Here is a 55,600-nt window from a genome sequence, read left to right as displayed (position 1 = left end):
GACGTTCGTACTGTGGGGCGGTCGCGAAGGCAGCGAGACCGACGCCGCGAAGGACGTCCGCGCGGCGATGGACCGCTACCGAGAGGGCATCGACTTCCTCGCCCAGTACGTCATCGACCAGGGCTACGGCCTTCGGCTCGCGCTCGAACCCAAGCCGAACGAACCGCGTGGCGACATCCTGCTGCCGACCGTCGGGCACGCGCTCGCGTTCATCTCCACGCTGGACAACCACGAGATCGTCGGCGTGAACCCGGAGGTCGGGCACGAGCAGATGGCCGGGCTCAACATCGTCCACGGCATCGGGCAGGCCCTGTGGCAGGGCAAGCTGTTCCACATCGATCTCAACGGCCAGCGCGGCCCGCGGTTCGACCAGGACCTCGTGTTCGGCCACGGCGATGTGCTGTCGTCGTTCTTCCTGGTCGACCTGCTGGAGCACGGTGGTTACGACGGGCCGCGCCACTTCGACTACAAGCCGCTGCGCACGGAGAACATGGACGGCGTCTGGGCCAGTGCCGAGGCCAATATGGCCGGCTATCTGCTGTTCGCCGAACGCTCCCGCGCCTTCCGCGCCGATCCCGAGGTGCGGGCAGCCCTGGAAGCCGCCCTCGTCCCGGAACTGGCGACGCCGACGCTCAACGAGGGCGAGACGGCGGCCGATCTGCTGGCGGACCGGTCGGCGTTCGAGGACTTCGATCCGGACAAGGCGGCGGAACGCGGCTACGGCTTCATCCGGCTTTCCCAGCTGGCCCTCGAACACCTCACCGGGGCGCGCTAGAGCCGGTCGGCGTCGATGACGGCCTTGGCGAACTCCTCCGGCGCCTCCTGCGGCACGTTGTGGCCGATCCCGTTCAGGACGCGGTGCTCGTACTTGCCGGAGAACTTCGACCGGTAGGCCTTGCCGTCGGTGTTCGGGCCGTCGAAGTCGCTGCCGATCGTGATGGTGGGCACCGAAACCGCCGGGCCCTGCGCGAGCTTCTGTTCGAGGGCGTCGAGTTTCGGGTCACCTTCGGCGAGGCTGAGCCGCCAGCGGTAGTTGTGGATCACGATGGCCACGTGGTCCGGGTTGTCGAAACAGGCCGCCGAGCGGTCGTAGGTCGCGTCGTCGAAGGTCCACTTCGGCGACGCGATCTTCCAGATCAGCTTGTTGAAGTCGTGACGGTTCTTCGTGTAGCCGAGGATGCCGCGCTCGGTGGCGAAGTAATATTGATACCACCAACCTAGCTCCGCGGTCGGGGAGAGCGGCTCCTTGTTCGTCTCCCGGTTGGTGACCAGGTAGCCGCTCACCGAGACGAGCGCCTTGCATCGCTCGGGCCACAGTGCGGCGATGATCACGGCGGTGCGGGCGCCCCAGTCGAAGCCGCCGAAGACGGCCTTCTCGATCTTGAGGGCGTCCAGCAGTGCGACGACATCGGCGGCGATCGCGGACTGCTGGCCGTTGCGGAAGGTGTCCTTCGACAGGAACCGCGTCGGCCCGTAGCCCCGCAGGAACGGCACGATCACCCGGTACCCGGCCGCGACCAGGCGCGGGGTGACATCGACGTAGCTGTGGATGTCGTAGGGCCAGCCGTGCAGGAGGACCACCACCGGGCCGTCGGCGGGGCCGGCTTCGGCGTACCCGATGCTCAGTTCGCCGGCGTCGATCTGCTTGAGCGGGCCGAACGAGGTGTTCCCGCCGGTCGTGACGGGAGCCGCCGCCGGTGCCGCCGCGGGCTGGGCCGAACAGCCCGCCACGCCGGCTCCCGCCGTCACGGCGACGATGGCCTGCGCGAACCTTCTCCTGCTGAGCATCCTGATCCCTCCCGCGAAACACCTGGTACGGGATGAAATTACGGAGGCGGTGCGGGCCGCGGCGACCGTCGGACGACGTCACCGCTGTACGTCAAGCGACGTCCGGTTCGACTTCGAGGAAGGCCGCTTCCAGCCGGTGGATCCGGCCCCAGAACTCGGCCTCCCGGCCGGACTCGAGCACGCCGAGGTATCCGCCGGGGACGACGCGGCCCACGAACGGGCCGGACGTCCACACCCGCCAGCCGCCCGTGGCGTCGTCGCCCGAAGCGGAGGCGGGATCGTCGGTGCCGCGCATCGCCGCGATCGGGCACGAGAGCCGGGTCCTGGTGGGTCCGCGATAGGCGTTCAGCAACTGGAGGTCGCCCACCAGCAGGTCCAGGGCGTACTCCCAGCTTTCGGGCGAGTCGCGATAGCCCGCGACAGGGGTGAGCCCAGTGCGGCCGAACACCCGTCCCACGGCCGACGCCCCCGCCTTGGCGTTCTTGTCCGGTGAGCGCCGCTGCGGGGCGCACGCGTCCACGACGATCAGCGCGCCCGGGGAGACGCCCAGCCGCTGAGCCGTTTCCAATGCGACGAAGGCGCCCATTCCGAAACCGATTGTCACGGCGCGGGAGAACCAGTCCACCGGCATCGCATCGGCCAAGAACGTGGCGAGTTCTTCGATCGAGGACGCCGGTGCCTGCGCGAGCTGTTCGCCGTGTCCGGGATATTCGGCGCCCCAGACGTCCGAGCCTGCTGCGACGGCGAGCGGTCCGAACGCTTGAAGTGTCCCGCCGGCGGGCGGAAGCAGCAGGTAGCCGCGGCCATGACCGTCCGATGTGGACAGTTTGGTGAGTGCGGCCGTCATGATCCGAAAGATACGCGCGGTTAACCCGAATGGTGTAACGGTTTGGCTTCGACCAAGATCAACTCACCCGGCGGGGTGAGCCTTTCGGCGAAATGCCGCTCGGCCGTGTCGTATCTGGCGTTCCCCGTTCGACGTCCTGATAAGAGCCGGAGGGAGAAAGCGATGAACACCACGACACTGGCCTCGACCACGCGGCTGCACCCGGTGAGCCGTACCCTGCCGGTTCTGCTGGCGATGGAGGACGACGCGGAAGACGTCGGCCGCCTGTCCCCGGACGACAGGCTGACCTGCCACATGCACGGCCGCTGGATCCACCAGTGCGTCGCCTCGCCGCTGCACGTCAACCCGATCACCCGGCACCGCTGGTGCCGTTCCTGCGCGGCCGCGCTGACCGTTTCCGTCGACGAACTGTCCGGCACCGTCACGATGTCCTGTCCCCGGTGCGGTCACGGCGAAAGCGCCGCCTCGGCCCGGCTGATCGTCGCGTGCCGGGCCAGCTTGGCCGCCGCGCGCGCCCAAGCGGCCGCTCGCGCCGCCTAAGCGACCCACTCGATGACGCGGTCGATGATCAGATCGCGATCCTCCGGGCGGAGATAGAGGTAATGCCCTGCGTCCGGCAGGATTTCGACGTCGGCATGGGGGAGCAGGCTCCTCAGTCGTACCGCGGCGGCGGCCGAATCGTGCACGGCGCTCCGTCCGCCGAACAGGGCGAGTGTGGGCACTTCAAGGGATCGCAGCGCCTCCTCGCTCGGGCACACCTGGAACGGCACCCGTGCGCGATACGACCGGATTCCGGCGAGGATCAGCCGCGCGGCGGGCTGGTCGAGAATGTCCTCACCGGCGGACCACGTCACGAAACGCCGCCACAGGCGGTCGCTGTCGAGCACGGACGCGGGCAGGCCGTACCAGAACACCTTCCTGGCGAACGGTGCCGAAACGGTTGTCGCGTCCAGCAACCCGATGGACGCGAGCCTGCCCGGGAAGTGGATCGCCTGGTTGACCGTGTGCCAGCCGCCCGTCGAACCACCCACGAGATGCAGCGAGGACAGACCCAGGCTCTCGAAGACGTCGTCGAGAGCGCTCGCACGGTCGCGAATGTCCTTGAACGGCGCCCTTTGCACACTGCCGCCCGCCTCGCCGAGAGTGTCGATCGCGTAGACCGTGTGGCGCTCGGCCAAGGCGGGAAGCAGCGGCGCGTAACAGGCGGAAGTCGCCATGAGCCCCGGAAGCAGGGCGATCGGCGGTCCGTCGCCGTAGCGGTAGACCCGTGTGGTGCCGTGGCGTGTCTCGACGTTGAAGACAGCGCCCGGCTCCGGGCATTCGGCCATCGCGCGGTCGTAGGCGGCGAAGTACCGCTTCTCGGCCGCCGAATCTTTGAAACCCCCGATTTTCTTCATGGGGAGAACGCTAGGCAGAGCCGCGTATCCGGTCTTGAACGAAAGTAAGATGGCGGGATGGACGGGTGGGGGCTCGTGGTGCCGCTGAGGGAGATCGTGCGCGCCCCCGGCGAGCGGGTTCTCCGGTTCCCTCATCCCGGCCTCGCCGCCCATGTGTCGAGCTACGTCGCGCACGACCTCCCCGACGCGGGTCCGAACTCCTGGCAGGTCACGCCGTTGTCCGTGCTCACCTGGGTGATCGACTTCGAAGCCCCGGTCCGGCGCCCCGAGGGGGACGGCGAGATCCCGGATTCGCCCGTGCTGGGGTTGCGGGACCGGCCGCTGCGTGTCGGGCAGGCCGGGGCGTCTCGCGGGATCGTCGTCAGCCTCACCCCGCTAGGCTCGTTCGCGTTGTTCGGGATCCCGTTGCGGGAACTGACGAATTCGACGATCGCGGCGTCCGACCTGCTGCCTGCCGGAGAGCTGACCGAACGGCTCGCGGAGGCGGCGGACTGGCCGGCGCGGTTCGGGCTGCTCGACGAGTACCTGGCGGCGAGGGTGGCTCGCGGTCCGGGACTCGCGGCACCTGTCCGATACGTGTGGGACCGGCTGGCGGCGGGCCCGGTCCGCATCGGCGACCTCGCGGACGAGATCGGTTGGAGCCGCCAGCATCTCAACGCCCGGTTCCGCGAACAGATCGGACTGAATCCGAGCACGGTCGGGCGGATCACCCGGCTCAATCGCGTACTGGCACTGCTGAACCGGGCGTCGTCCCTTTCGTGGGCGGAGGTGGCGCACCTGGGCGGCTACAGCGACCAGGCGCACCTCGTCCGCGAATTCCGGGCGTTGACCGGATACAGCCCGACCGAGGCCGGGCAACCGGCCGGACTATTTGTTGCGCCAGGTCACGGAGCGTGAATCGGCGCTTTCGTAAGGCTGTGATGTGTAGGCCAGGGACGTGATCGGGTCCGACGCGACCCCGAAGTGCAGTTGGCAGGATTCGAAGACCGCTCCCTTGACCGAGAAGTCCTTCGGCGCGAAGTTCTGGTCCTCGCAGCCGGCGACGTCGGCTTTCCCCATGCCGAGGAGAGAGCCCGGCCAGCCGCCGCTCCTGGTCTTGGCGGTCAAGGTCGGCACGGTCACTTCGGCGAGATTCGTGCCGTCGATGTTCGTCAGCTTTTCGTGGACGAAGAAAAAGTTCTTGCCACGCAGTTTTGCTTTGTCCTCTTCTTTGAGCGGCAGGCCGTCGACATCGGCGTCGGGCGCCTTGACCGATTCGACGGTGACCGTGAGCCCGACGACGCCCTTCGCGTAGCGGCTGTAGAACGGGACGATCGCTTGCTCGCCGAACTTCAGCTTCGTACCCGGTTTGACCGCGTCGCCGGAGACCTCCAGCGTGGGCGTAGTGGTCAGATACGGCATCTCAGTCGTCGTCGGCGTGCTGGCCGACGTCTCCTCGGACGTCGTCGCGGCGGCGCTCCTCGCCTGGCCGATGTTCGACGGCGAAGTGCAGCCGACCAGCGTGGCGCCGAGCATCGCGGCGATGACGGCATGACGAACTCTCGGACGTGTGGGCACGACCGATCTCCCCTCGAAAGTGAAAGTGCGTGGATTTCCCCCGGTGAGCACTCTAGACAACGAGCGTTCACTCGATCGGCGGAGGTAGGTTGCGGACATGACCCAGGTTTCGACGCCTGCAGAGGCGGCCACGAGGATCACCGGACGAGCCGTCGCCGAGCAGAGGGGTCTCTCGGGCGCGGTGACCGAAGTCGTACTGGACAGTGGCGACACGGTGGTCGTCAAACGGGGCCACGCCCCGAACGCGACGCCAGCGGAGGCGGCGGGACTGCGCTGGCTGGGCGAGGCAGGTGCCGTGCGGGTGCCCGAGATTCGCGGACACGATGACGAATGGATGGTCACGGAACTGGTCGGCGGCGGGCGGCCGACGCATCACGCGGCGGAGCGGCTGGGGAGAGGGCTCGCCGCGTTACACGCGGCCGGAGCGCCCGCGTTCGGCGCGGCGCCGCCGGAGGGGCCCGTCGACGCGTGGATCGGTCTCGCCCCGATGGAGAACACGCCGGGGGATGACTGGCCGCGGTGGTACGCCGAGCACCGGGTCCTGCCTTATGTGCGGCGCGCTGTCGACGAGGGCACGCTGGACGGTGACGAAGCCGCTGTCCTCGAACACGCTTGCTTGAGGCTTCCCGAGGTGGCCGAACCTCCCGCCCGGCTGCACGGAGATCTGTGGAACGGCAACGTGCTGTGGGGAGCCGTCGAGGCGTCGCTCATCGACCCGGCCGCGCACGGCGGCCATCGCGAGACCGATCTGGCCATGCTGCAGTTGTTCGGCTGCCCGCTGCTCGACCGGGTTCTGGCCGCTTATCAGGAAGTCGCTCCGCTCGCGGACGGCTGGACCGACCGGATCGGGGCACATCAGCTGTTCCCCCTTCTCGTGCACACTGTCCTTTTCGGACGGTCCTATGCCGGGCAGGCTGTCGCGGCCGCGAGGGCTGTCGGCCGGTAGTTCACCTCGCGAGGCGATCGAGCCATTCGGCGAGCATCGCGCGTTCGGCCGGGGTCAATGAGGCATCAGGCTCCTTCTCCAGTGCGGCCTTGAGCGCGATCGCACGGCTGGGGATGTCCGAAGACTCGTCCGCCTGGCCCGCGCTGTCGATGGTGATGGTCGTGATCACGTGTTCGCGCGCGGTGGCGATCAGATCCGGATCACGGTGCTCCGGCGGGCTCGCGATGAGGGAGAGGATCACGCCCATCCCGGTCGCGTGCACCAGTTGCGCGGCCTGCTCGACCGGGACACGCAGGCGGCCGGCCTCGGCGATGCGTTCGACGATCCGGCGGAGAATCGCGTCCGCCTCCTGCCGCGCTTCGCGGACTCGGGGCTCGCCGTACATGAGCATGTAGAAGGCAGGCTGGGACAGGCCGAACTCGACATGCAGGTCCCAGCCTCGCCGGAGATCGCCCACCGGGTCTTTGGTCTCGCCGAGGCCGTGCTTCTCGCATAGGTAACTCTGAAAGCCATACGTGGCGACGGCGTCGAGCAGGCCGTCCTTGTCGCCGAAGGTCCGGTAGAGCGTCGGCGCCTGCACTCCGGCGGCGGCGCTGACCGCACGTGTCGACAACGCGTCGCGCCCGCCGTCCCGCAGGAGCTCCGCCGCCGCACGGACCATCCGGTCTTTCGTCGTCAACGTCATTTAGCGACGATAACACGATCGCGGTAGCGCTGGTTCGGTATCGGTGATACCTTGGTGACGTTATCAGCGGAAACACCTGATGGGAGCACATCATGACACGCGTAGCGATCGTCACCGGCGGCTCGCGGGGCATAGGCAGGGAGTCCGCCGAAAGGCTCGCGTCCGACGGGTTCGCGGTCGTCGTCGTTTACGGCGGCAACAAGGACGAGGCGCAGGCGGCGGTCGAGGCGATCACCGCCGAGGGCGGTCAGGCGGTCGCGGTCCAGGCCGACGTCGCCGACGAGCACGCCGTCGCGGCCGTGTTCGACACCGCGGAGAAGGCCTTCGGCGGGGTCGACGTCGTGGTCCACGCCGCCGGGACCATGTACCTCGCTCCGGTGGCCGAGCTGGATCTCGACCGGCTGGACCGGTTGCACCGCACCAACATCCGCGGCACCTTCGTGGTCGATCAGCAGGCCGCCCGCCGCGTTCGCGACGGTGGCGCGATCATCAACTTCTCCACCTCGGTGCTCGGTCTCGCCCTGCCGGGATATGCCGCCTATGCCGCGACGAAAGGCGCGGTCGAGGCGATCACCCTGGTCCTCGCCCGTGAACTGCGCGGCCGCGACATCACCGTGAACGCGGTCGCCCCCGGCCCGACGGCCACGGCCCTGTTCCTCGACGGCAAGGACGAGGAAACCATCGCGAGCATGGCGGCCCAGCCGCCGCTCGAACGGCTCGGCACCCCGTCCGACATCGCCGAGGTCGTCTCGTTCCTCGCCGGTCCCGCCCGGTGGGTCAACGGGCAGGTCCTCCGCGCGAACGGCGGCATCGTCTGAGTTTTCTTCGTCCGGGTAGGGATTCTCGTCCTGGAGGCGCTCGCTACGGCCTCCCGTTTCGTGGCGGCCAGTCGTCGCGCTGGATCGCCTGACGCCCCCGTTCCCGGACCTGGTGGAACGTCGACTGGGCCTGCTGGGAAAGCTGCTGGACCGGTGGCGCCTGCCAGACCTGCCGGGCGAACGTCGCACCGCCGTCGAGGGCACGCTGCTGGAACTCGCGCGCCTGCCGCAATTGTTCCGTCCAGGTCTTGGGGACCACGACCGACCCGGCCCGCCGGTCGTGCCAGCAGGTCTTGCCGTCCGGCGACATCCGCAGGAGGCCGCATTCGACGGCGGAGAAGATCAGGAGCGCGACGCCTGCCAGCATGAGCAGCGCGCTCAGCTGGAGGATCGCCGCGATGAGCAGCACCCAGCCGAGGCCGGGGACGAGGACGGCGATGGCGGTGCGGGCGCAGATCTGGCCGAAGTTCAGCCGCTCGCCGTCGGTGCGGCGCACTGTCAGTGAGAAGGCCGCCTTGCCCAGGGTGTGTCCCCAAGCCCGGACGAGGAGCACCTCGTACACCGTGATCAACAGGACCTGGACAGCCAATGTCAGCGCGATCAGCAGGACGACGGTGCTCCACAGCTCGGCCACCTCGTCGTCGGCGGCGTCGCCGAGAGCGCCCCAGCCGCCGAACGCGGCTTTGAAGAGTCCTTTGCCCGCCAAGGCGAAGCCGTGCTGCCCGGCCTCGACCTGGATCCGTTCGGCGGTCAGGAACCAGAGCGGTGAGGTGACCAGCCAGGGGACGAGCCAGTCGATCCATCGGGCGCCCCAGCGGCGGGCCGACGTCGGATGCGGCGGGAGTGGGCCGACGGGCGGCTGGATCATCGTCCCACCGCCAGCCGGGCTTGCCTGTCCCACAACGGGTTCTTGACCGCGTCCCACCACATCGACGCGGCGAGCAGGCCGGCCGCGATCTCCAGCGGTTCGAACTTGAAGACGAGGTTCACGCCGTCGATTTCAGCGACGGACTCGACCAGACACGCCACACCCGCGATGGCTGCGGACCAGTGGCTGCGGAGGAGGAGGGCCAGTAGCCCGATGATCACGACGATGGTGGCGTCGACGACGAGCATGGCCAAGGTGGCCATGACGATCTTGACCAGGAGGACACGGAGCATGGCGAGCTGGTTCCGTTCCTCGTCCGGGAGCTTGCGCCGTGAATCCCCTGGAGGCCGGGTGAGCTGGAACCGTTCGTCGAACTTGTCCAGCATCGCCGGATAGGCGGCACCCCAGGCCAGGAAGACGAGGAAGCCGACCAGGACCAGGCCGGTGTGACCGGTCTCGGCCGCCTTGTACTTCCCGAGGAAGAATGTGGGCACCAGCGCGGCGAGCCCGGCGATCACCAGCAAAGCGGACGAGACCCTGCCCAGGCCATGGAACCTGGCCCTCAGAAGCAGGATCAGCGGGGGCGCGATGACCAGCGCACCGTAGACCAGACCCGTACTGAGGAACCAGAAGGCGAGGATCGCTGTCGTCAGCCAGAAGACGGGATACAGGAGCCAGCGGCCGAAGCGATCGATCACCTCCGGGACGCCCTCGTCGATCAGTTTGTGCAGCCAGTCGGCCATGACCCGCCCTCTCGTGCAAATATTGCATATTGCATGGACGCTAGCGAGCTGCGTCCGGTAGTGCAAGAGTTGCATTGTGTAGTTTTTGCTTCGATGGGAGTCTGCGTGGCAGGGGCGTCTGACGCGGTGGAAGACCGCCGCCGGTTCGGTGGCGAACTCCGGCATCTCCGGGAACAAGCGGGCAGAACGCTCGACGAAGCGGCCGCGCGCCTGGAGTGCTCGGCCGCCAAGATCAGCCGCATCGAGACCGGACAGGTCGCCGTCCGGCCGCTGGACCTGCGCGAACTGCTGGACTTCTACGCGGTGACCGGCGCCCGCCGGGCGGCGATGCTCACGGTGTCGCGGCAGCGGGGCAAACGGCCGGATCTCGAAGGCGTCATCTACGACGGCTACAACCTCTACCTCGGTTACGAGGAAGAGGCCGGTGATATCCACGAGTACCAGCCGCAGTGGATACCCGGCTTGCTGCAGACGCGGGAGTACGCGCACGCGCTGTCCCTCGCCGCCGGCTCGACGCCCGAGGTCGCCGAGCGCCGGGTCGCACTGCGAATGGACCGCCAGGCATTGCTTCGCCGGGAGAATCCGCCGCGGCTGTCGGTCGTCGTCGACGAAATCGTGCTCCGCCGTCCAGCGCCCGAGCCGGGCCTGATGGCCGCGCAAATGCGGCACCTGGCCGACGCGGCGGGGAGCCCGCACGTCACCGTGCGGGTCCTGCCGTCGTCCGCGGGGATGCATCCCGCCCAGGCGGGCGGATTCATCATCTTGGGCTTCCCTCGTCCCGAGGATCCGCGGGTCGTCTACACCGACGACCTGACGGAGGGGCGGCTCACCCAGGAACCCGGTCGCGTGGCGCAGTACGTCACCGCGTTCGAACGGGTCGAGGCGCTGGCGCTGACGCCTTCGGAATCGGTGGATTTGATTCACGACGTGGCGGAGTCACCTGCCTGATCGTCCGTCGTCCCGGAACAATGGCGGACGAAAGCCGACCAGTTCCCGGGACTGACGACGAAGGCGGGGCCCGGGTCCTTGGCGTCCCGGACGCCGACCCCTGTTTCCAGGAAAGCGACTTCCACACAGGTCGGGCCGCCTCCGCAACGGCTGCTCTTGAACCACGCCGCGCCGGTGAGATCGTGTGTCACAGGTGTTCCTTCCTCATTTGTTTCGCAGGATGAGGAAAGATCGTGGAATGTCCCTTCGTCGCGACGTCGGGGGAATTTGTCGCGACACCGCACGCCGTGTCCACCAGTGCAAACGTGGCCGCGGACATCTGTCGTAGGCGGTGTCGCTAACCTACGTCTGCACGGTCGAAGAGCGCTGAGGGACAGGGGAGCGCTATGGAAGCCCGAAGCGGTGACACCGGTGACATCACCGGTGTCGAAGAGCTCGGCGCACTGATCAAACGGCTCCGGGACGAACGGCGTCTCACTCAGGACAACGTCGCGGGCCGCGCGGCGAAACACGGGCTCAGGATCAGGCGTGAACGAATTTCGGAAATCGAGAACTGCAAGCGTGAACCGCCGACGCAAGGCGAGTTGCGTGCCATTCTTCTCGGCTTGGGCCAATCCGAAGAAACGGTGAAAGGGCTGCAGGGCGTCCTCGCCAGGACGGCCGCGCGGCCGTCCGAAGGCGGCGTCGTGGAACTCGCCTTCGGTGATCCCGTGCGGCAGGCTCCCTCGGCACCTCGCCGGTTCGGTTTCGGCCACCGGCTCTTGCTGCTGCTGTCCGGTGCGGTGGCGGGTGTGCTGATCGCGACCGGTGTCGCCGGCGTGTGGCCGTGGACGATCCTCACCTACGAGCCGGACCTGCAGGTGAACGTCGGGCGGCCGAGCCCCGCCGACGCTCCCGGCTCCTGCCCCCGGCGGACCACGGACGTCCGCGATCACCGCGACGACACCGCCGGGTCGATCTGGTACCGCGAATGCGCGGACTACCTGGAGATCTGGGTGACCGACCACATGAAGGACGGCCGGTGCGTCTGGGCGATCGTGCACTGGAGCAACGGTGTCGTGGACGCCTCGAACCGGGCCTGCCCGGCGGGCAAGATGGAGTTCTCGAAGATCGCCAAGTACGCGCCGGACTTCTGGATGGAACTGGTCGCGAGGGAGACGCCCTAGCGGCCGGGGTTCGCGGTCAAACGACGTCCAGCCGTGGCGCGGCGGACGCGGACTGGGCCGCGTGGGCGATGGAGTTGGCGTCGTCGAGGTTGTTGACCCGAACGGTGAACGCCGGAACGGCCCGCTTGGTGTACTTCGTGGTGTAGACCGAAAAGGTCTTCGTGGCCGGGGAGTAGAAGATGTGCTTGGTCTGGTTCCAGTCGACTTCGAGGAACTGGCGGCGCAGGACTCCGACGAAGAGGAAGAGCAGACGGCGGTTCGTGCAGGCGAGTACGCCCAGGCCTTCGCCTTGCGCGCCGGTGAGCGCGAGTAGCTGCTCTTCGGGCCGGAGGTAACCGGGGAGGAGATTGACCTCCTTCATCGAGCCCGCCAGCATTCCGCGAACGTTCCGCAGGGCCGCCGCGATGTCCGGGCGTACCGCGGGAGCGGGCCTGGGCGCCTGTCGCACGGGCTCCGGCGCTGACGGCGTGGCCACGGGGCACGCGGCGGTGTAGAAGGTCCAGCGATGTCCGTCCCAGTACCGAAGCAGGGAGTCGTCCAACGGATCGGGGAGCCACGACGGGGGACGGGAAGGCGCTTGGGGGAACGTGGGGTGACTCATGTCAGATCGCCGTCCGAAGACAGATCACCGGCGTCGGTGTTCGACGCGACGGCCGACGGGCGCCCGGTGCTCGCTGGATCGGCATCGCGGCGGGACGCTCGCCATTCGACGGCGTCCGCGGTGTCCTTGTATTCGAGGATGTGGTCGTCACCGAGCTCGGTGAGCAGCTCCTTCACCCGCCCGGGCGTGGCGTGGAAGAACTCCCGGCGCGGATTCACCCTGTTGACGCGGTCGGTGGCCAGCTGCTGGTGCAGGGCGGTCTCGAGGGCGACCGCGTCTTCGGAGAAGAAGAGGCCGTGGACGTCGAACCGGAACGGCACGGACGCGTCGCCGAGTTCCCGGACCCGGTCCATCGGTTCGAGACGGCGGGTCATCCCGATCTTCACCACGTCGGGGCCGAACGCGCCCAGGTTCGAGATGACGTAGACGTAGCCGGCGCGGACGTTGGCCGCCCGTCGCTCGACACCGGCGATGGCGTCGTCGACGGCGGCCAGCTGGTCCTTCGCCCGCGCCCAGCCTTCGGTGTCGCCCTTCGCCTCGCGTTCGACCTCGAGCTTCATCAGGTAGTCGGCGGTCAGGTCGATCTCTCGCAGCCTGAGCCGGTGGTACTCGCCCGAGATGGCGATGCGCATCAGGGTGCCGAACTTGCCGATCGTGTCCCGCGTGGTCGTCAGCCGGTTTTTGACGGATTCCACCGTATGCGGTTTGACCACGCGGACCGCGTTGTCGGCTTCGGCGTTGTACGCCCGGATCATCAACTTGGCCATGTCACGACCCAGCTTCTGGCCCTCTTTGACGGATCCGTTGACCGCCCAGTCGACCTGGCAGGTCACGGCGTCGGCTTTCGCCGCGGCCTTGATCTTCAGCCGCAGTTCACTGAGCGCGTCCTTGCAGGCCAGCGCGTCCTCGAGCGGATGCACGTACTCGTAGATGCCCATCTGCTGCAGCAACGCGAGTTCACGGGTCTCGACGAGCTGAGCACGCCAGGACTCCAGCTCGGCCGCCAGTTGCCTCTGCGAGGAAGATTGCGCCGAATGCTCCGCCTTGGCCTGCTCGACAGCCGCTTTCACGTGGCGGAGGTCGGTTTCGAGCGCGGGGGTTCCGGCTCCGCGAAGGTGCCCGACCCAGCCTCTCAGCTCCGCGATCGTCGCGTGGGCCACCGCCAGTTGTTGCTGAAGGCCGACGAGTTCCGCGCTCTGATTGTTGCCGAACAACGCCACTGTGGTTCCTCCCCGGTGGCACTGGCCAAGATCATGGGTTCCAGTGCTACTTCCGAATCTTGGAGAGGGCACGCAGTGTTACTTCGGTTCACTCGACCGGACTGACGGAGACGGGCGGACCCGGCAAAGAATGACGAGCCCGCCCGCTGATCCTGTACGGACCGACGATCAGACGACGGTGCCTTCGGAGTCGTCGTCGGAGTCGGTTTCCTCGATCTTCCACTTCAGCTGGAACTCGACCTCTTCCTCGCCGTCGCCGCGCTCGTGCTCGATCGAGAACTGCGCGCGGGCGGGGACACGGAAGCGTTCCCCGGCGATCTGGATGCGGAACGAGGTCTCGGACTCGAGAGCGTCGGCGAGGCGGCGCAGTTTCGCGACGACGTCGGCGGTGGAGTAGACGCGTTCGACGTCTCGGGGCGCGGTTCCGGTCACGGTTTCCTCCAGGGTCCGACACCCCGGCAGGGTGTCCGTGACGTCATTCAATCGCGTGATCGTCGTGCGCCGCGGCCGGGGTCAGAGTGATCGGGCGAGGCGGAAGCCGACGTCGTCGACACGGAAGGTCGGGTGACTCCGGCGACGCACCGAAGCCCGGCAGCTCCAGTGCTCGTCGAACCAGCCGCCGCCTCGCAGGACCCGGTACTCGCCGTACACCTCGGCGTCGTAGACGTCCCAGCACCATTCCCAGACGTTGCCCAGCATGTCGCGCAGTCCCCACGCGTTGGCCGCCTTCCCGCCGACTTCGTGCACGGACTCCGCCGAGTTCTCGCGGTACCAGGCGATCTCGTCGAGCGGCCCGTAGCGAGGGCCGGTCGTACCGGCGCGGCAGGCGTGCTCCCATTCCGCTTCGGACGGCAGGCGATAACCGTTCGCGGAGCGGTCCCAGGTCGACGACTCCAACCGGTACGCCGGGGACAGCCCTTCGTGTTCGGACAGGGTGTTGCAGTACCGGAGCGCGTCCTGCCAGGAGACGTCGACGAGGGGAAGCCGGCCGGACTCATGGGTGACCGGAACCGGGGCGAGCAGGAAGGACGCGACGCCGACGGTCCAGCTTCGCTGCGTCCGCCGGTCCGAAAGCGTTGCCTCGCCCGCCGGCACGGTGATCATCTCCATGGTCCGGCCGATGTTACCCAGGCCGCGGCACCTTCCTCCGCCGGAGGAGCGGAAGCGCAACGAGGGCGATCGCCGCGCTGATCCAGACGGCGTGGCGATAGTCGCCCGTCGCCTCCGTGACGGAACCGGCGAGCACCGGCCCCAGGAACGCGCCCGTGTTGAGCGCGACCGTCGCGAACGAACCGCCGAGCGTGGGGGCACCGGGAGCCACGTGCATGACCCGCGCCACGAACGCCGAACCGCAGCCGAAGGACAGTCCACCTTGGACGGTCGTCACGACGAACAGGGCGACCGGCTGCGCGCCGGTCGCAGCCAGCACCGCCCAGCCGACGGGCAGGGCGCACAACGCGAGGACCAGGCCGCGCTTGAGTTCACCGTCGCTCTTGCGGCCCGCCACGGTGACCCCGATGAACGCGCCGACCCCGAAGGCCGCCAGCAAGCCGGAAACCGCTCCGGCGGGCAGGTCGGCGACGTCCGTCGCGATGACGGCGAGGAACGCGAACGTCGCGAAGGTCGCGCCGTTGACCAAGGCCGCGAGAATCATCGCGTGCCGTACCGGAGACGCTTTCAGTTCGCGTGCTTCGCGCCTGATGGAGATCTCGTGCGAGTCTGCCGCGTCGGCGGGCGCCGACCGGAACACCAGCACCAGTGCGGGAAGGCACAGCACGGCGACCGCCCAGAACGCGGAACGCCAGCCCGCGAGATCGCCCAGCACCGCTCCGGCGGGCACTCCCGCGACACACGACAGCGTGATGCCCGCCAACAGCACCGCGGTCGCGCGCGCCTGTTTTCCCTGTGGCGCCAAGGCGACCGCGACGGGCATGGCGACCGCGAGGAACCCGGCGTTGACGATCGCCGCGATGATCCGGGTGCCGAAGAGCAGCGGAAAGCTCGTCGACACGGCGCCGATGACATGCACCACGACGAAGGCGGTCAGAAACCCGGCCAAGGCCCGGCGGCGGGGCCAGCGCGCGCTGAGTACGGCCATGGCGGGAGCACCGACGATCATTCCGACCGCGTACGCCGACGTCAGCGCGGCGGCCGCGCCCACCGGGACGGACAGCTCACCGGCGATCCCCGGCACGAGACCGGAAGCCATGAATTCGGAGGTGCCTTGCGCGAAGACGGCAAGGCCGAGGACATAGACGAACAGGGGCAACGGACGACTCCCAACAAGAAGACGAGCAGGAGGAGCCGTGCGCTGGACAGGAGGAAACCCGGCCGGGCGCACGGAACAGCGCTCGGTCATCGGAAAGCGGGGTCATCGGGTAGTGAGAGGGCCGATACCTAACGGCCGGACACGACGATTCGCCGCCGGATGACCGGCGGCGGGACTCTGTCCGACTCGGGGCTCGTCACGAGAACGCACAGTACACACGGCGGCCCGCGAGCCTCGACCCGATTGCCGGTCACCGGGGAAAACAGTGCTCGTTCCGCGTACCGGAACGCTTTCGTTGCCCCCTCGAATGAACCCGAGTAATGCACTCTGACCTGCGATTTCCGTGATTGTTTCGGTACTGGGAACCGATCTGTTATTCGGTTAACCTCGACCTCATGATTCCCACAGTTGTCTGGGGTACAGGCAACATCGGCCGTGCCTCCATCCGGGCCGTCGACGCGCATCCGGCTTTGGAACTCACCGGTGTGCTCGTGCACGATCCCGCGAAGGTCGGTCGCGACGCGGCCGCGCTCGCGGGAGTCGACGGTGAACTGGGTGTGGCGGCGACCGATGACGTCGAAGCGGTTCTGGCGGCGGGTCCGCGGGCGGTGGTGTACGCGGCGTCCGGCGACATCCGGCCTGCCGAAGCGCTGGCCGACATCGTCCGCGCGATCCGGGCGGGGGCGGTGGTGGTGACACCCGCGCTCTACGCGTTGTACGACCAGCGAAACGCGCCCGAGGAACTGCGGGAGCCGGTACTCGCGGCGATCGCCGAGGGTGGTGGATCACTGTTCGTCTCCGGCGTCGATCCTGGCTGGGGCAACGACATCCTGCCGTTGCTGATCAGCGGGCTCGGCACCACCGTGGACGCGGTCCGCTGTCAGGAGATCTTCGACTACTCCACCTACGACCAGCCGGACTCCGTCCGGTACCTGGTCGGTATGGGACAGCCGATGGACTACCAGCCGCCGATGCTGGCCCCGTCGATCCCCACGATGGTGTGGGGCGGGCAAGTGCGCCTCATCGCCCGTGGCCTCGGGGTCGACCTGGACGAGATCCGCGAGACGCTCGATCGCCGCCCGCTCGAAGAAACCGTGACCACACGGGCGATGGGCGAGTTCGAAGCGGGCACGCAGGGCGCGGTCCGGTTCGAGGTGCAGGGGATCGTGGACGGCGAACCCCGGATCGTCATCGAGCACGTCACCCGCATCCACGCGTCGTGCGCGCCGGACTGGCCGACGCCGCCCAGCGGCGACGGCGCGCACCGGGTGATCATCGAAGGCCGTCCCAGGATCGAGGTCTCGGTCGAGGCCACCGACGAGGGTGAGAACCGGTCCGCCGGCGGCAACGCGACCGCGGTCGGCAGGCTGGTCGGCGCCATCGATTGGCTCGTGGACGCCAAACCCGGCCTCTACGACGCCCTCGACGTCCCCTTGCGACCGGCCACCGGCAAGCTCGGAAGGAGCGCGCGATGAACATCGACATTCCCGAGGGCAAGGACCCGATCGGCTACGTGTGGGGCGAGATGGTGCCCGGCATCGGCGTCGCGGCGTCGAAGCTCTCGCTCGCGGTCTACTCGCACACCACCCTGGGGCTCCGCGAGTTCGAGGCGGCGCGACTGCGGATCGCGCAGATCAACGGCTGCGTCTTCTGCTTGGACTGGCGGACCGACCGCGACGGCGTGAAGGTCGAAGAGGAGTTCGCCGACGCGGTGACCGAGTGGCGCACCACCGAGGCCTTCGACGAGCGGACCAGGCTGGCCGCCGAGTACGCCGAACGCTACGCGCTCGACCATCACGGTATCGACGACGAATTCTGGAAGCGGATGGGCGAGCACTACAGCCAGCAGGAAATCGTGGAATTGAGTATGAGTATCGGTTCCTGGCTCGCCTTCGGGCGGCTGAACCACGTTTTGGGGATCGACACGGTCTGCGTTCTGCCGAAGTTCTGAGAGACCGGCTCGTGAGTGGTGAGGACGGTTATTGAGGAGCAGGGCGATGTCGCGGAAGTGGCTTTCGCGACATCAGACGTGGCGGTGAGGTGTCGGCCGGGGTGGTCGTGAGTGGAAGGTGTCGTTCTAACGCGACTTACCACTCACGAGCTAGAGGAAGACCCGGGCGATTTCCAGCCACCTTTGAGCGTCTTCGCCGACCGCGGTGAGGTCGGTTTCCGCGAGGGGCCTGCGGTGCGTGACCCGGAGGCAGAAGTCCAGCGCGCCGCCCTTGATCCGTTGCGTGGCGGTTCCCGGTCCCCACGCCCAGGTTTCCCCGCCGGGGCCGGTGAGTTCGACACGAAACGCTTCTGTCGGCGGAGGCAATTGCGCGGCGTGGAACGACAGTCCGCGTCCCGCCACGCCCAAAGCGGCCACGTGCTTGAGCCCGCCCGTCGGAGGGCGCGTGACACCGAGCGTAGAGAAGACGTCTTGCCCGTGTGCCCACGTTTCCATCAATCGAAGGGGCACCATGAGCGTCGCCGTCAGCTGAGAGCCGAACCACGGAAACCCTTGGCCCAGTGGGATATCGCGGAGCGCGGCGGCCACCTCGGCCCGACCGGTGCGCCACTGCTCCAGCAGCAGCGACCGCGGCCGGGCCGCTCCCTCGGCCGCTTCGAGATCGGCGTGCCCGCTGCCTCCGGCTTCGACCTGCTTCAGCACGGTGTCGAAAGAGTCCGGGGTCCGGACGGCGATGAGGACGTTCGCGTCGGCCGCGGAGAGGTGAGCGATCTGATGGGCGATCGTCCACCCTGCCGCCGGAGTGGGGCGGGACCAGTCGGCCTCCGCCGAGACCAGTGCGTCGAGCTCGTCTCCTTCAGCCACCAGGTCGAGCAGAGCGACATCACGCTCCACATCGGACAGATCGAGACCGTAGTCCGGCATCCACCATCACCTTCGCGCGCGTTGACGGCACCAGATTCGTCCGGTGGGGACGGACATGATCGACCTGGTGCCGCCAAGCTACCCGAACCGGAGCACTGGGCGCCGCGAGCGGACTCACAAGTCGGTGGCGACGATCTTCTCGATGTTCCTTTCCGCCAGCGCGGTGATGGTGACGAACGGGTTCACCGAGGTATTACCCGGAATCAACGCGCCGTCGATCACGTAAAGCCCCGGATAACCGTTGAGCCTGCCGTAATTGTCGGTCGCCTTGCCGAGCACCGCGCCGCCGAGCGGGTGGTAGGTGAGGTGGTCGCCCCAGATCTTGTACACGCCGAAGAGGTCGGTCCGGTAGATCGTCCCTTCCTTGGAATTGATCTTGTCGAAGATCGTTTTCGCCATGTCGATCGACGGCTGTTTCCACGCGGTCTGCCAATCGAGGTCGACCTTGTTCGCACCCGCGTTCCACGAGAACGTCCCCCGGTTGGGGTTCTTGGTGATCGACAGGTAGAACGAGGCGTAGGTCTCGATGCCGGTCGGCAACGGCGCGACCTCGGCGAACGCGCCGCCCGCCGCCCAGTTGTCGATACCGGCGGTGGGGATGGACGACTGCAGGGCCCCGGTGGCGTCCCACATGTGGTTGGCCCGGCCGCACATGACGTTCCCGTTGTCGCCCCAGCCCTTCCCGACCTCGTTGCCGAGGTTGGGCAAGGCGCCGGTGGCCTTGAGCTTGACCAGCAGCTTGCTCGTGCCGACGCTGCCCGCGGCGAAGAACACCTTGTCGGCGGTGACGGATTTCGTCCCGGTCACCGTGCCGGCGGTGTCGAGCTGCTCCATCACCACGGTGTACCCGCCGCCGGAAGCCGGCGTGACGGTGGTGACGCGGTGCAGCGCCGAGATCGTCACCCGGCCGGTCGCCTTGATCCGCGGGAGATAGGTCTGCTGCAACGATTTCTTGCCCGCGTTGTTGCCGTACAGGATCTCCCCGGCGAGCGCTGACCTCGGGACGGTGCCCGCCTGCTCCTTCTTCATGTAGTCCCAGTCGTACACGTCCGGGACGAACATGAACGGGAAGCCCGACCGCTGCGCGTGCTTCCGGCCGACCCGCGCGTACTGGTAGCACTCGGCTGTCTCGAACCAGTTCTGGTCGATGGTGGCGACACCGAGGCCCGCGTTGGCGCGCGGGTAGTAGACGCCGTACATCTCGTCGGCGTTGACCGTGGGCAGGACGGCGCCGAAGTTCTCGCGTTTGGGCGTGACGGCCATCCCGCCGTTGACCAGTGAGCCGCCGCCGAGGCCGCGGCCCTGGTAGACGGTGATGCCGCTGAACTCCTCGGCGTCGAGGGTCCCGGTGTGGCGCGGGACGTCCTTGTCCAGCGGGAAGCCGAGGAAGTTGCTCAAGGGCTGTTTGGTCCTCGTCCGCAGCCAGAAGGACCGGTAGTCGGGAGTGGTGGTGTTGGCGAAGATCTTGCCGTCCGTGCCCGGGGTGTCCCACGCCTTGCCGAGTTCGACGAGGTGGACGTCGACGCCCGCCTCGGCGAGCCGGAGCGCGGCGACGCAGCCGCCGTATCCGGAACCGATGACGAGCGCCGGGATTCGCGCGGCATCGGCGATCGAACTTTTCGCGGAGGCGGTCCCGCCCAGGGCCGCTGCCCCTAAGATAGAACCAGTTCCAGTAATGAAAAGGCGGCGGGATAACTGTCCGGAAGCGCTTCTCCACATGGTTTCGTCGCTCACGTGATCTTCCTCACCGTTGAGGGATTTAGAACAAGTTATACCTGCGGCTATGCCGGGTGGCAATAAACGTGAGAGTTCTTTCCGGGGGCTCGGACCAGGCAGTCGGGCATCGCGGCGGCGGATGGGCCACTATGTACTGCTGTGGAGTCCACTCGAGTCGATCGCTGGCTGTGGGCCGTCCGGCTCACCAAGACGCGCCCGGATGCCGCAGCGGCCTGCCGCGGCGGCCATGTCCGCGTGAACGGCAAACCCGCCAAACCCGCGACCACGGTCGTGGCGGGCGACGAGGTGCGGGCCCGGGTCCACGACACCACGCGGATCCTTGAAGTGACGCGGGTGATCCAGAAACGGGTCGGTGCCGCCGACGCCGCGACCTGTTTCATCGACCGGACGCCCGCGCCGCCGCCGGAGTCCGCCGTGCCGGTCGCGCGGCGGGAGCGGGGGGCGGGGCGGCCGACGAAACGGGAACGTCGGGTGCTTGACCGTTTCCGGTCCGGCGAAAGCTGAGCCGTTCACATACGTGGGCGGTATTCACATCCGTTGACGAGCGACATAGACGTGAACTATAAAGACTGAGTCCGGGTGTACACGCCGCAACACCTTCCGTCAGTCCGTCACGGAGGTTTCGGGTGTCCCGAAAAAGTCCTCTTCGTCGTGCCGTCCTACCGGCGCTCGCCGCCGTGGTCGCCACCACCGCGCTCCTGCGGATACCGCCCGAGGTGGCGGCCGCGGCGCCGGGACCGGGTGCGCTGACCGGTCTCGACGTGGGCGCGGCCAATCGCCGCGCGCCGGTCGCGGGGCTCTACGACTGGTCCAAGGCCGGATACCGGGGCGGCGCCGCGCTGCCCGGCTCCGGTGAAGTGAATCCGAACGCCACCTGCCAGGTCACCGCGGCCGAACTGGCGAGCCAGTACAACGTCAAGCCCGACGACGGCGCCGACGACACGAACGGGATCCAGGCGGCGATCGACGGCATCAAGAGCGCCTGCTCGCCATCCGGGAGCTACACCAAACTGAGCACGATCACCTTCCCGGCCGGCCGGTTCGACGTCACGCACGAGATCCACGTCGACGCCGACTACCTGATCCTGCGCGGCGCGGGCAAGGACGCCACCAAGTTCGTCTACAAGCCCGACGCGAACACCCTCTACGACGCCCTCACCCCGGACGGTTCCGACTGGGACGAGGACGGGATGACCTCGGGCGCGGGCAAGGGTGGCTGGTTGTGGCCGGGGCGCGGCCTCTTCCGTGTCCAGTCCAGGGGAGTGCACTCGGCCTACGCGAGCGACTACGCCTCGGCGCCCGCCAACCGCAAGGACATCTTCGAGGGCACGGTCAACGTCCATTGGAAGGCCGGGGTGAAGCTGCGGGGCAAGCCGGGCGACACCGCTTTCGCCGCCAAGATGGGGGACAAGGTCGTCCACCTGGCGAGCAGCGGCGCGCTGACCTCGCTCGCCGCCGGGAACCTGGTCAACATCCGCGCGGCCAACTCGCAGAAGTTCTACGAGCAGCAGCAGGCGACGCCGACGACGTTCCCGTTGCTGAACATGCACATGCGCCAGCAGATCTTCACGATCGCCGCGCTCGACACGGCCGCGCGCACTATCACCCTCGACAAACCGCTCGAGTACGACGTCCCGGTGAACTCCACGTCGGACGGTTCGGCCCCGATCGACGGCGCCCCCTACGACTCGAAGGCGGCACCGCTGGTCGACCCGGTGCTCGGCGTCGGATTCGAGAACCTCGGCTTCACGCAGGACATGCCGGGCCTGAACCCGGCGGAGGCGAACAACAACTACGGCAACATGGCGCCCGCCGCGGAAATGCACGGGATCGTGTTCAAGTGGGCGGCGAACTCGTGGGTGCGCGGCATCCGCGCCGACATGACCGGGTCGCATCCGATCGTCACCGAGGAAGCCAAGAACCTCCAGATCGTCGACAACGAGCTCAACGGCTCATGGAACAAGGGCAAGGGCGGCAACGGCTACTTCCGCGGTTCCCGGGTCTGGGACTCGCTCTACGCCGGCAACACCTCGACCCTGTTGCGGCACTTCACCTTCCAGTGGTCCGCCGCGGGCAACGTGGTGATCGGCAATTCGTTCGACTCCGACCTGAACCTGCACGGCGGCTGGGAACGCAACAACCTCTTCGAGCTCAACACGGTCAAGGTTCCCTACGCGCACCGCTCCGGGAATTGCCGCGCCAACTGTGGTGAGGAGGGCGGCGGCGGTCCCGACGACTCGAACTGGTTCCCGATCTGGTGGGGCGCGGGGAAGAAGGCCGTCAAATGGTCGGGCGCGTCCGGTTACCGGAACGTGTTCTTCAACAACGCCATGACCAAACAGCTCGCGGACAACGGGCCGTATAACGACTTCTACGCCGATCGGCATCGCGTCTACGCCTTCGGGTGGGACGGCACCGCGTACAAGCACCTCGACGCCGGCGGGACACCGATCGCCGACTGGGCGAAGAACGAGCAGCGGGACTACACCGGCGGGCACGGGATCGACGCGTCCAAGACCGACGCCGCGTCTTCGCTGTTCCTGAAATCCGCCGATGGGACTCCACCGTCCTCGTCGACGGGCCAGACCACGCCCACGTCTGCCTCGACACCACCGACCACCACGACCTCTTCGAATCCCGGCGCGTGCCTGACGGCGGCGTTCGCCCGTAAGTCGGTGTGGGACAGCGGCTACGGCGGCGGTTTCACCATCACCAACACCTGCTCGGCCGCGGTGGGTTCATGGGCGGTCGAGTTCGACCTGCCCGCCGGGACGACGGTCAGCAGTTCCTGGAGTTCGGTAGTGACCAAAACCGGCCGGCACTACCGGTTCGGGAACGCGACCCACAACGGCAGCGTCAAACCCGGCGGCTCGGCGACGTTCGGCTTCAACGCCGCCGGTCCGGGACTCCCGGTCGCGTGCACGATCGCCGGAACGAAATGCGGAGGCACGGAATGACGAGGAAACGACTGCTCGCCGCGATCGCGGCCACGGCGTCGGCGGCGGGCCTGCTGGGCGCCGTCGTCACCGCCGAGGCCGCCGCGCCCAGCCTGTCCGCCGCGTTCGTCCAGAGCTCGACCTGGGACAGCGGGTACGGCGGGAAGTACACGCTGACCAACGCGGGCGACGCGAACAGCGCACAGTGGACGATCGAGTTCGACCTCCCCGCCGGGACCGCGATCACCACGTCGTGGAGTTCGGTGCTCACCAGGAGCGGGCAGCACTACAAGGTCACCAACGCCGGCTTCAACGGCACGATCAAACCCGGCGGCTCGGCGACCTTCGGCTTCAACACGTCCGGGCTGGGTGTACCGACAGGGTGCACGGTCGACGGCAACCCCTGCGGGGGAGGAGCGCCGACCACCACGACGGCACCGACCAGCACCACGACCACGAGCGCGCCGCCGACGACCACCACGAGCGGCGTTCCCTCGGGAGACGTCGTCGACGTCGGCACAGCGGCGCAACTGCGGGCCGCACTGGCGGCCGCGAGCCCCGGCCAGACGATTCGCCTGGCCGCCGGCACCTACCGGGGTCCTTTCGTGGCCACGAAACCCGGGACGGCCGGCGCGCCGATCACGGTGACCGGACCGTCGACGGCGGTCCTGATCAACGACGGCCCCTCGGGTGAGGCCCCGTCCTGCCCGGCGCCGACGGCGGGCTGGGACTCCGGATACGGGCTCTGGCTCTACGGCGCGCCGTACTGGCATCTCCAGGGCTTCACCGTGCAGGAGTCCAAGAAGGGCATCGTCGTCGACAACTCGCACCACACCGTGATCGAAGGCGTGCGGGTCCATCAGATCGACGAGGAAGGTGTCCACTTCCGCCGTTCATCGGCCGACAGCGTCCTCCGTGACTCGACGATCAGCCACACCGGACTCGTGCAGGCGGGCTACGGCGAGGGCGTCTACCTCGGCTCCGCGAACTCGAACTGGGCGTGTCACGGCAACTCCGGCGGTGTCGACCGCGGTGACCGGATCCAGGTACTGAACAACCACATCGGACCGTACGTCGCCGCGGAAGGCATCGACGTCAAGGAAGGCACCGAGGGCGGCGTCATCCGGGGCAACACCTTCGACGGCCAAGGGGTCTCCGGGGAGAACTCGGCCGATTCCTGGATCGACGTCAAGGGATTCGGATACGTCATCGAGGGCAACACCGGTACCTTCGCCGCGCCGGGGGCTTTCGTGAACGGCTACGAGACGCATAACCCCGGGACGACCCCGTCGTTCCCGAACGGCTGCGGGAACGTCTGGCGGGACAACAAGTCCGACCTCGGTGGGGTCGGCCAGTACGCCATCAAGATCACTTCGGTGTCGAAGTGTTCGGAACGGCCGAACGTGGTCTACGCGTCCAACACCGTGTCCAGGGCGGTGAACGGGTTGACGAACATCCCTGTCACGCCTTGACGGACGCCGGTGGCGGGGGCGGCGCGGCTCCCGCCACCGGCGAGTCAGTCCCGGACAGCGGTGATCGCGACGGTGGCGTAGGGAGTGGTGAACCGGCCGCCCAGCCCGTCGATCGCCGCGCCGACCTCGGCGAGGATCGCTTGGCGCACAGCGGGTTCGACCCAGGTGAGTGAGCCGAACGTCGGGAGCTGGTCCAGCCATTCGTCGCGGGTGTAGACCCGCTCCCAGTCGTGGCGGCTTCGTGCAGGCTCGCCGAATCCGCCTGCTTCGCGCAGTCCGTCGGCGACCTTCGTGATGAGGGGACCGTACGGATCGGCAGGCTGTTTCGGCACGTTCTTGAGGTCGATCGGGGCATCCGGCACGAGCCGCCGGTACGCGTCCGTCAACGCGCCGACGACCTCTTCCGGCGGTTCGGGCACGTGCCAGAAAGCGGCGAAGAGCCCGCCGGGCCGCAGTACTTCGGCGGCCTTGGCGGCGCCTGCCACCGGGTCGACCCAGTGCCAGGCCTGACCGGAGACGAGCAGGTCGAACCGGCGGCCGGCGGGATCCCAGGCCTCGAACTTCGCGACCTCGACGTCGATCCCGCTCCGGCGGGCGAACTCGGCCATCCGCGCGTCCGGTTCGACGCCCAGTACGGGACAGCCCGCAGCCTGGAGTTGGCGCGCTTCGATCCCGGTGCCGATGCCGACATCGAGGGTGTCGCGGCCGGGGGCGGCCGCGACGAGGTGGTCGATGAGTTCCGGGGGATAGGCGGGCCGGGTCCGGTCGTAGCGTTCGACGTCCACGCCGAACGATTCCGCGGCCTGGCGATACCGGTGAGGCTCTTGCCCCGAAGGTAGAGTGGGCATGCGCCCACCATAAGTGGGCACGTGCCCACTCGTCAACGCAAGGGAGCCGTATGCCGACCGGGGTAGCCCTGCGCGCCGTCCGCGCGCAGTTGTTCGACGCCGCTGAACGGGTCCTCCTTCGGGACGGGCCGAGCGGGCTCACCAGCCGTGCCGTGACCACGGAGGCGGACTGCGCGAAAGGCGTGCTGCACCGGCATTTCGACGACTTCGACGGATTCCTCGCCGAGTTCGTCCTGGACCGGATCGACAAGCTGGACGAGAAGGGCCTTCGCGACGCCGTGGGTGCCGGGACCGTCGTGGACAACCTCACGTCGGCGCTCACGGCGGTGTTCGAGTCGGTCGCGGTCGCGATCGTCCCGCTCGTGATCTTCCGCGACGAGCTCCGCGCGCGGTTGCGCCGTGAGTGGCCGGCCGGGGTCCCGGTGCTGACGCAGGCCGCCGTGATGATCGGCGACTATCTCAAGGCGGAACGCGACCAGGGCAGGATCGCCGAGGACGCCGACGTCGAGACGCTCGCGGCCACGCTCATCGGCGCCGCGCATCTGCTCTTCGCCGACCGCACCGCACCCGCGCCCGAGACGGCGCAGGTGCGGAAGGTGGTGGAAACGGTTATCGGGACATGAAAAAGGCGGCGAGTCCTCAATGGACTCGCCGCCTTCTCAGTGCCTGCAGAGAATTAGGCCTGCGCGGCGGTGACGGTGTGCCGCAGAAGCAGCGAGGTGGTGACCGGGCCGACGCCGCCGGGGACCGGCGTGATCGAGCCCGCGATGCTCTCGACAGCGGCCTGGTCGACGTCGCCGACGAGCCCGCCTTCAGGTGTCGGGTTGGTGCCGACGTCGATCACCACGGCGCCGGGCTTGACGTGGTCCACGCCGACGAAGTGCGCGCGGCCGACAGCCACGACCAGGACGTCCGCGGTCTTGGTGACCGCCGCGAGGTCCTTGGTGCGGGAGTGGCAGACGGTCACCGTGGCGTTCTCGCCGAGCAGCAGCAGCGCGGCGGGCTTGCCGACGACGGTCGAGCGGCCCACGACGGCGACCTGCGCGCCGGACAAGGCGACCTGCTCGCGTTTCAGGATCTCCAGCACCGCGGCGGCGGTGGCGGGCGCGTAGGTCGAGAGGCCCGCGGCGAGACGGCCGAGGCTGACCGGGTTGGCGCCGTCGACGTCCTTGCGCGGGTCGATGTGCGCGCCGACGTCGTCGAGCGTGACGCCTTCGGGCAGCGGGGTCTGGCAGATGATGCCGTGGACCGCCGGGTCCGCGGACAGCTTGTCGAGCTCGCGAGTGACGTCCTCGCCGGTCGGCTTCTCGAGCTGGACCACGCGGCAGTCGACGCCGACCTTCTTCGCGGCACGCTCGATCGAGCGCACGTACCAGGCGGTGGCGTCGTCGTCGGTCGGCACGAGCACGGCCAGCGTCGGAGCGGTGCCCGATTCACGCAGCTTGGCGGCGGTCTCGGTGACCTCGGCGGTGATGGCGGCGGCGATCGCGCGCCCGTCGATCAAGGTCATCGGGCGAGCCTTTCGCGAACCTGGGCGATGAGGGCGTCGGCGCGCCCGGCGGCGGGGGTGTACTCGGTGAGACGGGCCTCGGTCTCCTTGCGGAGCTGCTCGTCGGACATCGACGCGAGGTTGACCTCGACGTTGACCACGCCCGACTCGAGCGCCGACTTGGCGGAGGAGGCGGCGACGGCGATGTCGGAGATGACGTTGGTGTTGGCGCCTTCGAGGATCGAGGCGGCGACGTCGATGACCTCGGCGGCGAGGGCGGCGGTGCGCAGCGGGACCTCGGCGGCGCCGACCAGCGCGGCCTGGATCGCGGCCGTGCGGGCCTGCTTCTCCTCGTCGGTGGCCTTCGGGAGCTTGTACGCGGCGACCACCGCGTCGAACGCGGCGGCGTCGTCGGCGGCGAGGCCGAGCGCGCGGCCGCGGAGGTCCTCGGCCTTGGCCAGGGCCTCGGTCATGGTGGCCTCGTGCTCGGCGTACTTCGGCTTGCCGATGGTCAGGTTGCACACCATGGAGACCAGGGCGGCACCGACCGCGGCGTTCATCGCGGCACCCGCGCCACCACCGGGCGTCGAGGCCTTCGAAGCCAGCTCGTCGAGCCACTGACCGACCGGTCGATCCTCCACGCGATTGTTCCCTTCCCGCTGGTTTTGCCGTCGCGCCGAAGCCTACCCGGGGGATCCCGGGCAGCCTGAAGGCCACCTTCGCGGCGATCAACGCCGGTGAAGGTGGCCTTCGGGCAGCGAGGGTCAGCCTCGCTGGTATTCCTCCCAAGTCACCTTCGGCGAGACGGCGGGGCCGTCGTCGGAGCCGCGGCCGGCGAGGCCGTTGTAGCCGAGGTAGTAGTCACCGGCCTGGTGCTGCGCGCCGGACGACAGGTCCGGATCGGACAGCGCGATGGCGTGGATGTGGTAGGCGAAGCCCTGCGCCGGAGTCCGGACCCAAGCCGCGAAGCCCACCTGGCGGAGCTTCTTCGCGACGTCGGTCCGCGTGGCCGAGGACATGCCCTCGACGCCGATGTCGAGCGCGCCGCCACCGTCGTGCGTACCGGCCGAAGCGCCGACGCCGCCGGGGTTGTACGAGCCCTGCGTGATGGTGAGCTGCCTGCCGAGCACCCCTTCGGCCTTCACCAGCATCGCCTTGGTCCGGGTGTTCATCGTCTTGCCGTGATAGGTGAGACGGCTACCCGCCGCGACCGTCGCGGTGACGGTGTACCGGCCGTCGCCCAGCTTCTCGAGCGATGTCTTGCCAGGCAGGCCGGAGGCGTCGATCCCGGTGTAGCCCAGCGACTTCTGGTAGCTCGAATACGCGGTGATCGTCGACGTCCCGAAATGGCCGTCGACGTACTGCTGGTCGAGCAATCCCTTGGCGGCCAGCGCCTGTTCCACCAGGAGCACGCTGTCCTTCGCGCCCGGGGTCAAGGCGCTGTCGGCCCGGCGCGGGTCGATCTGCGCGGCCTTGAGTACCGCTTCCATGCTGGCCGCGGGCAACGCGGCCGCGGTCACTTCGGCACTGGCCGGTGCGGCCACGCCGAAGGAGAGCGCGGTCGCTGTCGCGACCACGGCAACCTTGGTCAACAATTCCTGCCTCCTGAACGAACTCCGTTTGTCCGGCCAGCATGAGCAGGGCGAATACAAGGGCCATACAAACGAACTTCTCTCGCGTCCGCGTTGTCGCCCGGTCGGGTGTCGCTGCGGCGAAACCGGCGGTGACCTGGTAGGACTTCTCGTGGACGCCGAAAGGTTGAGACCCGCATGGTGCTACGTACTTCGCCACTCTCGAGGGCTCATCTCAGACTGCTCGCGGAGGCGGACCCAGCCCCGCCGGCCCGGCGCCGGGAGCTGTACGCCGGGATCGCCGACCGCCGGCTGGCCGCGATACTCGCCGCCGAAGACGTGGCGGAGGAGCACGGGCTGAGCGCGCACGTCCGGACGACCTGCTACGTCCACCGCTGCTGGGTGCATCAGTGCGTCTCCGATCCGATGCACGTCCTGATCGTCACCGGGCACCGGTGGTGCCGTCGCTGCGACCGCACTGTCGACGTCGAGGTCGACGAGACCTTCCCGGGATCGGTCGAGCTCTCCTGCGACGGCTGCGGCGTCCCGCCCGACACGGCCGCGAACCGCGAGGTGCTCCTGGCCTGCCGGACCAGTCTGAGCGCCATGCACGGTGGGGAAGCTTCGACGCTGTACGTCGTCCCGGACTGCTGACAGCACCCGTTCGCGCCACCTGAAGCCGCCGAACGGCCGTGTCCGTGGCGTCCGGAAGGCGCAGTCAGTGGTTTGGACCATCACTGTTACCGAAGCGTGATCTGGACATATCTCGCGGACCGCTACTTTGTTGTGGCGCGCAACGAATTGCTTCGCCCGTGGATTTCCAACGCCGGAGGTGTCACGACGTGGATCGGATCTTTGTGCAGCCCAAACGGCGGATAGGGGTCCGGGGCGTGCTCGCCCTCGGCCTTTCCGCACTCCTGATCGCCGCCGGTCTCGGCGGCGCCACCGCCGCGGCCGCCGACTACAGCCAGAGCGCCGCGTCCTTGAACGCGACCCAGGCGCAGTTCTCCTTCACGCCGGCGACGACGGCGCGGTACGTCGACATCCACTACACCGGTGTCCCGGGCGCGGGCCAGCAGAACGTCCGCATGACCGACAGCGGGGGCACGTGGCGGCACACCGTCGGTTCACTCGCGGCGGGAACGGTGCTCGACTACTGGTTCACCTACGAGAAGAGCGGGCCGCAGTACGACACCCCGCACTTCGGCTACACCCATGGCGGGAGTGGAACGACCGTCGCCTCGCCGACGTTCGACCCGCCAGGCGGCAGTTACCCGAGCGCCCGCTCGGTGACGCTGTCTTCCGCGACCGCGGGCGCGACCATCCGGTACACAGTGGACGGTTCCACGCCGACAGCGTCGTCCACCGTGTACACCGGGCCGATCGCGGTCTCCGCGTCCTCGACGGTCTCCGCGATCGCGCTGAAGCCGGGCTCGGTGAATTCCGCCGTGGCGTCGGCGAGCTACACGATCGGCTCGACGCAGGCGACCTGCCCGGCCCAGGCCGAGGTCCCGGACTTCGGGCCCAACGTGCGGATCTTCGACCCTGGCATGTCGGCGTCGTCGATCCAGGCGAAGCTCGACGCGGACTTCAACGCGCAGAAGGACACCCTGACCGCGCAGTTCACCGAACGCCGGTACGCGCACCTGTTCAAGCCCGGTGTGTACAGCGGGATCCACGACGACGTCGGCTACTACACCTCTGTCGCGGGTCTCGGGCAGAACCCGGGTGACGTCGTCATCAACGGTGACATCACCGTCGACGCGTTCAACGAGTCGGACAAGGGTGTGGCGCTGCAGAACTTCTGGCGCTCGACGGAGAACCTGGCCGTCGTGCCGAGCAGCGGCGCGACCCGCTGGGCCGTCGCGCAGGCCGCGCCGTTCCGCCGGATGGACATCCGCGGCGGACTGAACCTCTTCCCGGCCAGCTACGGCTTCGCCAGCGGCGGGTACACCGCCGACAGCAAGGTCTCGGGCAAGACCGCGTCGATCTCGCAGCAGCAGTGGTACACCCGCGACAGCAGCTACGGCAGCTGGGAGGGCGGCGTCTGGAACATGGTGTTCTCCGGGACGAACGGCGCTCCGGCGAACACGTTCCCGAACCCGCCGGAGACGACGCTCGGCACCACGCCGGTCTCCCGCGACGTCCCGTACCTCTACCTGGACGGCTCCGGCAAGTACCGCGTGTTCCAGCCTTCGTTGCGCACCAACGCTTCCGGGCCGAGCTGGGCCAACGGCGGCACCCAGGGCAGCTCGCTGCCGATGAGCCAGTTCTACGTCGTCAAGGCGGGGGACACGGCGTCGTCGATCAACAACGCCCTTTCCCAGGGCTGCAACCTGTTCTTCACCCCCGGCGTCCACCACCTCAACCAGACGCTGAACGTGACCAAGGCCAACACGGTCGTCCTCGGCGTCGGATACCCGACTTTGGTGCCGGACAACGGTGTCGACGCGATGAAGGTCGCCGACGTGGACGGAGTCCGGCTCAAGGGGCTGCTGTTCGACGCCGGCACCACCAACTCGCAGTCGCTGCTCACGGTCGGCCCGGCGGGCTCGACGGCGAACCACTCGGCCAACCCGACGACGCTGCAGGACGTGTTCTTCCGGATCGGCGGCCAGATCGCGGGGAAGGCGACGAACAGCCTGATCGTCAACAGCCGGGACACGATCATCGACCACATCTGGGCCTGGCGGGCCGACCACGGCAACGCGGGCACCTACGGCTGGACGGTCAACACCGGCGACACGGGCGTGGTCGTCAACGGCGACAACGTGCTGGCGACCGGACTGTTCGTCGAGCATTACCAGAAGTACCAGGTGATCTGGAACGGTCAGAACGGCAAGACGATCTTCTTCCAGAACGAGATCCCCTACGATGTCCCGAATCAGGCGGGCTGGAAGAGTCCCAACGGGCTCAACGGATACGCCGCCTACAAGGTGGGGGACAACGTGACCACGCACGAGGCGTGGGGCCTGGGCAGCTACTGCTTCTTCAACGACAACCCGGCGGTGAACCTCTATCACGCGTTCGAGGTACCGAACCGCTCCGGCGTCCGGTTCCACAACCTGGTGACGGTTTCGCTGAACTACAAGGGGACCATCACCCATGTGATCAACGACGCGGGGGCGGTGACTCCACCGGGGACGACGCCGAGCAACCTGGTGAGCTACCCGTAACGCCCGGGGGCTGAAGGGCGCTTTCCCCGCATGTCACGCGGGGAAAGCGCCCTTCAGCTATTTGCGTATAACGACTTATACCGCCGGGCGACAGGCGCCTGTTTCGCTGCGCGGTTACGCTCGGGTCCATGATCAGCAACGATGCCGCCGCGGTCGTCGGTGACCTGCGTGAACTCTTCCGCTCCGGCGTCACGAAACCGGTGGCCTGGCGGCGGAAACAGCTCCAGGGCTTGCGCGCGCTCTTGTCCGAGCAGTCGGACGTCTTCGTCAAGGCGCTCTATGCGGACCTGCGCAAGAACGCCGTCGAGGCCAAGCGCGCGGAGATCGCGCTCGTGCGCAACGAGATCGACCACACGCTGGAGAACCTCGACTCCTGGCTGACCCCGGAGCCCGCCGGCATCCCGCAACCCCTGCGGCCGGGCGACGGTCGTGTCGTACGCGAACCACTCGGGGTCGCGTTGATCATCGGGCCGTGGAACTACCCGCTGCAGCTGGTGCTCGCGCCGCTGGTCGGGGCCCTGGCGGCGGGCAACTGCGCGGTCGTGAAGCCGAGCGAGCTGTCCCCGAACACCTCGGCCGCGATCGCCGAACACCTGCCGCGGTATGTCGAAGGCGTCCGCGTCGTCGAGGGGGCGATCCCGGAGACGACGGCGCTGCTGGAGCAGAAGTTCGACACGATCTTCTACACCGGGAACGGGACGGTCGGCCGGATCGTCATGACCGCGGCGGCGAAGCATCTCACGCCGGTCACGCTCGAACTGGGCGGGAAGAGCCCGGCGATCGTCGAGCCGGGCGCGGATCTCGCCGTGACAGCGCAGCGGCTCGCCTACGGCAAGTTCGCCAACGCGGGCCAGACCTGCGTCGCGCCGGACTACGTCCTCGCGATCGGCGACACCGGCCCGAAGCTGGCGGAGCACCTGGCCGAGACCGTCGAAGGGATGTTCGGCGCGGACCCGGCCACCAGCGACTCCTACGGCCGGATCATCTCGACCCGGCACTACGACCGGCTCGCCGCCCTGCTGGACAACGGGACCGCGGTCGTCGGCGGCAAGGGTGACCGCGACGAGAAGTACATCGCCCCCACCGTCCTCACTGGCGTCTCCCCGGACGCCCCGGTGATGAAGGACGAGATCTTCGGCCCGATCCTGCCGATCATCGAGGTCCCCGACGTCGACGCCGCGCTGGCGTTCGTCAACGAACGCGACAAGCCGCTGGCGTTGTACGCCTTCACCGAATCGGACGAAACGAAGCGCAGGATCGAGACGGAGACGTCGTCCGGCGGGCTGGTCTTCGGGGCGGCGATCATCCACCTCGCGGCGCCGGAGCTCCCGTTCGGCGGGGTGGGGGAGAGCGGAATGGGCCGCTACCACGGGCGCTATTCGATCGACAACTTCAGCCACGTGAAGGCGGTGCTGGACAAACCCCTCGCCTAGCTCGCAGGCGGTGGAAACGCGAGAAGGTGCCGCTTCGGTACAGGCGGTCGTGAGTGGCGATTCAGGTTAGAGCTAACCCTGTTTAAGTTACCTACTCGTGACCTGCGGATATGGTTCTCCTGCCCTCTGGCCCAGGGTGAACAAGGGGCAGGAGAACCAGTCTTACTGACCCGGCTCGGTGCTGCGAGGCGTACCACGGCGGTGGGCCTCGGCGGTGAGGTGACAGCTAGTGGTGATGGCCATGACGAGCGCTTTATCTGCTCCGATAGCGAGCTCGGCGCCATCCTTGTCGGTGAGATTGAACTGATAGTTGCCTGGCTTGTCAGAACTGAGGGTCACAGTGGTGAAGCCATACGGTGCGGCGGACTCGGTGATGATCGTTTTTGCTTTCGCCCACTGCTCCGGCGTGAGCGCTATCGCTGAGACCCAGCTGGCTGGGTGTACTTCCTGCCCGTCATAGGGATGGATATTCGGGAAGCTTCGCGCGCAGCCGCCTACGCTGTCGCCCCGGCCGCTGTCCTTCCATGGAGGTGTTGGGAGTTCACTGGTGAGAGCGTCGCGGATTTTGCCGCGCATCTCGTTGTGCCGGGTGAGTGCTTGATCGATGTCGGGGCGTTGCAGGAGTGTCGCGAACTGCTGTTGTTGGGTGGGCATGGTGTCCTTGCCGGGGCCGGATGCGTCGGGGTCGGTGCATGCTGCTGCGGAAAGTGCGATCAGGCCGACTGTGCAGACGGCCGTGATCAGGGTGCGTGGTCGGTGGGTCACGTGTTTGAGCCTTAACCTCGGGCGGGGATTGCCAGTTCGGCGTGTCCGGATACGACGGCGGCGATGTTGTACTTGCTGGTGCTGTCGGTGCCGTCGGGCATGGTTTTGGTGTATTCGCTGTGTCCAGTTGATCCGGCGAGTGGTCGGCCGTCTGGTGTGACGGCCGCACCGGTCTGCAGCTGGTTCATTCCCGCCATGTCGCTGGGGTCGGTTCCGTAGCGGCCGCTGCTGAGTGAGCCGATGTCGGCGACGGCGTCGCCGTCGGCTTCGAGGTTGTAGGCGTGGCCTTCGGGCAGTTGCATCCGACGGATCTCGGCCTCGCCGAGCGGTTGGCCTGCCGGGGTGTCGGAGATGCCGGGTGAGCCGAAGAACACGGCGTCGTCCACACCGGTGTGGCTGTTGAGGGCGATTCCGGTAGTCAGTGAGCCGTAGGAGTGCCCGAGCGCGGTCAGGTGCGGGTCTACGGGGCGAGAGGCATTGATGCCCTGGTCGAACCTGGCGAGCTTGTCCGCACCGTCACGGGCGGCGCTGCCGTCGATGATGTCGGGAATATCGGCCGGGTTGCTCGTGGTCGGCGGTTCATATCCGAGCCACGTCACCGTGGCCACCTGACTGTTGTCGCCCTTGCTATCCAAGATGTCTTCTGCGGCATCGCGCACCTTACGCATGTCTTCGACGTAGCCGTCCAGGTTGGTGCCGACCGACGAGTTCATACCGGGCGTGAAGACTGCGACGTGTTCGGCGGTGTCGACATTGCCGTTGGCTACGGCGGCTTTGAGGCGGTCGCCGGTCAGGTCGAGCGACAGAAGCTGCCGATCGGGATTTGGCTTGCCGTCGGGTCCCTTCACCAGGCCGTCCACCTTGCCGAGGGCGGCCAACCGTTCGTCCAACTTCTCAAGCTTCTCCAGATACTTGTGAACGCTGGGCACATCCCTGTTGAGGTCGGGAGGTGCTGTCTTCATCAGTTGAGTGCGCTCGTCTTGGAGTGTCTGGCGCTCGTGTTCGAGCAAGGCGATATTTGCGCTGCTGCGTGCCCACGCCGCCACCCCGTCACGATTACCGACCATCTCGGGGTGGTCCTTGATCAGACGTAGTCGCTGGTTCTGTGACAGAGCCGCCCACCATGCGGCGTTCGCCGATGGGCTCGCGTCGACCGGTGGGGGCGCGAGAATGGACAGTGACCCCATGGCGGCGCCGGAGTTTCCGGCGGCGGCGAGCGAGGTGTTTTCGTTGTCGTTCCCCGTGGCGTCGATGGTGTGCCCAGCGAGAATGCGGTCGAGTACCGCACAGAAATCGTCATCGATATCGACGGCTTGACGGAGAACCTGTTCGACCCGATCGCGAAGCTCGGCGGCAATCGTCCGCCGTTCGGCGGCGACCGCTTCTTTCTGCTCCTCGGGGGTGTCCGGCGGCGGACCATTGTCATTGACCGCGCCGTCGTCGCCGACGGTGAAATGGTGTGTGCGGGCGAGTCCTTCGACTTCGGTCACGGCGTTCCGCACGCCGGTGATCGCGTCGCCGACGTCGCCGGAACTGCGGCGCAACGAGGCGACCTCGGCGGCGTATTCCTCCAGACCGTCGATTATCTGATTGACCTCGGCGGCGGCCGCACTGGCGGCATCGCCATGCCAGCCGTAAGGCGTGTTGATGTCGCGCAGGTCGTCGGAGCAAGCGACGACTTTGTTGTAGGCATTGTTGATCGCGGCGACCGCGTCGCGCAGCGGCGCGGGATCCCAGCGGGTGACCTCGTCCCAGGTGACCATCAGACCGCCTTCACCCCGCCGGTGGGCTGCGGCGCCGTGCTGAGGTCGCTGGCGGCGGCCGCGTCCTGGGTGCTGTAGCGGTCGGCAGCCGTGGCCATGGACGCGCCGTGCGTGTCGAGCCTGGTCTCGAATGACCGTTCACGGTCTTGCAGAGCCTGTTTCACCTCGGCCAGCTTGCCGACCGCGCGGGCACCCGGGATGCCCGCGTCACCGCCGGGCACGGTCGCCGAACAGGTCGCGCCCCGCAACCCGTCGGCGACCCTCCCAGCGGCCTTCCCCGACTGTCTGATCCCGTCGATGACCACCTGATATCCCGACATACGCCCTCCCTCGTAGTCTGCCGGTCACTCACAGACAACCTACGGGATCAGCAACCGGCCGTTCAACGGCGGCGGGTCACCGGCGGAACGTGATTTCCGCAGGTCGGGGGCGACTACCCAGGCGACATGAGTAGATCTACTCAGACTCGCCAGGTGCGCGGGAGCGCTCGGGGGCGCTGTGCGGCAGCTCTGGCCGCATCCGGCCCGCGAGGTCTTCCAACCTGGCGGCCAGGGCAGCCGTGGCCCCTGACGGAACAGTGCCGCTGTCGATCGCTGCCCGCAGCGTCGCAGCGGCCTCCGTGAGCGACCCTGCAGCCTCGGCCAGCCGCACACGCGCGGCGGCCACCGACGCAGCGTCCCGTCGCCCGTCTGTCATGAAACACCACTCTCGTCAGAAACGACATCGTCAGAACCCTGAAAATCTTCATGAATTATGGTTTGTGATTCATTGATGCCATCGTCGGCGACGACTAGAACCCGAAGCGTATAGCCAAGGACGCGTGCATACATTTGAAGCTCGCCGATATTACCGGCATACGCGGGATTGTTCTCCCATCGCCAGACGGTTGACGGGTGCACATCCAATGCGATTCCCACATAGTTCAATGACCACTTCCGGGACTTCCTAATCCTGGACAGCTGATGCTGAACCCGGACAGTCTCGTGCATTGCTTCCTTGTCTTCATTCGTATCAGCCAACATTGTGGGCACCACACGTTTTCATGCTCGGGTTCCATTCTAGTTCGTTCGCAGGTTTGCGAGTAAGAAATTTCTGCGTGACTCAATTTTGTGTTCGCGGTGCGGCGCGGCTGCATTTCCGGGCAAGACGGCGCCATCCGGCCGGTGCACGATGCCGCGTCGGCCGCCGCCAATGTCGAACAGTGCGCGCAGCTGACCAAGCCCTCACGAACGCGCGGCAGTCCTCGCAGGGACGGCCGTTCGGCACGAGCATCGGCGCCGCCAGCACCACATGACCGCACAAGGCCACATACTGGCCATGGGAATCTTCCTTGCGAGCGCGGAAGAATTCCTCGTCCGTGACCGCATGGTCCTGCCCGTCGTACTGGCTGCGATGCCAGCAGATGTACAGCCCACCATGCCGCCCCGGCCGCGCTCCGTGGATCACGGTCGCCACCCCGCATCCCACGCCCGTAGCATTCGTGCTGCTTCGGCCCAGTCGGCGGCGGTCATCTCCGCGATCGTCGTGCCGTGGTGGCGGTTTTCGAGGTCGATTTCACCAGTACGGCGATGGCCCCGATTATCAAATCCGAGATCTGTCAGGCCGCTAGGGCAAGACTTTTCGCTGCCGTGATGGGCATCCGACTTCCTGTCATCCTTGTTCTCTCCGTCGATGGCCGGAGGGTTTCCACCTTCATGCGCAGTCACATGATCAGTTTCGAGCCGGTCAAGATCCGAAACTTGCCACGGTGGCAAACACTCGAATGGGCTACACGTTTGAGTTAGACGCGCAGGCCTGACCGGTACGCCATGCCGCGAAGTTCGCGGCCGACAGCGGCCTGTTTGGTGCCCTTGGCAACCAGTTCGGCAAGGATCGAGCGCATGAACGGGTGCCGGTGAATACGGGCAGGCGAGATCTTCTCCGCCCGGCGGAGCATCAGCACGGCTTCGTCACGGCGTTTAGGGAATCTGGCGAGGGCGCGCCCGTACTCCCGATAGTAGGCCGACCGCCGCGTTGGCGTGGGTAGCGCATCCGGGTTGACCATCTCAGCGATCTTTACGGCGTCCGCGTGTTCTCCGGCTTCCAGCGCCACCGACATGCGCCACACGCCTACGTTCGATGGTCCGAAGCCGAACCACAATGCGTTGTTGCCCTCACCGACGTGAACCGCCAGATCGGCCGCATGGTCAAGCGCAGCTATGCGCTGCGTGTTGTCCTTCCGCGCAGCGGACACGAGAGAGGACGTCAGGCTAAGCATCCCGGACACCTGCATGTCCGCTGACGTCGTGGTACCGGGCGTGGCATCGGCAAGCGTGCGGGCAGCCATGTCGAAGCCTCCGGCACCGATCAGTCCGAACGCTGTCCCGAAGGCCGACACCGCCCCATACAGTGGTTCATCGAGCCGTTCGGCCGCGCGTTGCGCAAGGCTGACGGCTTGCCAAGCGAGGTCCATGCTCGCGCCGATGTCACCAAGCCACGCTTGGGTGCCTTGCACGTGTGTTGTCACCAGCAGCCGGAGAATTTCCCGCTCGTCGCGCCGGGCATCCAAGGTGGCATGGAGGTCCCTGATCAGTTGCGGCAGCAGGGCCCCGACCAGGGCGTAGTCACACTCTCTTTGTTTGGCGAGAAGGTCGGAAGCTCGGACCATCAAGGCTTCCAGAGGCATAACTTCCCCACGCGGGTCGCCCATGCTGACGGCGAGAAGCGCGAGTCGTACTTGGTTTAGGGAGTGGTCTTCCTCCAGCTCGCCCATGGTGATGGTGGCGGCCCCGGTGATCTCACTCGGCGCCACTTCGAGAGCGTTGGCGAGGGCGACAACAAGCGATCGGCGGTCAAGCGCCCGATCGCCGGATTCGAGCCGGGACAGGTACGACGGCGAAATACCAGCCAACCCGGAGATGACCGCTAGCGACTTGCCTTGAGCTTTACGAATCTCTCGTAGCCTGTTGCCGATCGGCGAGGACATTACGCATCCCTCATTCGCGGAGTCGCACGCGGAGAACTACCAGACCAGCGTACCCCCGCTTCGTTGTCAGCCCGCACTGTCACCGTCATCATCGTGCCTCCATCAACCCATGCCGGAAGACGCGAACATGCACCAAGCATTGGTGCTTTCGGGTGACCTTGGCGAGCTCGGTGTCGAAAAAGGGCCCGAAAACCGGCTTCTTGCTGCGAAAGGAGGGGACGGCGGCCGCGCTCACGGAACGTGAAACAAGTTATTCGAGAACCCGTGCCGCAAAGACTCTGCTTTCTCGGTATTGCCCAGTGAACAAGGTGTCCGGCGGATGGTGCGGCGCTTGGTCGGCGTCGTAACTGTGCCGCCTCACTCGCTGAAACGGGGCGACTGACCCGCTGGCGACGCCGCTTGAGGCGCCCGGCTGGCGGGAGCCCAACCCGGGTGACCGTGCCGCGCTTGGTGTCCAAAAAAGGCCCGAAATCCGGCCTCTTGGTTCGAAAGGGCGCGGTAAGGCATCCCGCGTCGCCAAAACGTGTCAGGCGGGTGGTTCGGCGCAGTTTCGGCGCTGTAACTCCGCTGCCCCACCCGCTGGGGCGGGGAACGGCTGATCCGCTGGTGAGGGCTTGTAGGGCGCCCAGATGGCGAGGAGCCCGACCCCGCCCCCCATTCGGGTAAAAGTTGAGAAGTTTGCCAATGCAATGTCCAAAAACAGTGTTTTTTTCGGAGTTAGGGGGTGCAAGGAGGTGATCACCGATTGGTCGTGTGAGGGGTAGAGGCAACTGGATAGCTATTCGGTCTTGCTCGTGTCCGTCGCGTGTTCGAAAGAGGTTGTTTCTCATGTCTGACAGGAAAACTACGCAGTCGCCACAAGCCGCAGTGCCGCCCGGCAGCGGTTCACGTGGTCTCGGTGGTGGCGGTGCGGATGGGTTGGCGGTTGGTTCGGCGGATGCTTCGGCGTCGGCTCGGCGTTCTATGTCCGCCGCCCCAAGCGCCGGGGACGCTGGTCGCGTGTCCCCTGGTACGGCTTGGATTCGGCGGCCCGGTGAGGGAGGCCGAGTGAAGGGGTATGAGTCATCATCCACCCGGAAAAAGGCGGGGTCCGCGGGGTCGCCGGCTGCGGCCGCGGGACGGTCGCCGGCTAGGTCGGACCGGCCTGGTGAACCCAACCCTGGGATCTGGTTCCGCCTGGTCGAGCGGGATCGTCGCCTGTTGTGGCTGCTGGCCGAACACCAGGTGCTGACCACGGGGCAGATCGCGTCACTGGAGTTTTCGTCACGGCGCCGTGCGCAAGACCGTTTGGCGCGGTTGCGGTCGTTGGGTGTGCTGTTCGCGTTCCGTGACTCGTACATGTTCGGCGGGACCAGTGAGGCCCGCTACGCGCTCGGCTATATAGGGGCGCGGACGATCGCCGCCGCGCGGGCGGTGACCCCGCCGACCGCGAAAGCCCACATGCAACGGCTGGAACGGCTCGCGTTCTTACCGACCCTCACTCATCAGCTCGGGGTGAACGGGTTTTTCTGCGGGCTGGCCGCGCACTCGAACCCCACCCGCACCGATGACGGCGGGGCGGGGAGGCTAACGCAGTGGTGGCCGGAACGCCGCTCGGCGGAGTTCTTCTGGACCAACCAGGGAACCGACGGGGGCGAGGCGCGGGTGCGGCCGGACGGCTACGGCTGCTGGGAGTCCGGCGGCCGCGCGGTGCGGTTCTTCCTCGAATACGACACCGGTACCGAGTCGCTGCGGGTGCTGGCCCGCAAGATCGCCGCCTACAGCGCGTTCTACACCGATCGGTTCGGGGTGCTGCTGTTCTCCCTGCACTCCGCGCGGCGGGAACAGGCGTTCCGGGCCGGGCTGGTGAAGTTCCTCGGTGGACACGATCCGGGCGTGGTGATCGCGACGACCGCGCGGGACCTGCCGGGCGCCGATGATCCGGCGGGAGAGGTGTGGACGTTGTGGTCCGGCCGTGACCATGGTCCGGTCACCCGGCTCACGTTGGCGAACCTGCCCGAACGGGGTCCACGGGTGAGCCACCACGCCCCGGAACTCCCGTACGGGGAAGCGGCGTTCCAGCCGGGCGACAAGGCGATCATGCCGCTACTCACCGCCGCGCCCGCACCACCGCGCGAACCGGCGTGGTGGGACTCCCCGTCCGGCCTCACTCCCCGGAGGTCCGCGTGAACAACCAAGCCACCACCGAGCAGGAAGACGGGTTGTCGGTGGCGCGGCTGGCTGAACTGGCAGCCGCGTGCGCCGTCCCGGACGGCGGGTTCACGGTCGACCCCGTCACGGGTGTCACGCCGCGTACGGGGTTCGCGGTGTCGGTGCACCCGCAGTACGAACACGTCACCGAGGCACCCGTGACCCCCGATGAGCTCGCCGCCTACCTCACCCGCCACGCACCCATCCTGCATGTGGAGGGAAGGGCGTTCGGCGGCTGGCACAACCCCGACACCGGACGCGTGTACCTCGATGTGTCCATTGTGGTGCCCACCCTGGCCGAAGCACTCGACCACGGATGCGCCGCCCGCCAACTGTCCGTCTACGACCTCGCGACCGGGGCATGCATCGACGTGCCCGCCCCTGCCAGCACCGCCGGAAAGGAGCCGCCAGCCGAACCCACGCCGCCGATACCCGCACCACGCGCCGAGAGGACACCGCCACCATGCCCACCCGGCAATCACGCCCGCACCGCCACCTCAAGACCACCCAACAAGCCACCCGCAGGAGGGAAACGTACGCCGAAGAACAAGCCCGACTCGACGCCGAAGCGGTCGACCGGTGGGCCGCGAAAGTCGCCGACCTCCCGCCGCTCACCGAAGACCGGATCACCTCACTCGCGGTGATCCTTAACCGCATCGACAAACGCCGCCACGCCGCCAACGCTGAGAGGAACGACGAAAGCCGCCGCGCGGCCTGACACACCGACGACCCGAGGACACACCCGCCCCCGTTTCCGGGGTGGTGTGGCCTCGGGTCGTTGCTCTATCAGGCCGCGTGCTGGCCGCGCGTACGGCGCTTGGGCTTGTGCGGGTCGATCCGCACCCGCTTGGGGTCGAACTGCCGTTTCCCGTTCTTGGCGGCAGGGTCGAGATACAGAGTGTCGCCGCTGAGTGCGTCGGTGAGCATCGCGCGGCGTTCATCGAACTCGGCCGCGTCCCACTGCGCCGCCGCGTCCTCACTGCTCATCGCCTCGGTAGGACCGTCCGGGTTCCCGCCGGTCAGTTCGTCCCGCTCCGCTTCCAACCGCGCGTGTGTGGCCATCAGCGGTTCATTGGCCGCATCGTAAGCGTCCTCGGTCATCTTCCCCGCGCCGAGTTTCGCCGCGATCGACTTCAACAAGCGCTCACACTCACCAAGTTCGGTGTGGATCTCGGCCAATCGTTCCGAGACACGCGCACGCGCGGCCCGGATCGCTGCCGCGTGCTTGGTGTCCGACAACCGCGAAATCACCAGCCCGCGCAATTCACGATCCACCCGCCGCATATCGGCGCCGACCTTGCCGCACCCGCCCGAACTCTTCGAGCACCCGTACTGCCGTCGCCGCTCACCGTCTGGGTAGTTCCCCGAATGCGGGCGCCCGCTCACACCTCGCCCGCACAGCGGGCACCGCAAGATCCCCGACCCTACGTATACCCCGCTCGGATGCTGACCCTGCGTCCGTCCCGCACACAACGCGCGCAGCTTCGTGAACTTCTCCGGCTTCACGATCGGCTCACCCGGCATCGTGCCCACCACCACGCCGTCATGCTCGATCAGACCAGCGTTAATCGGCCTGAGCAGTACCTCCCCGACCTGGCGCGGCAGCCACCTCTTACCCGTGATCGTGAGCAGTCCCGCCGCGTTCCACTCATCCGCGATCGTGGATTGGAACACCCCCGCCAACACGGCGTCCGTGGCGTCACGCAACGCCTCGCGTTCCCGTCCCACCAACTCCGCCGGAACCGGCTTACGGATGTCCTTCCCGTCCTCGTCCAACCACTGTTCACGCGGCACGGTCCGATCCAGACCAGGAAACCCGAACCGACGCCCCTGGTGATGCGGAATACCGCGCTTGCGCAGCACCTCGAACCGCCGCGAGATCCGCTGAGACGCCTCATCGGAGTTGCGCTGATTGTGCGCGACCTCCTGCCGTAGCTGGTACCGGTCGTTGTAGTCGGTGAGGTCATAGCGGCCGTGTGAGGACGCCACCGTGTACGAGTCATAGCCCGTGCCCTCGATCAGCTTGAACAGGTCTTCAAGATCCTGTGACTGCCGCCAACCACGGTCGGTGTTCCACAACACCACCCCATCCGACGCCCGCGCCGCGACCCGCTTCATGATCCGTTCCCAGCCCGGACGATGCACCTTCGGGTTCCAGGCCGACAGCTTCGGGTCCGAGATCTCCTCACCCAGCACGCCGCCCAACCGGTCGATCACATCCCGGTTGTCGGCGTGCTGGGTCTCGCACTTCTCCAGCTTCCCCGCCTGATTCCGCGACAGGCGCGCATACGAGTCCAACACCGGCTGACGCCCGCCCTGACCTGCACTAACCTGATGACTGAATCCCATGTGATCCACAGTAGGTACATAAGACAGGTTCAGCTAGAACCCGAAGCGCCACTCACGACCCGCGAGGCCGACGCTGAGCCGGAGGCGGCGGGACCGTCTTTGCCAGGACGATGTCCGCCAGCCGGATCGTGGTGAGACCGCGTTTGGTCTCCACCGTGCATTCCGCGTCGTCACGGGAGCGCAGGTAGCCGAGCGCGTCGGTGAAGCCGCCCTCGATCCGGTACCGCACGACGACCCGCGTGCCGACAGGGACGTCCGGGAGGGTCACCGGTTCAGGTGCGCGGTGAGCTCGTCGTCGCTCGGTTCGACCAGGTGGGTGCCGTCCGGCCAGACGATGGTCGGGATCCGCCGCTCACCGTTCTGAAGCGCTCGCACGGTCTCCTCGGCGCCGGTGTCCGCTTCGACGTCGAGGTAGGCGTACTCGACGCCCTTCGCGTCCAGCAAGGCACGGCTGCGTTTGACGTCGGGGCACCAGCCGGCGCCGTACACGGTGAGGTCGCTCATGGATCACAGCATGCCAGGTCGCGGTCCGGCGGCGTGTTCGGCGAGGGCCGAACGGTCGGCCAGCCCGGTCTTGGCGAGCAGGCTCGCGACGTGCTTCTCGACCGTCCTGGGGGAGATGTGCAGCCGGGCGCCGATGTCCTTGTTGCCCATGCGTTCGGCGAGCAGCACCAGCACCTCGTACTCGCGCACGGTGACCCCGGCGGCGCGCAGGGCACCGGGGACCCGGTCGACACCGGCGCGGCGCTGCCGGACGGGCGCGCCGAGCTTGCGGAGCAGACTCCGGCACGCGGCGGCGACCGCCTGAAGGTCCCTGCCGTGGAAGTACTCCTCGGCCTCTTTGAGCCAGCCAGCCGGGTCGCCCCAGCCGTCGGCGGCGGCCGGTTCGGCGATCAGCCGGAGCCCGAGGTGCCGGGCCAGCGGATACGGCGCCGACGTCGCCAGCGCGGCGGCCACCGCTTGTCCGGCCTCCGCCGTCTCGCCTCGCCTGCCGTGCTCGACGGCGTGCGCGAATTCGACGAACTGCCGGTTCCACCGCATCCCGCTCACGGCGGAGCCGGGCTCGGGGCAGGCGGCCCCGCCGAGCGTGTCGAGGAGCGTCCTGAGTCCGTGCTGGCCGGCGAGGTGGAACCGGCTCGGCCGCCGGTCTTCCAGCGTGATCACCTGATCGAGTTCGCGGCGGGCGCGGTCGGCGTCTTCTTCGAGCAGGGAGCAGAAGACCCGTGCCAGTCCGATGCTCAGCACCATCTCCTGCGCCTTCTCGCCACCGCTCTCCCGGAAGTCCCCGAGCGCCTGTTCCATCGCCGGGCGGTCCGCCCGGTGCCCGGCCGACATCGCCCTGGTCATATGCGCGTACTGCAGCAACGCGGTCAGCCGGAGCCTGCCGAGCACGGCGAGGTTCTCCTCCAGCAACGCGTGCGCGGTCTCGAACTCGCAGCGCAGGATCGCGTGCATGGTGCGCACGGAGTCGACAGCGCAGTGCAACGTGATCGACCCGGTCCGCTGGGCGTCCGCGCGGGCGAGCAGCAGCGTCTGTTCGTCACCGTTCATCAGCACGCGATGCCCGCCGAGCCGCACCAGCGCCTGGGTGCGGAGGTGGTGCAGGTGGTTGTCCTCGGCGGTCCGCCGCGCGAGCTGCATGTAGCGCTCCGACTCGCTGAGGTCCCTCGACAGCGCGAGCATGCCGAGCACCTGAAGCGCCTGGCACACGACGAACGGCTGTTCGGTCTCCTCGGCCACTTTCCACGCCTGACGCGCGAGCTGTTCCGCAGTGCCGGTCCGGCCGGGGACGTCGAGCCAGAGATTCGCTTCGACGGCGTCGAGCGCGGCCTGCTGGGCGGGCGAGATCGCCGAACCCAGGGGAGCGCGGGCGCGTTCGATCTGGCCGAGGCATTCGTCGTGCCGCCCGGCGATGTAGGCGGCCCAGGCCAGCTGGGTGTGCAGTTTGGCGGCCCGTTCGAGGGTCCCGATCTCGCCGAAGCCGTCGGAGAGTTCGACGGCGCGGTCGAACTGCCCGGTCTGCCCGAGCGCGTACAGCAGGGTCTCCAGTACCTCGGCCCGATCACCCGCGTCCGCTCCGGCGAGCAGGTCGACGGCTTTGGTGAGCATCGTGACCGCCGAGTCCGCGGCACCGGCGTCGAGGGCGCGGCGCCCGGTCTCCGCGAACATGCGGCCCGCCTCCCGCTCGTCGAGCGCGGTCAACCGAAGCGACGCGACGAGTGCACACAGATCGCCCGGCAGTCCCGGGTACAGCTTCTCGACGGCGTCGGCGGCTTGGCGGGCGAGTGTCGCTTTCCGCGCCGGTGCTTGGCGCGCCAGCAACGCTTCCGCGGTCAGCGGATGCCGGAAGGCGTACCAGCCGGGCGTCGTCTCGTCGGTGGTCACCAGGTTCGCCGAGACCGCGGCGCTCAGGTGGTTGTGCAGGGTCCGGTCGTTCGTTCCGGTCACCGTCTGCACCACCGACAGCGGGAAGCGGCGGCCGATGATCGCGGCCACCGACAGCAGCTCACCCGCCTGCTCGCCGAGCTGCTCCATCCGGACGCCGATACTGGTGACCAGCGCGGCGGGTACCCGGGCGCGGAGTTCGCCGATCACCCGCCAGCCGTCCCGGCCCTCGACCAGCAGGCCGTCGTTCACCATGCCGTGGAGCAGTTCTTCGACGATGAACGGCAGGCCGGCGCTGTTGCGCCACAACAGTTCCGCGGCGGGCGCGGGCAGATGTCCCGGCTCGGTCTCCAGGCAGGCGGCGGCGAGGGCGCGGGTATCGGAGAGGCCGAGTCTGTCGAGTTCGAGGACGGCGCAGCTCATCCGCTGGGCACCGGAGGTCGCGAGGCGGAGGGCGTCGGAAGGCTCGTTGCGGAGTGTGCCGACGAACAGCGTCTGCGCCGCGGCCAGGTTGTCGACGAGGTATTCGAGGATGAACAGCGTCTCGGCGTCGGCGTCCTGGAGGTCGTCGAGGACCAGGAGCGCGCCGCGGTCGCGGCTGGTGACGGCCAGCAGCCGGAACACCGCTTCGGCGAGCACCATGAGCGAGCCCGATTCGCGTGGCCGGTCGCCTTGGCTCCAGTCGGGGATGAGCTGGGCCAGCACGGGGATGAAAGGGTCGAGTTCGGCGACCTCGGGCGGTCCGCCGCCGCGGAAGTACGACAACAGTGCCTGGGTCAGCGGCCGGAACGGGACCAGCGGGCCGATCGAACTGGCCCGGCCCTGCAGGACCGGGATGTCCGCGGTCACGGCTCGTGAAGCGGCTTCGATCGCGAGCCGTGACTTGCCGATGCCCCCTTCGCCCACGAGAAAGATCGCGCCGCCGCGACCCGCGATGGCGCGATCAAGGGCTCCGGAGAGCTCGTCCAGTTCGGCGTCGCGGCCGATCACCCGCGACGAACGGATTCCCACCGCCGTGACTATAGCGAGCGGAATCCCCTGTCACCGGGAAGAGCCGATCACGAAGGCGGGCGGCGCGTGCCCGCCTCCGTGGGCCTGTCTCAGATCCAGCCGCCGGTGAAGACGCTGACGACGGACGGCGATCCGGGGTCGCCGGACAGGGTGGCGAGCGGGTTGGCGCTCAGCCGCGGCTTGCTGCCCGCCAGCGCGTGGTTGCGCGAGCCGACCTCGAGGGCGCGCGGCAGGTTCACGGCGCCGAGGGCGTCTTCGGTGGCGGGCAGATCTCTTTCGTACATTCGGTTCTTCTCCTCATACTCGGTTTACCGGCGGAATGACGGTGGCCGCGGGATGCGGCCGGTCGGGGCGGAGCAGGAGCGCGGACGGGACCCGGTCGCCGAAGCCCAGCCGCAGCAGGCCGTAGCCGATGCCCGCCAGGCCGCTCAGCAGCCCGGGCGCGGGGACCGCACCGGGAGTCCCGCAGCGGGCACCGCGCTGGTCGATGGCGGCGAGCAGATGACCGGTCCGGCGACGCACCGCGCCGGCGGCGCCAGTGTGCCCGTTCTCCGCCAGCACGCACAACACTTCCAAGACTCCGGACTCGCCGTGACACAGGCTGAGATCCTTCAAGGGCGCACCGTCGGACAACCGTTTGATCGTCCTGTCGAGCTGGAGGGCGTGGGCGGGATCGGGCAGATGGGCGGCCTGGCCGAGGGCGTCGCCCGCGAGGCCCTCGCACCAGCCGCCGGTACTTTCCGCCCGATAGTCCGCCTTTCCGGGCGGTTCTTCGCCGGTCCGGTCGTGTGCCCGCAGGACCCAGTCGATCCCGGCGGAACCGCGCGCGAAGCCCGTCCCTTGTGGACGTTCGCGGTCGAGCAGCTGCCCGGCGTAGCGGTCCGCCTTCGCCAGCGCCGCCTCCAGTCCGGTTTGGACATAGACCGAACGCATCGAGGCGACGCCGCCCGCCAGCCCCGTCGTGAACCCGGACGGTGTCGCGGGGGTGGCGTCGGGCATCAGGTCGACCGCCTGCTCGATCAGGTCGCCCGCGGGCAGGCCGACCAGCGTGCTGAGCCGGGCGATCGTGTACGCGACGCCGCCGAGCCCGAGAAGCCCGCCGCAACCGGCGGTGGCGGCCAGCTCGCGGTCGGCCCGAAGGGTGGCGAAGAGGCCGGGGAGCGGGCTGATCGCGTACGCGGCCAAATCGCGATAGCGCGCGATTCCGGTCAGCTCGGCGAGCTGGGCGAGGAACAGGGCGACACCGCAGTAGCCCTCGCCGAGTCCCGCGCCCATCGGCAGCACGGTCCAGTAGCGGTCGTCGACGAGCTCGATCCCGAGCCAGTTGGAGCGGCGCTCGTCGGAGAAGGCGTTGGCGACGATGTGATCGGCGATCCCGCACGCGGTGACCAGCAGCCGCTCCGCGTCGGGCGCCTGGTTCGGCACGGCGGTCTCCGCGGTCTCGACGCCGCTGTGCTGCCCGGTGGACGCCGTGCTGATGGCGAGGGTGGCCGAGATCAGCCACTCCTGGTCGCGCTGGTCGAGCGGATCCATGTCGGCGACCTTCGCCAGCACGGTGTCCAGCGAAGGCCGGTCGACCACGCCTTCGACACCCTCGCCGCGTGAATCCAGCAGCGACGTCGAGCCGGGGTTCGAGGTGAACATCGGCACGTCGCCCGCCCACAGGTCGGCCCGTTCGTGCGGTACGAGCCGCAGCAGCTTGTCCTCGCCCGCGGAGTCCTCTTCGAGCAGATCGAACGCGCGGTCGCGATCGGCGGCGTCGCGCAGGAGGTCGGGGTGGGTGGTCTCGTCGAGCAGGCGGAAATAGAAGTTGGTCGGCCGGATGAGCACCCGGATGGGGTCGTCGGCGCAGCGCCGGAGTTGCTCGGCGAGTTCGTCCCGCGCGGTGGAGATCGCGTCGTAACCGTGCCGGAATCCGGCCAGAAGCGCGGCGCTGTGCTCGGCGGGGGTGACGTCGCGGCCGTCGAGGCGGGGGAGGTTGTTCCCGCCCGCGAGTTCGCCGGGCACCCGGACCAGCCGCATCCTGTCGGTGCCGGGATCGGCCCAGTCGACCCGGTCGGTGGGCAGTTTGCCGCCGCGGCCGGCGAGTCCGGAGATGTCGACGGCGCCGTGCTCCCCGGCGAAGAGCTGGGGGAGCAGCAGTGTGCGCTGGACCGAGCGCGCCAGCATCGCCGCCGCGGGGTCACCCTCCGGCGGGTCGGGCGGCGACGGCTGGAACAGCGTCTCGATGTCGATCAGCACCGGCTGGTCGCCGCAGGCGATGATGTTCTCGTAGTGGACGTCGGTGGCGTCGAGCGCGTGCAGGAGCGCCAGGAGGATGCCCTGGCGACGGTAGAAGCGGTCGACGTCGGCGATATCGGCGCACGGCCGGTGCTCGACGAACCGGAGCCAGCCGTACCCGGCGCGCGGCAGTGCGTCGGCGGTCCGCAGTTCGAGGCCGGGCAGCCGCTTGTTCAGCAGGCCGACGACGTCGGTGAACCGCTCGTGCAGGATCAGCGGGCGGGGTTTGTAGATCACCTTGGCGCCGCTGGAGAAGCGGAGCAGCTTGACCGACCGTCCTCGTGCGTGCGAGTCGCCGATGCCGACCGCCACCTCGACGAGCGTGCCGAGTTCGCCGTCCACGACCGAGCCGGGCAGTGCGGCGGCGTCGGCGGAGAACCGGGCCAGCATTTCGGCGTGGGCCTCAGCGGCGTGCAGACAGGCTTGGGCGAGGATCCGGGCCAGGACCGGGTACTCGCTGAACAGCCGGACGAGCCCGGCCGGAGTGGCTTGGCGGCGCGCGAAGTCGGAAAAGCGCTCTTCGGACGTCTCGCCTTCGAGAGTCCCGGCCTTGCGGGCGCGGTGGAGTTCGAGGACCAGCGTGCGGACCGAGAGTTTGAGCAGATGCTGGTCCAGCTGAGCCGCGAAACCTTGACGGAGAGCTTCGGCGTCGGCATCGGCGAGGTCGTCGGGGACCGCCGTACGGGAGGCGGCGTCGACCAACGACCTGAAGACCCCGGCGAACTCGACACGCCAGTCACCGACTGGGGGGCGCTCCGGCAGAAGCGTGGTGACAGCGTGTTCGGCGAAGTCCGCCCATACGGGCTTGTCCGCCTTCGGTTCGCGCGGGGTCCGGCCGTGCACCCACCACTCCGGCGGCAGGGACGTCGCCGATGTCTGGGGCGTCACGGCGGTAATGCTTCCAGTTCGGCCGGACCCGCACATGGGGGCGACACCCCCACATTCAGCGCACGCACGAAGATGCCCGGAGAGTGACGACGGGGGAGGGCCGCACCGGAATATGGGGTCCCGGTACCCATGCGCGGGGACCGGTCCCGGGGTGACCATGGTCAGGTGGCGCGGAACTCGCGGTGATCGCAGAGGGATCACCGCGGTGTCGGGCGCGGGCCGGTTTCTGGGGGTCCGGCCCGCGCCGCGATCCGCCGCGGATATCGGGATGACGGGCGCCGCCGGTGGGCGGGGACAGGGGTGCGGTGACCGGACGGCTGATCCACACCGGACAGGTGGTGCTGGACCTGGTCATGCGGGTTCCGGAGCTGCCGGTGCCCGGCGGCGACGTCATGGCGTCCTCGATGGACTTCCTGCCGGGCGGCGGGTTCAACGTGATGGCGGCGGCCGCCAGGGCGGGCGCGGACGTCCTCTACGCCGGCCTGCACGGCGCTGGCGGCTTCGCCGACGTCGCCCGGGCGGCGATGGCCGCCGAGGGCATCACGCTCGCGCACGCGCCGCTTGCCGGGGGAGGCACCGGGATCGTGGTGGCGCTGGTGCAGGACGACGGTGCGCGCACGTTCGTCACCGGACCCGGCGCCGAAGGCCGGATGCCACCCGGCCTGCTCGACGCCATCACGCCGACGGACCAGGACGTCGTGTACGTCACCGGGTACAGCCTGCTGCACGAGACGAACGCGAAAGCGCTCCTCGAATGGCTGCCGCGTACGGGCGAGGCCACCGTGCTGTTCGATCCTGGACCGCTCGCCGGGAAGATCCCCGCCGCCGTGCTCGCCGGCGTGCTGGCGCACGTGGACATCATGAGCTGCAGCGCCGGGGAAGCGACGACCCTGGCGGACGGGCACGTCGAGGTGCTCATCGTCCGGGAGGGTCCCGCCGGATGCCGGGTCGTCTCCGGGGGCCGCAGCGTCACCGTGCCCGGTTTCTCAGTGGCCACCGTGGACACCAACGGTGCGGGAGACGCGCACTGCGGGGTACTCGCCGCCGAACTGATGGCTGGGACCGGACTGCTCGAAGCCGCGCGCCGGGCGAACGCCGCCGCCGCGATCGCGGTGACCAGACACGGTCCGGCCACGTCGCCCGCCAGGGCCGAACTGGACGCCTTTCTCGGGTGAGACCGCATCACCCGAGTCGTCGCTCCTCAGTCGGGGGCGGCAAGGTTTCGACTTGGTGATGCAGTCGCGTGAGTACCGATCTTTTGCAGGGCTTGCCGTGCCGTAAGACCCCACCCGCCCGTGCATAGGGGTGGAGGAGGTCCCGGTTCCAGGCACCGAACCGGTCGATCGGTTCTTCCAGCTGGGCCCAGTCGCGCTTGATGACGACGGTGTCACCCGGCTCCAGCCGCAGGGGGAGGATCTTGTCGACGTCGATGCTGAATCCACTGAACCGCTTGGCTCGGTGGCTTCCCAGCCGGAAGCCCGCTTCGTCGACGGTCGTGCCGAGCCGTCCGCGGTTCGTGACGGCGACGTAGACGGCGATGGTGACCGGGGCCGTGCCGAGGGTGCGGACCGAAAACCCGCAGACCACGTGGACACGGGCGCCGGACTTGGCCCAGGAGAGCACCTGCCAGCCCAAGGACGACATGGACACGATCAGCGCCAGCCAGGCGACCACAGTGGTCATCGGTAGATGAGATCAGCTCTCCTCCCCTGCTTCAAGGTGGCCTGTGGGCTGGGACATCATCCGGAGCCGTCGCGTGGTTCCTCGGGCATGATCGACTCATGCGCGTCCTGTCGGAGAGTCAGCTCGGTTCCGTTCTGGCGGGCGTTCCCGCGTCGCAGCCGCGGGTGGTGGTGAGCGGGAACTTCGCCACGCCGATGCGCGCCCTGAAGGTGCTGGACACGGCGCTGGCTGAGTACCGGTTGTTCGCGTTGAACGCGCAGGCCGGAATGCCGGACCGCCCTGGCGTGCTGCTGGAAACGCCGTTCGTGGGTGCGGGGATGCGCGGGCGCGCGGGGTTGCGCTACTTCCCGTCCCGGCTGTCGCTGGTGCCGCAGTTGCTCAAGCACTCGCTGCCGCCGGACGTCGTCCTGCTGCACACCTCGGTTCCGGTGGACGGCGTGGTGTCACTGGGCACGGAGGTGAACATCCTGCCTGCGGCCGTCGAGGCGGTGCGGGCCCGCGGGGGCCTGGTCGTCGCGCAGCTCAACCCCGAGATGCCGTTCACCTACGGCGACGGCATGGTGCCTGTCGACGAGATCGACTACGCGATCGAGGCGACGGAGCCACTCCTGTCGCCGGTCCCTCGGCCGGTGGGGGACACGGCGCGGACCATCGGCGAGCGGGTGGCCGGGTTGGTCGCGGACGGCGCGACCCTGCAACTGGGCATCGGCGGGATCCCGGACGCGACCCTGGCGGCGGTGACCGGACGGCGTGGACTCGCGATCTGGTCGGAGATGTTCAGCGACGGCGTGCTCGCGCTCGATCGCGCCGGCGCCCTCGATCCGGCGGAACCGGTGACGGCGTCGTTCGTGTTCGGCAGTGCCGAGCTGTACCGCTGGCTCGACCGCAATCCGCGGATTCGCCTGCTGCGCACGGAAAAGACGAACGACCCGGCCGTGATCGCCCGGCAGCGCGGGCTCGTCTCGGTGAACAGCGCGCTTGAGGTGGACCTGTTCGCGCAGGCCAACGCGAGCCGGGTACGAGGAGCGATCTACTCGGGATTCGGCGGTCAGACCGACTTCGTGGTCGGGGCGCTGCACTCACCCGGTGGCCGGGCGATCATCGCGCTGCCGTCCTGGCATCCGAAGGCCGACGTTTCGACGGTCGTGCCCCGGCTCGCCGGGCCGGTGACGTCGTTCCAGCACAGTTTCCTGGTCAGTGAGCACGGTGTCGCGACCATCTGGGGCAACGACACGAACGAGCAAGCACGGCAAATCGTCGGCCACGTCGCGCATCCGGCGGCCCGGGAAGAACTCGTGACGCGGGGCAAGGAGCTGGGGTTCGCGCTTTAGCGGCGAATTCGGCCCCGAAATACCGGAACCCGGTAAAGGAACACGGTCGTGTCCCTTTACCGGGTCGCAAACACGGAGGGACCGACCCGCGCCAACAGACCGGCCCCCGTCAAACCCTGTGCCTAGAGCGTCAGACCAGCCAGCCGAGCACGTGAGCCAGGTGCGCGAGCAGACCCGAGATCAGGTCGTGGCCGTGGTGCACGTGCTGGGTGAACATCTGCATTGAGGGGCTCCTTGTTCGGATTTCGTGTTCGGTTGTTGCTCTCGCGAGGAGCGATCGAAGATTTTCACCGGGTTGGCAGCCTGTCAAAAAACGATTTCCCGGGCAGGCGCCGAGTCGTGAATCTTCCCACGATAAACACGTAAGGCTTTCGTGTTTTCCGCGAGGGGTGGGTTCACTGAGCGGTGACACTGTGGGTAGCGAGCCGGGGTGAGCCGATGTGGACGTCAAGCCTCCACTACGGCAAGTGGGCGGGGGAGTGACACGAAACGGTGATCCATCTGCCACGAATGGTGATTCGGCGAGAATCACCGATACGGGTGACAAGGGCGGGGGCTGGAGCGGTCCGCTCACCAAGGGAGCGGGTTCTCGCCGAGTGTCCGGACGCCGTTCGCCGAGGATCGTTTCACCGCATCGAAACCCTCGGTGAGCATGTCTCGCTCGTAAGCGCCGACGACTTCCACGATCGGGCTGCCCGCGGCTGCCTCGGCCAGCGCCGTGGAAAGTGCCGCCGCGTCGCCCAACGCCATGTTCGCCCCGGCACCCGCCGCCGGGCTCATCGCGTGGACGGCGTCACCGAGCAGGGTGACGTTGGAACTCGCCCATGGCGAGACGGGGACGCTGCTGCGGACCGTGCTCGGATAGAGGGTCGAGGCGTCCCAACCGCTGACGACGCGGCGCAGCAGAGGATGCCAACCGGCGATCTGATCGAGTACGACTTCGCGCAGTCGCCCGCCGGATGCCGCGAGCAGGTCGTGGTCGGTCAGGCCCAGCGACTCGCGGCGCCGCCCGAACATGACCGCGAGACTGTCCGCTTCGGTTCCAGGGCCAAACCAGGGGTGAGCCGGGCCGTGGCCGCGTCCGGTCGCTCCCGGTACGATCCCGGGGAAACGCTGTCCCGGTCCGGTGATCGTGGTGAAGACACTGAACATCGCGGCCGGTAGCTCGCCGCGCAGTCGCGGTGTCAGGGGAACTCGGCCGTAGATCAAACGCGCGCCGGAGTCGGCCACCCGGGCGTGAGGAGGCCGCTGCCGCCGGATCGCCGACCCGATCCCGTCCGCGGCGACCAGCACCGTGCCGTGCGCGGTGCCGCCGTCTTCGAAGAAGGCCGTGACACCGTCCCTGGTGGCCTCGTAGCCGACGCACCGCCACTCCCACCTCCCTGCCGCGGCGCGGCGGGGAACCAATCAGCGGGGCCAAAGCCCTTGAGAGCCGCCGGTCCTCGAACGGCGATGGCGATGCCCGGAAGGGCCTACCTCAGCCGCCGATCCGCGATGAGGGGTGGATGGGTGCGCCGGATTCGTAGAGTTCCAGGGGGAGCGCGCTGACCGTGTGGGTCTTGGGGTCGAGGTAGCGGCAGGAAATGCCGGGTACGTGGATCCACTTGCCGGCGATCGACGATCCGGACGGCCGTCGCCGGGGGGAGCCGAATTCGAAGCGCACGTGCTCGGGCATGTCGCAGGCCTCGTATTCGGTGCTGTTCTGGTGTCGTAGCACCGTTTCGACCCGGTCGCGGACGATCGGCCCGGCGGCGAGTTCCGCGGTGTAGGAGATGGTGCCCTGTTCGGTGCGGCCGTCAGTCAGTCCGTTGCCCTGGAACTTGATGTCGCGCAGGACGTAGTCGTAACCTTCATCGAGGTAGGTGACCTTGCAGGTCACCGAGGTGGTGCGGCCGGGGTTGATGGCGGGGCAGGACGAGCGCGCCGCGGGGTCGACGTGGTTGGCGAAGTCGGTCACTTTCTGCAGTGCTTCCCAGGCGATCCGCTCTCGCAGGGGGGCGGAGTCCGCGGGTTTGGGCGGCAAACCGCTCAGATCCGGCTTGGGGTAGTCCGTCGGGATCGTGCCGCGGCGCAGCGACGAAAGGTCGACCGTCGGCGTCGTGCTCGTGGGTGCCGCGGTCGCCGGGGACGACGGTGGAGTACTGGGCGGGGGAGCGGCGGGGCTGCCGCATCCGGCGGCGAACAGGAGCAGTGCTGCTCCCGCCGAGAATCGGGCACCTGTCGTGCGTGTCGGCCGTGGCAGGTCGGCGGTGGCTTTCAAGCCAGCACGAATCACGCCGGTCATCTCCGATCCAAGCAATTCGACGACCAGATCGCCCGGCCGGTTCGGGAATGAAACTAGCACGGGAAACAGTCGTCGCGGCAGCGTGAAAAATACCGTCTCCGGGTGGTGCTCTCCGCGTCGCTCGACGCCTGAGTCGGCAGCGGGTTCGGCGAGGAGAAATTCGATCAGGTCGCCGGTTCCGTTGTCAGGGAACGACTTTCTGATCATCGCGGGCAGGCGGGTAGTTCGTTTCCCCAAGCGCGCCAGCGTGCGCCGGTGTTGTCGGTGGCTTTCAGGATTTCGTCCGGGTGTGGATCGTCCGGCCAGATTTGGATCA

The 55,600-nt window shown here is 68.1% G+C and carries 55 protein-coding genes (2 of these 55 only partly in view); 20 read left to right on the top strand and 35 right to left on the bottom strand.

Annotation, left to right across the window (positions count from 1 at the left end):
- Positions 1-775 carry the 3' portion of a xylose isomerase gene (gene xylA / locus ACFOSH_RS24130; RefSeq protein WP_378241314.1) on the top strand. 395 nt of this gene lie to the left of the window's left edge, so the window shows 775 of its 1,170 coding nt (coding positions 396-1,170); its start codon lies beyond the left edge, outside the window; it ends in the stop codon at positions 773-775.
- On the opposite strand, the gene ACFOSH_RS24125 is transcribed toward xylA, so the two are convergent.
- Together ACFOSH_RS24125 and ACFOSH_RS24120 are read right to left on the bottom strand one after the other, a co-directional pair.
- Positions 772-1,788 (bottom strand): alpha/beta fold hydrolase, encoded by a 1,017-nt coding sequence (locus ACFOSH_RS24125; protein ID WP_378241313.1) that lies wholly within the window; start codon positions 1,786-1,788, stop codon positions 772-774. The genes xylA and ACFOSH_RS24125 overlap by 4 nt on opposite strands.
- Before the next feature lie 91 nt (positions 1,789-1,879).
- Positions 1,880-2,635 carry a thioesterase II family protein gene (locus ACFOSH_RS24120; RefSeq protein WP_378241312.1) on the bottom strand — a complete coding sequence of 252 codons (756 nt, stop codon included), beginning with the start codon at positions 2,633-2,635 and terminating at the stop codon, positions 1,880-1,882.
- A 162-nt stretch (positions 2,636-2,797) separates the two neighbouring features.
- Here ACFOSH_RS24120 and ACFOSH_RS24115 point away from each other — a divergent pair, with 162 nt between their 5' ends.
- Positions 2,798-3,175, top strand: coding sequence for a hypothetical protein (locus ACFOSH_RS24115; protein ID WP_378241311.1), 378 nt, complete (start codon positions 2,798-2,800; stop codon positions 3,173-3,175).
- Here ACFOSH_RS24115 and ACFOSH_RS24110 read toward each other — a convergent pair.
- Positions 3,172-4,032, bottom strand: coding sequence for an alpha/beta fold hydrolase (locus tag ACFOSH_RS24110; protein ID WP_378241310.1), 861 nt, complete (start codon positions 4,030-4,032; stop codon positions 3,172-3,174). The genes ACFOSH_RS24115 and ACFOSH_RS24110 overlap by 4 nt on opposite strands.
- Positions 4,033-4,089: 57 nt before the next feature.
- Here ACFOSH_RS24110 and ACFOSH_RS24105 point away from each other — a divergent pair, with 57 nt between their 5' ends.
- Positions 4,090-4,929, top strand: a complete 840-nt coding sequence (locus tag ACFOSH_RS24105; protein WP_378241309.1) for a helix-turn-helix domain-containing protein — start codon at positions 4,090-4,092, stop codon at positions 4,927-4,929.
- Here the strand turns inward: ACFOSH_RS24105 and ACFOSH_RS24100 are convergent.
- Positions 4,900-5,589, bottom strand: a complete 690-nt coding sequence (locus tag ACFOSH_RS24100) for a hypothetical protein (RefSeq protein WP_378241308.1) — start codon at positions 5,587-5,589, stop codon at positions 4,900-4,902. The two genes, ACFOSH_RS24105 and ACFOSH_RS24100, sit on opposite strands and share 30 nt — an antisense overlap.
- A 97-nt stretch (positions 5,590-5,686) precedes the next feature.
- Between ACFOSH_RS24100 and ACFOSH_RS24095 the strand changes: the two genes are divergently transcribed.
- The gene (locus ACFOSH_RS24095) at positions 5,687-6,535 is read left to right on the top strand and encodes a fructosamine kinase family protein (protein ID WP_378241307.1); all 849 of its coding nucleotides are present in this window, start codon (positions 5,687-5,689) and stop codon (positions 6,533-6,535) included.
- A 1-nt stretch (position 6,536) separates the two neighbouring features.
- Here ACFOSH_RS24095 and ACFOSH_RS24090 read toward each other — a convergent pair whose 3' ends face one another.
- Positions 6,537-7,220, bottom strand: a complete 684-nt coding sequence (locus ACFOSH_RS24090) for a TetR/AcrR family transcriptional regulator (protein ID WP_378241306.1) — start codon at positions 7,218-7,220, stop codon at positions 6,537-6,539.
- A gap of 92 nt (positions 7,221-7,312) precedes the next feature.
- Between ACFOSH_RS24090 and ACFOSH_RS24085 the strand changes: the two genes are divergently transcribed.
- Entirely contained in the window at positions 7,313-8,038 is a 726-nt protein-coding gene (locus ACFOSH_RS24085; protein WP_378241305.1) for an SDR family oxidoreductase, read from the top strand.
- Positions 8,039-8,081: 43 nt separating this feature from the next.
- On the opposite strand, the gene ACFOSH_RS24080 is transcribed toward ACFOSH_RS24085, so the two are convergent.
- Together ACFOSH_RS24080 and ACFOSH_RS24075 are read right to left on the bottom strand one after the other, a co-directional pair.
- Entirely contained in the window at positions 8,082-8,906 is an 825-nt protein-coding gene (locus ACFOSH_RS24080; protein ID WP_378241304.1) for an RDD family protein, read from the bottom strand.
- A complete protein-coding gene (locus tag ACFOSH_RS24075) occupies positions 8,903-9,649 on the bottom strand; it encodes a hypothetical protein (RefSeq protein WP_378241303.1) in 747 nt (248 codons plus the stop codon). The genes ACFOSH_RS24080 and ACFOSH_RS24075 overlap by 4 nt, the downstream gene beginning before the upstream one ends.
- Positions 9,650-9,754: 105 nt before the next feature.
- Between ACFOSH_RS24075 and ACFOSH_RS24070 the strand changes: the two genes are divergently transcribed.
- Entirely contained in the window at positions 9,755-10,597 is an 843-nt protein-coding gene (locus ACFOSH_RS24070) for a helix-turn-helix domain-containing protein (protein WP_378241302.1), read from the top strand.
- Here ACFOSH_RS24070 and ACFOSH_RS24065 read toward each other — a convergent pair.
- Positions 10,570-10,788, bottom strand: coding sequence for a DUF397 domain-containing protein (locus ACFOSH_RS24065; protein ID WP_378241301.1), 219 nt, complete (start codon positions 10,786-10,788; stop codon positions 10,570-10,572). The genes ACFOSH_RS24070 and ACFOSH_RS24065 overlap by 28 nt on opposite strands.
- 195 nt (positions 10,789-10,983) lie before the next feature.
- Here ACFOSH_RS24065 and ACFOSH_RS24060 point away from each other — a divergent pair, with 195 nt between their 5' ends.
- A complete protein-coding gene (locus ACFOSH_RS24060; protein ID WP_378241300.1) occupies positions 10,984-11,763 on the top strand; it encodes a helix-turn-helix domain-containing protein in 780 nt (259 codons plus the stop codon).
- Between the two features lie 16 nt (positions 11,764-11,779).
- On the opposite strand, the gene ACFOSH_RS24055 is transcribed toward ACFOSH_RS24060, so the two are convergent.
- From ACFOSH_RS24055 to ACFOSH_RS24035, 5 genes are all read right to left on the bottom strand, one after another.
- Positions 11,780-12,364, bottom strand: coding sequence for a DUF2510 domain-containing protein (locus ACFOSH_RS24055; protein ID WP_378241299.1), 585 nt, complete (start codon positions 12,362-12,364; stop codon positions 11,780-11,782).
- Positions 12,361-13,584: a DUF4041 domain-containing protein gene (locus tag ACFOSH_RS24050; protein WP_378241298.1), complete on the bottom strand. Its 1,224-nt coding sequence runs from the start codon at positions 13,582-13,584 to the stop codon at positions 12,361-12,363. The genes ACFOSH_RS24055 and ACFOSH_RS24050 overlap by 4 nt, the downstream gene beginning before the upstream one ends.
- Before the next feature lie 168 nt (positions 13,585-13,752).
- The gene (locus ACFOSH_RS24045) at positions 13,753-14,016 is read right to left on the bottom strand and encodes an amphi-Trp domain-containing protein (RefSeq protein ID WP_125677397.1); all 264 of its coding nucleotides are present in this window, start codon (positions 14,014-14,016) and stop codon (positions 13,753-13,755) included.
- Positions 14,017-14,097: 81 nt separating this feature from the next.
- Positions 14,098-14,694: a formylglycine-generating enzyme family protein gene (locus ACFOSH_RS24040; RefSeq protein WP_378241297.1), complete on the bottom strand. Its 597-nt coding sequence runs from the start codon at positions 14,692-14,694 to the stop codon at positions 14,098-14,100.
- Between the two features lie 13 nt (positions 14,695-14,707).
- A complete protein-coding gene (locus tag ACFOSH_RS24035) occupies positions 14,708-15,853 on the bottom strand; it encodes a Cmx/CmrA family chloramphenicol efflux MFS transporter (RefSeq protein ID WP_378241296.1) in 1,146 nt (381 codons plus the stop codon).
- Positions 15,854-16,248: 395 nt separating this feature from the next.
- On the opposite strand from ACFOSH_RS24035, the gene ACFOSH_RS24030 reads away from it, so the two are divergent.
- Both ACFOSH_RS24030 and ACFOSH_RS24025 read left to right on the top strand, forming a co-directional pair.
- Positions 16,249-17,328, top strand: a complete 1,080-nt coding sequence (locus ACFOSH_RS24030; protein WP_378241295.1) for an NAD(P)H-dependent amine dehydrogenase family protein — start codon at positions 16,249-16,251, stop codon at positions 17,326-17,328.
- The gene (locus ACFOSH_RS24025; protein ID WP_378241294.1) at positions 17,325-17,804 is read left to right on the top strand and encodes a carboxymuconolactone decarboxylase family protein; all 480 of its coding nucleotides are present in this window, start codon (positions 17,325-17,327) and stop codon (positions 17,802-17,804) included. The genes ACFOSH_RS24030 and ACFOSH_RS24025 overlap by 4 nt, the downstream gene beginning before the upstream one ends.
- Before the next feature lie 150 nt (positions 17,805-17,954).
- Here ACFOSH_RS24025 and ACFOSH_RS24020 read toward each other — a convergent pair whose 3' ends face one another.
- Both ACFOSH_RS24020 and ACFOSH_RS24015 read right to left on the bottom strand, forming a co-directional pair.
- Positions 17,955-18,728: a TIGR03084 family metal-binding protein gene (locus ACFOSH_RS24020; RefSeq protein WP_378241293.1), complete on the bottom strand. Its 774-nt coding sequence runs from the start codon at positions 18,726-18,728 to the stop codon at positions 17,955-17,957.
- A 114-nt stretch (positions 18,729-18,842) separates the two neighbouring features.
- Positions 18,843-20,462, bottom strand: coding sequence for a GMC oxidoreductase (locus ACFOSH_RS24015; RefSeq protein ID WP_449224193.1), 1,620 nt, complete (start codon positions 20,460-20,462; stop codon positions 18,843-18,845).
- A 141-nt stretch (positions 20,463-20,603) separates the two neighbouring features.
- Here ACFOSH_RS24015 and ACFOSH_RS24010 point away from each other — a divergent pair, with 141 nt between their 5' ends.
- From ACFOSH_RS24010 to ACFOSH_RS24000, 3 genes are all read left to right on the top strand, one after another.
- Positions 20,604-20,969: an RNA-binding S4 domain-containing protein gene (locus tag ACFOSH_RS24010; protein ID WP_378241292.1), complete on the top strand. Its 366-nt coding sequence runs from the start codon at positions 20,604-20,606 to the stop codon at positions 20,967-20,969.
- 122 nt (positions 20,970-21,091) lie between these two features.
- Positions 21,092-23,422, top strand: coding sequence for a cellulose binding domain-containing protein (locus tag ACFOSH_RS24005; RefSeq protein ID WP_378241291.1), 2,331 nt, complete (start codon positions 21,092-21,094; stop codon positions 23,420-23,422).
- Complete coding sequence (locus tag ACFOSH_RS24000; RefSeq protein WP_378241290.1) at positions 23,419-24,873, top strand: cellulose binding domain-containing protein; 1,455 nt, start codon at positions 23,419-23,421, stop codon at positions 24,871-24,873. Before ACFOSH_RS24005 ends, ACFOSH_RS24000 begins: the two co-directional genes overlap by 4 nt.
- Before the next feature lie 44 nt (positions 24,874-24,917).
- Here the strand turns inward: ACFOSH_RS24000 and ACFOSH_RS23995 are convergent, their stop codons facing one another.
- Positions 24,918-25,658, bottom strand: coding sequence for a class I SAM-dependent methyltransferase (locus ACFOSH_RS23995; protein ID WP_378241334.1), 741 nt, complete (start codon positions 25,656-25,658; stop codon positions 24,918-24,920).
- A 113-nt stretch (positions 25,659-25,771) separates the two neighbouring features.
- Here ACFOSH_RS23995 and ACFOSH_RS23990 point away from each other — a divergent pair, with 113 nt between their 5' ends.
- A complete protein-coding gene (locus ACFOSH_RS23990; protein ID WP_378241289.1) occupies positions 25,772-26,344 on the top strand; it encodes a TetR/AcrR family transcriptional regulator in 573 nt (190 codons plus the stop codon).
- Positions 26,345-26,397: 53 nt separating this feature from the next.
- On the opposite strand, the gene ACFOSH_RS23985 is transcribed toward ACFOSH_RS23990, so the two are convergent.
- From ACFOSH_RS23985 to ACFOSH_RS23975, 3 genes are all read right to left on the bottom strand, one after another.
- Complete coding sequence (locus ACFOSH_RS23985; RefSeq protein WP_378241288.1) at positions 26,398-27,231, bottom strand: bifunctional 5,10-methylenetetrahydrofolate dehydrogenase/5,10-methenyltetrahydrofolate cyclohydrolase; 834 nt, start codon at positions 27,229-27,231, stop codon at positions 26,398-26,400.
- Entirely contained in the window at positions 27,228-27,851 is a 624-nt protein-coding gene (locus ACFOSH_RS23980) for a cyclodeaminase/cyclohydrolase family protein (protein WP_378241287.1), read from the bottom strand. The genes ACFOSH_RS23985 and ACFOSH_RS23980 overlap by 4 nt, the downstream gene beginning before the upstream one ends.
- Before the next feature lie 123 nt (positions 27,852-27,974).
- A complete protein-coding gene (locus ACFOSH_RS23975) occupies positions 27,975-28,805 on the bottom strand; it encodes a peptidoglycan-binding protein (RefSeq protein WP_378241286.1) in 831 nt (276 codons plus the stop codon).
- A gap of 174 nt (positions 28,806-28,979) precedes the next feature.
- Here ACFOSH_RS23975 and ACFOSH_RS23970 point away from each other — a divergent pair, with 174 nt between their 5' ends.
- The 3 genes from ACFOSH_RS23970 to ACFOSH_RS23960 all read left to right on the top strand — a co-directional run bounded on the left by ACFOSH_RS23970 (position 28,980) and on the right by ACFOSH_RS23960 (position 33,390).
- The gene (locus ACFOSH_RS23970; RefSeq protein ID WP_378241285.1) at positions 28,980-29,435 is read left to right on the top strand and encodes a hypothetical protein; all 456 of its coding nucleotides are present in this window, start codon (positions 28,980-28,982) and stop codon (positions 29,433-29,435) included.
- Positions 29,436-29,623: 188 nt separating this feature from the next.
- Complete coding sequence (locus ACFOSH_RS23965; protein ID WP_378241284.1) at positions 29,624-31,957, top strand: chitobiase/beta-hexosaminidase C-terminal domain-containing protein; 2,334 nt, start codon at positions 29,624-29,626, stop codon at positions 31,955-31,957.
- A gap of 128 nt (positions 31,958-32,085) precedes the next feature.
- On the top strand, positions 32,086-33,390 hold the full coding sequence (locus tag ACFOSH_RS23960) for an aldehyde dehydrogenase family protein (protein WP_378241283.1): 1,305 nt from the start codon (positions 32,086-32,088) through the stop codon (positions 33,388-33,390).
- A gap of 162 nt (positions 33,391-33,552) precedes the next feature.
- Here ACFOSH_RS23960 and ACFOSH_RS23955 read toward each other — a convergent pair whose 3' ends face one another.
- From ACFOSH_RS23955 to ACFOSH_RS23930, 6 genes are all read right to left on the bottom strand, one after another.
- A complete protein-coding gene (locus ACFOSH_RS23955; RefSeq protein ID WP_378241282.1) occupies positions 33,553-34,155 on the bottom strand; it encodes an LppA family lipoprotein in 603 nt (200 codons plus the stop codon).
- A gap of 11 nt (positions 34,156-34,166) precedes the next feature.
- Entirely contained in the window at positions 34,167-35,918 is a 1,752-nt protein-coding gene (locus ACFOSH_RS23950; RefSeq protein WP_378241281.1) for an alpha/beta hydrolase, read from the bottom strand.
- Positions 35,918-36,238, bottom strand: a complete 321-nt coding sequence (locus ACFOSH_RS23945) for a DUF6317 family protein (protein WP_378241280.1) — start codon at positions 36,236-36,238, stop codon at positions 35,918-35,920. The genes ACFOSH_RS23950 and ACFOSH_RS23945 overlap by 1 nt, the downstream gene beginning before the upstream one ends.
- Positions 36,239-36,610: 372 nt before the next feature.
- Positions 36,611-36,940 carry a helix-turn-helix domain-containing protein gene (locus ACFOSH_RS23940; RefSeq protein ID WP_378241279.1) on the bottom strand — a complete coding sequence of 110 codons (330 nt, stop codon included), beginning with the start codon at positions 36,938-36,940 and terminating at the stop codon, positions 36,611-36,613.
- 420 nt (positions 36,941-37,360) lie between these two features.
- Positions 37,361-37,624, bottom strand: coding sequence for a hypothetical protein (locus ACFOSH_RS23935; protein WP_378241278.1), 264 nt, complete (start codon positions 37,622-37,624; stop codon positions 37,361-37,363).
- A gap of 74 nt (positions 37,625-37,698) precedes the next feature.
- Positions 37,699-38,883, bottom strand: a complete 1,185-nt coding sequence (locus ACFOSH_RS23930) for a helix-turn-helix domain-containing protein (RefSeq protein ID WP_378241277.1) — start codon at positions 38,881-38,883, stop codon at positions 37,699-37,701.
- Positions 38,884-40,083: 1,200 nt separating this feature from the next.
- Here ACFOSH_RS23930 and ACFOSH_RS23925 point away from each other — a divergent pair.
- Together ACFOSH_RS23925 and ACFOSH_RS23920 are read left to right on the top strand one after the other, a co-directional pair.
- On the top strand, positions 40,084-41,052 hold the full coding sequence (locus ACFOSH_RS23925) for a replication-relaxation family protein (protein WP_378241276.1): 969 nt from the start codon (positions 40,084-40,086) through the stop codon (positions 41,050-41,052).
- On the top strand, positions 41,049-41,717 hold the full coding sequence (locus ACFOSH_RS23920; protein WP_378241275.1) for a hypothetical protein: 669 nt from the start codon (positions 41,049-41,051) through the stop codon (positions 41,715-41,717). The genes ACFOSH_RS23925 and ACFOSH_RS23920 overlap by 4 nt, the downstream gene beginning before the upstream one ends.
- A gap of 142 nt (positions 41,718-41,859) precedes the next feature.
- On the opposite strand, the gene ACFOSH_RS23915 is transcribed toward ACFOSH_RS23920, so the two are convergent.
- The 6 genes from ACFOSH_RS23915 to ACFOSH_RS23890 form a co-directional block, all read right to left on the bottom strand.
- Positions 41,860-43,422 (bottom strand): recombinase family protein, encoded by a 1,563-nt coding sequence (locus tag ACFOSH_RS23915; RefSeq protein ID WP_378241333.1) that lies wholly within the window; start codon positions 43,420-43,422, stop codon positions 41,860-41,862.
- A gap of 52 nt (positions 43,423-43,474) precedes the next feature.
- Positions 43,475-43,690, bottom strand: a complete 216-nt coding sequence (locus ACFOSH_RS23910) for a putative acetyltransferase (RefSeq protein ID WP_378241274.1) — start codon at positions 43,688-43,690, stop codon at positions 43,475-43,477.
- Entirely contained in the window at positions 43,687-43,926 is a 240-nt protein-coding gene (locus ACFOSH_RS23905; RefSeq protein WP_378241273.1) for a glutaredoxin family protein, read from the bottom strand. Before ACFOSH_RS23905 ends, ACFOSH_RS23910 begins: the two co-directional genes overlap by 4 nt.
- A 3-nt stretch (positions 43,927-43,929) precedes the next feature.
- Positions 43,930-46,818, bottom strand: coding sequence for an ATP-binding protein (locus tag ACFOSH_RS23900; protein ID WP_378241272.1), 2,889 nt, complete (start codon positions 46,816-46,818; stop codon positions 43,930-43,932).
- Positions 46,819-46,907: 89 nt separating this feature from the next.
- Positions 46,908-47,102 (bottom strand): hypothetical protein, encoded by a 195-nt coding sequence (locus ACFOSH_RS23895; protein WP_093935228.1) that lies wholly within the window; start codon positions 47,100-47,102, stop codon positions 46,908-46,910.
- A gap of 13 nt (positions 47,103-47,115) precedes the next feature.
- Positions 47,116-49,986 carry a type 2 lanthipeptide synthetase LanM family protein gene (locus ACFOSH_RS23890; protein WP_378241271.1) on the bottom strand — a complete coding sequence of 957 codons (2,871 nt, stop codon included), beginning with the start codon at positions 49,984-49,986 and terminating at the stop codon, positions 47,116-47,118.
- Between the two features lie 305 nt (positions 49,987-50,291).
- Between ACFOSH_RS23890 and ACFOSH_RS23885 the strand changes: the two genes are divergently transcribed.
- A complete protein-coding gene (locus ACFOSH_RS23885) occupies positions 50,292-51,161 on the top strand; it encodes a PfkB family carbohydrate kinase (protein ID WP_378241270.1) in 870 nt (289 codons plus the stop codon).
- 7 nt (positions 51,162-51,168) lie between these two features.
- Here the strand turns inward: ACFOSH_RS23885 and ACFOSH_RS23880 are convergent, their stop codons facing one another.
- Positions 51,169-51,669, bottom strand: a complete 501-nt coding sequence (locus ACFOSH_RS23880; protein ID WP_378241269.1) for a hypothetical protein — start codon at positions 51,667-51,669, stop codon at positions 51,169-51,171.
- A gap of 98 nt (positions 51,670-51,767) precedes the next feature.
- Between ACFOSH_RS23880 and ACFOSH_RS23875 the strand changes: the two genes are divergently transcribed.
- A complete protein-coding gene (locus ACFOSH_RS23875; RefSeq protein WP_378241268.1) occupies positions 51,768-53,000 on the top strand; it encodes an acetyl-CoA hydrolase/transferase family protein in 1,233 nt (410 codons plus the stop codon).
- A 570-nt stretch (positions 53,001-53,570) separates the two neighbouring features.
- Here ACFOSH_RS23875 and ACFOSH_RS23870 read toward each other — a convergent pair.
- The 3 genes from ACFOSH_RS23870 to ACFOSH_RS23860 form a co-directional block, all read right to left on the bottom strand.
- Positions 53,571-54,407, bottom strand: coding sequence for an FAD-dependent oxidoreductase (locus ACFOSH_RS23870; protein ID WP_378241267.1), 837 nt, complete (start codon positions 54,405-54,407; stop codon positions 53,571-53,573).
- A gap of 70 nt (positions 54,408-54,477) precedes the next feature.
- Entirely contained in the window at positions 54,478-55,491 is a 1,014-nt protein-coding gene (locus ACFOSH_RS23865) for a hypothetical protein (RefSeq protein WP_378241266.1), read from the bottom strand.
- Positions 55,488-55,600: the 3' portion of a hypothetical protein gene (locus ACFOSH_RS23860; RefSeq protein ID WP_378241265.1), read on the bottom strand. The gene runs 436 nt beyond the window's last position; 113 of the gene's 549 nt are visible here — the last part of the coding sequence; its start codon lies beyond the right edge, outside the window; its stop codon occupies positions 55,488-55,490. Before ACFOSH_RS23860 ends, ACFOSH_RS23865 begins: the two co-directional genes overlap by 4 nt.

Origin of the sequence: Amycolatopsis speibonae, from assembly GCF_042647925.1 — a bacterium.
GTDB classification, from domain to species: Bacteria; Actinomycetota; Actinomycetes; order Mycobacteriales; family Pseudonocardiaceae; genus Amycolatopsis; species Amycolatopsis speibonae.
This window is presented reverse-complemented; position numbering and strand designations above follow the sequence as displayed.

Excerpts from the sequence above, each read along its gene's own strand:
- ACFOSH_RS24115 (WP_378241311.1), top strand. The coding sequence starts at position 2,798 with ATGAACACCACGACACTGGCCTCGACCACGCGGCTGCACCCGGTGAGC.
- ACFOSH_RS23990 (WP_378241289.1), top strand. The coding sequence starts at position 25,772 with ATGCCGACCGGGGTAGCCCTGCGCGCCGTCCGCGCGCAGTTGTTCGAC.
- ACFOSH_RS24075 (WP_378241303.1), bottom strand. The coding sequence starts at position 9,649 with ATGGCCGACTGGCTGCACAAACTGATCGACGAGGGCGTCCCGGAGGTG.
- ACFOSH_RS24025 (WP_378241294.1), top strand. The coding sequence starts at position 17,325 with ATGAACATCGACATTCCCGAGGGCAAGGACCCGATCGGCTACGTGTGG.
- ACFOSH_RS24125 (WP_378241313.1), bottom strand. The coding sequence starts at position 1,788 with ATGCTCAGCAGGAGAAGGTTCGCGCAGGCCATCGTCGCCGTGACGGCG.
- ACFOSH_RS23945 (WP_378241280.1), bottom strand. The coding sequence starts at position 36,238 with ATGTCGGGATATCAGGTGGTCATCGACGGGATCAGACAGTCGGGGAAG.
- ACFOSH_RS23915 (WP_378241333.1), bottom strand. The coding sequence starts at position 43,422 with ATGGGATTCAGTCATCAGGTTAGTGCAGGTCAGGGCGGGCGTCAGCCG.
- ACFOSH_RS24040 (WP_378241297.1), bottom strand. The coding sequence starts at position 14,694 with ATGGAGATGATCACCGTGCCGGCGGGCGAGGCAACGCTTTCGGACCGG.
- ACFOSH_RS23875 (WP_378241268.1), top strand. The coding sequence starts at position 51,768 with ATGCGCGTCCTGTCGGAGAGTCAGCTCGGTTCCGTTCTGGCGGGCGTT.
- ACFOSH_RS23985 (WP_378241288.1), bottom strand. The coding sequence starts at position 27,231 with ATGACCTTGATCGACGGGCGCGCGATCGCCGCCGCCATCACCGCCGAG.
- ACFOSH_RS24120 (WP_378241312.1), bottom strand. The coding sequence starts at position 2,635 with ATGACGGCCGCACTCACCAAACTGTCCACATCGGACGGTCATGGCCGC.
- ACFOSH_RS24030 (WP_378241295.1), top strand. The coding sequence starts at position 16,249 with ATGATTCCCACAGTTGTCTGGGGTACAGGCAACATCGGCCGTGCCTCC.
- ACFOSH_RS23940 (WP_378241279.1), bottom strand. The coding sequence starts at position 36,940 with ATGTTGGCTGATACGAATGAAGACAAGGAAGCAATGCACGAGACTGTC.
- ACFOSH_RS23895 (WP_093935228.1), bottom strand. The coding sequence starts at position 47,102 with ATGTACGAAAGAGATCTGCCCGCCACCGAAGACGCCCTCGGCGCCGTG.
- ACFOSH_RS24110 (WP_378241310.1), bottom strand. The coding sequence starts at position 4,032 with ATGAAGAAAATCGGGGGTTTCAAAGATTCGGCGGCCGAGAAGCGGTAC.
- ACFOSH_RS23865 (WP_378241266.1), bottom strand. The coding sequence starts at position 55,491 with ATGATCAGAAAGTCGTTCCCTGACAACGGAACCGGCGACCTGATCGAA.
- ACFOSH_RS24020 (WP_378241293.1), bottom strand. The coding sequence starts at position 18,728 with ATGCCGGACTACGGTCTCGATCTGTCCGATGTGGAGCGTGATGTCGCT.
- ACFOSH_RS24085 (WP_378241305.1), top strand. The coding sequence starts at position 7,313 with ATGACACGCGTAGCGATCGTCACCGGCGGCTCGCGGGGCATAGGCAGG.
- ACFOSH_RS23950 (WP_378241281.1), bottom strand. The coding sequence starts at position 35,918 with ATGGTCACCTGGGACGAGGTCACCCGCTGGGATCCCGCGCCGCTGCGC.
- ACFOSH_RS24095 (WP_378241307.1), top strand. The coding sequence starts at position 5,687 with ATGACCCAGGTTTCGACGCCTGCAGAGGCGGCCACGAGGATCACCGGA.
- ACFOSH_RS24055 (WP_378241299.1), bottom strand. The coding sequence starts at position 12,364 with ATGAGTCACCCCACGTTCCCCCAAGCGCCTTCCCGTCCCCCGTCGTGG.
- ACFOSH_RS24080 (WP_378241304.1), bottom strand. The coding sequence starts at position 8,906 with ATGATCCAGCCGCCCGTCGGCCCACTCCCGCCGCATCCGACGTCGGCC.
- ACFOSH_RS23960 (WP_378241283.1), top strand. The coding sequence starts at position 32,086 with ATGATCAGCAACGATGCCGCCGCGGTCGTCGGTGACCTGCGTGAACTC.
- ACFOSH_RS23905 (WP_378241273.1), bottom strand. The coding sequence starts at position 43,926 with ATGAGCGACCTCACCGTGTACGGCGCCGGCTGGTGCCCCGACGTCAAA.
- ACFOSH_RS24060 (WP_378241300.1), top strand. The coding sequence starts at position 10,984 with ATGGAAGCCCGAAGCGGTGACACCGGTGACATCACCGGTGTCGAAGAG.
- ACFOSH_RS23970 (WP_378241285.1), top strand. The coding sequence starts at position 28,980 with ATGGTGCTACGTACTTCGCCACTCTCGAGGGCTCATCTCAGACTGCTC.
- ACFOSH_RS24105 (WP_378241309.1), top strand. The coding sequence starts at position 4,090 with ATGGACGGGTGGGGGCTCGTGGTGCCGCTGAGGGAGATCGTGCGCGCC.
- ACFOSH_RS23930 (WP_378241277.1), bottom strand. The coding sequence starts at position 38,883 with ATGTCCTCGCCGATCGGCAACAGGCTACGAGAGATTCGTAAAGCTCAA.
- ACFOSH_RS24000 (WP_378241290.1), top strand. The coding sequence starts at position 23,419 with ATGACGAGGAAACGACTGCTCGCCGCGATCGCGGCCACGGCGTCGGCG.
- ACFOSH_RS23880 (WP_378241269.1), bottom strand. The coding sequence starts at position 51,669 with ATGACCACTGTGGTCGCCTGGCTGGCGCTGATCGTGTCCATGTCGTCC.
- ACFOSH_RS24090 (WP_378241306.1), bottom strand. The coding sequence starts at position 7,220 with ATGACGTTGACGACGAAAGACCGGATGGTCCGTGCGGCGGCGGAGCTC.